This is a genomic window from Streptomyces sp. NPDC002309 (assembly GCF_053593375.1).
Genome location: NZ_JBSFCI010000024.1, coordinates 1 through 55,427, shown reverse-complemented (window position 1 = coordinate 55,427; position 55,427 = coordinate 1). Strand labels below are relative to the sequence as shown.

The 55,427-nt window shown below is 72.5% G+C and carries 51 protein-coding genes, 1 other RNA gene and 2 pseudogenes (1 of these 54 running past the window's edge); 27 read left to right on the top strand and 27 right to left on the bottom strand.

From position 1 onward, the window contains the following. A protein-coding gene (locus ACWCPM_RS20980; protein ID WP_450977726.1) for a bifunctional DNA primase/polymerase crosses the window boundary here: on the bottom strand, positions 1 to 205 show its 5' portion. It extends 533 nt beyond the left edge of the window; the window shows 205 of its 738 coding nt (coding positions 1–205); its start codon is at positions 203 to 205; its stop codon lies off the left edge, out of view. Between the two features lie 149 nt (positions 206 to 354). Next, a complete protein-coding gene (locus tag ACWCPM_RS20975) occupies positions 355 to 987 on the bottom strand; it encodes a TetR/AcrR family transcriptional regulator (protein WP_450977725.1) in 633 nt (210 codons plus the stop codon). Positions 988 to 1,138: 151 nt separating this feature from the next. Between ACWCPM_RS20975 and ACWCPM_RS20970 the strand changes: the two genes are divergently transcribed. Continuing rightward, a complete protein-coding gene (locus ACWCPM_RS20970; RefSeq protein WP_450977724.1) occupies positions 1,139 to 1,309 on the top strand; it encodes a DUF6243 family protein in 171 nt (56 codons plus the stop codon). Positions 1,310 to 1,325: 16 nt separating this feature from the next. On the opposite strand, the gene ACWCPM_RS20965 is transcribed toward ACWCPM_RS20970, so the two are convergent. The 3 genes from ACWCPM_RS20965 to ACWCPM_RS20955 are packed head-to-tail and all read right to left on the bottom strand — an operon-like array spanning position 1,326 to position 4,824. Continuing rightward, on the bottom strand, positions 1,326 to 2,333 hold the full coding sequence (locus ACWCPM_RS20965; protein ID WP_450977723.1) for a small ribosomal subunit Rsm22 family protein: 1,008 nt from the start codon (positions 2,331 to 2,333) through the stop codon (positions 1,326 to 1,328). Between the two features lie 29 nt (positions 2,334 to 2,362). After that, positions 2,363 to 3,580 carry a serine hydrolase domain-containing protein gene (locus ACWCPM_RS20960; protein ID WP_450977722.1) on the bottom strand — a complete coding sequence of 406 codons (1,218 nt, stop codon included), beginning with the start codon at positions 3,578 to 3,580 and terminating at the stop codon, positions 2,363 to 2,365. Then, positions 3,490 to 4,824, bottom strand: coding sequence for a multidrug effflux MFS transporter (locus tag ACWCPM_RS20955; RefSeq protein ID WP_450977721.1), 1,335 nt, complete (start codon positions 4,822 to 4,824; stop codon positions 3,490 to 3,492). The genes ACWCPM_RS20960 and ACWCPM_RS20955 overlap by 91 nt, the downstream gene beginning before the upstream one ends. Positions 4,825 to 4,936: 112 nt before the next feature. Between ACWCPM_RS20955 and ACWCPM_RS20950 the strand changes: the two genes are divergently transcribed. After that, a complete protein-coding gene (locus ACWCPM_RS20950) occupies positions 4,937 to 6,001 on the top strand; it encodes a Gfo/Idh/MocA family protein (RefSeq protein WP_450977720.1) in 1,065 nt (354 codons plus the stop codon). Between the two features lie 476 nt (positions 6,002 to 6,477). Here ACWCPM_RS20950 and ACWCPM_RS20945 read toward each other — a convergent pair. Continuing rightward, positions 6,478 to 7,463 (bottom strand): annotated as a pseudogene (locus tag ACWCPM_RS20945) (aldo/keto reductase). A gap of 66 nt (positions 7,464 to 7,529) precedes the next feature. Then, positions 7,530 to 7,856 carry a nuclear transport factor 2 family protein gene (locus ACWCPM_RS20940; protein WP_450977719.1) on the bottom strand — a complete coding sequence of 109 codons (327 nt, stop codon included), beginning with the start codon at positions 7,854 to 7,856 and terminating at the stop codon, positions 7,530 to 7,532. A 160-nt stretch (positions 7,857 to 8,016) separates the two neighbouring features. Between ACWCPM_RS20940 and ACWCPM_RS20935 the strand changes: the two genes are divergently transcribed. Together ACWCPM_RS20935 and ACWCPM_RS20930 are read left to right on the top strand one after the other, a co-directional pair. Then, positions 8,017 to 8,565, top strand: coding sequence for a DoxX family protein (locus ACWCPM_RS20935; protein WP_450977718.1), 549 nt, complete (start codon positions 8,017 to 8,019; stop codon positions 8,563 to 8,565). 164 nt (positions 8,566 to 8,729) lie between these two features. Beyond that, positions 8,730 to 9,197, top strand: coding sequence for an Asp23/Gls24 family envelope stress response protein (locus ACWCPM_RS20930; RefSeq protein WP_450977717.1), 468 nt, complete (start codon positions 8,730 to 8,732; stop codon positions 9,195 to 9,197). Positions 9,198 to 9,814: 617 nt separating this feature from the next. On the opposite strand, the gene ACWCPM_RS20925 is transcribed toward ACWCPM_RS20930, so the two are convergent. Then, positions 9,815 to 10,228: an SRPBCC family protein gene (locus ACWCPM_RS20925; RefSeq protein ID WP_450977716.1), complete on the bottom strand. Its 414-nt coding sequence runs from the start codon at positions 10,226 to 10,228 to the stop codon at positions 9,815 to 9,817. 199 nt (positions 10,229 to 10,427) lie between these two features. On the opposite strand from ACWCPM_RS20925, the gene ACWCPM_RS20920 reads away from it, so the two are divergent. The 3 genes from ACWCPM_RS20920 to ACWCPM_RS20910 all read left to right on the top strand — a co-directional run bounded on the left by ACWCPM_RS20920 (position 10,428) and on the right by ACWCPM_RS20910 (position 16,420). After that, positions 10,428 to 10,919: an NUDIX hydrolase gene (locus ACWCPM_RS20920; protein ID WP_450977715.1), complete on the top strand. Its 492-nt coding sequence runs from the start codon at positions 10,428 to 10,430 to the stop codon at positions 10,917 to 10,919. A gap of 177 nt (positions 10,920 to 11,096) precedes the next feature. Beyond that, complete coding sequence (locus tag ACWCPM_RS20915; protein WP_450977714.1) at positions 11,097 to 15,527, top strand: hypothetical protein; 4,431 nt, start codon at positions 11,097 to 11,099, stop codon at positions 15,525 to 15,527. After that, positions 15,524 to 16,420 (top strand): serine peptidase, encoded by an 897-nt coding sequence (locus tag ACWCPM_RS20910; protein WP_450977713.1) that lies wholly within the window; start codon positions 15,524 to 15,526, stop codon positions 16,418 to 16,420. Before ACWCPM_RS20915 ends, ACWCPM_RS20910 begins: the two co-directional genes overlap by 4 nt. A gap of 16 nt (positions 16,421 to 16,436) precedes the next feature. Here the strand turns inward: ACWCPM_RS20910 and ACWCPM_RS20905 are convergent, their stop codons facing one another. The 4 genes from ACWCPM_RS20905 to ACWCPM_RS20890 all read right to left on the bottom strand — a co-directional run bounded on the left by ACWCPM_RS20905 (position 16,437) and on the right by ACWCPM_RS20890 (position 19,632). Further along, a complete protein-coding gene (locus tag ACWCPM_RS20905) occupies positions 16,437 to 17,747 on the bottom strand; it encodes a hypothetical protein (RefSeq protein ID WP_450977712.1) in 1,311 nt (436 codons plus the stop codon). Next, complete coding sequence (locus tag ACWCPM_RS20900) at positions 17,744 to 18,412, bottom strand: hypothetical protein (RefSeq protein WP_450977711.1); 669 nt, start codon at positions 18,410 to 18,412, stop codon at positions 17,744 to 17,746. The genes ACWCPM_RS20905 and ACWCPM_RS20900 overlap by 4 nt, the downstream gene beginning before the upstream one ends. Positions 18,413 to 18,621: 209 nt before the next feature. Continuing rightward, positions 18,622 to 19,023: RNase P RNA component class A (gene rnpB, locus ACWCPM_RS20895), an RNA gene on the bottom strand. Positions 19,024 to 19,056: 33 nt separating this feature from the next. Further along, positions 19,057 to 19,632 carry a Uma2 family endonuclease gene (locus ACWCPM_RS20890; RefSeq protein WP_450977710.1) on the bottom strand — a complete coding sequence of 192 codons (576 nt, stop codon included), beginning with the start codon at positions 19,630 to 19,632 and terminating at the stop codon, positions 19,057 to 19,059. 159 nt (positions 19,633 to 19,791) lie between these two features. Here ACWCPM_RS20890 and ACWCPM_RS20885 point away from each other — a divergent pair, with 159 nt between their 5' ends. The 4 genes from ACWCPM_RS20885 (at position 19,792) to eda (ending at position 22,706) form a co-directional block, all read left to right on the top strand. Further along, positions 19,792 to 20,541 carry a MerR family transcriptional regulator gene (locus ACWCPM_RS20885; protein ID WP_450977709.1) on the top strand — a complete coding sequence of 250 codons (750 nt, stop codon included), beginning with the start codon at positions 19,792 to 19,794 and terminating at the stop codon, positions 20,539 to 20,541. Beyond that, entirely contained in the window at positions 20,538 to 21,158 is a 621-nt protein-coding gene (locus tag ACWCPM_RS20880) for a hypothetical protein (protein WP_450977708.1), read from the top strand. The genes ACWCPM_RS20885 and ACWCPM_RS20880 overlap by 4 nt, the downstream gene beginning before the upstream one ends. 13 nt (positions 21,159 to 21,171) lie before the next feature. Continuing rightward, a complete protein-coding gene (yaaA, locus tag ACWCPM_RS20875; RefSeq protein ID WP_450977707.1) occupies positions 21,172 to 21,954 on the top strand; it encodes a peroxide stress protein YaaA in 783 nt (260 codons plus the stop codon). 104 nt (positions 21,955 to 22,058) lie between these two features. Next, entirely contained in the window at positions 22,059 to 22,706 is a 648-nt protein-coding gene (gene eda, locus ACWCPM_RS20870) for a bifunctional 4-hydroxy-2-oxoglutarate aldolase/2-dehydro-3-deoxy-phosphogluconate aldolase (protein WP_450977800.1), read from the top strand. Here eda and ACWCPM_RS20865 read toward each other — a convergent pair. The 3 genes from ACWCPM_RS20865 to ACWCPM_RS20855 are packed head-to-tail and all read right to left on the bottom strand — an operon-like array spanning position 22,681 to position 25,475. Beyond that, positions 22,681 to 23,862 carry a bifunctional RNase H/acid phosphatase gene (locus ACWCPM_RS20865; RefSeq protein WP_450977706.1) on the bottom strand — a complete coding sequence of 394 codons (1,182 nt, stop codon included), beginning with the start codon at positions 23,860 to 23,862 and terminating at the stop codon, positions 22,681 to 22,683. The two genes, eda and ACWCPM_RS20865, sit on opposite strands and share 26 nt — an antisense overlap. A 12-nt stretch (positions 23,863 to 23,874) precedes the next feature. Next, a complete protein-coding gene (locus ACWCPM_RS20860; protein ID WP_450977799.1) occupies positions 23,875 to 24,618 on the bottom strand; it encodes a zinc ribbon domain-containing protein in 744 nt (247 codons plus the stop codon). Next, entirely contained in the window at positions 24,615 to 25,475 is an 861-nt protein-coding gene (locus ACWCPM_RS20855) for a Nif3-like dinuclear metal center hexameric protein (RefSeq protein WP_450977705.1), read from the bottom strand. The genes ACWCPM_RS20860 and ACWCPM_RS20855 overlap by 4 nt, the downstream gene beginning before the upstream one ends. 187 nt (positions 25,476 to 25,662) lie before the next feature. Here ACWCPM_RS20855 and ACWCPM_RS20850 point away from each other — a divergent pair, with 187 nt between their 5' ends. Both ACWCPM_RS20850 and ACWCPM_RS20845 read left to right on the top strand, forming a co-directional pair. Beyond that, positions 25,663 to 26,928, top strand: a complete 1,266-nt coding sequence (locus ACWCPM_RS20850; RefSeq protein ID WP_450977704.1) for a hypothetical protein — start codon at positions 25,663 to 25,665, stop codon at positions 26,926 to 26,928. Positions 26,929 to 27,035: 107 nt separating this feature from the next. Next, positions 27,036 to 27,194 carry a hypothetical protein gene (locus tag ACWCPM_RS20845; RefSeq protein ID WP_450977703.1) on the top strand — a complete coding sequence of 53 codons (159 nt, stop codon included), beginning with the start codon at positions 27,036 to 27,038 and terminating at the stop codon, positions 27,192 to 27,194. An 86-nt stretch (positions 27,195 to 27,280) separates the two neighbouring features. On the opposite strand, the gene ACWCPM_RS20840 is transcribed toward ACWCPM_RS20845, so the two are convergent. The 3 genes from ACWCPM_RS20840 to ACWCPM_RS20830 all read right to left on the bottom strand — a co-directional run bounded on the left by ACWCPM_RS20840 (position 27,281) and on the right by ACWCPM_RS20830 (position 30,290). Next, the gene (locus ACWCPM_RS20840) at positions 27,281 to 28,213 is read right to left on the bottom strand and encodes a 3-oxoacyl-ACP reductase (protein WP_450977702.1); all 933 of its coding nucleotides are present in this window, start codon (positions 28,211 to 28,213) and stop codon (positions 27,281 to 27,283) included. Positions 28,214 to 28,331: 118 nt separating this feature from the next. Next, entirely contained in the window at positions 28,332 to 29,408 is a 1,077-nt protein-coding gene (locus ACWCPM_RS20835; RefSeq protein ID WP_450977701.1) for a Zn-dependent alcohol dehydrogenase, read from the bottom strand. A gap of 24 nt (positions 29,409 to 29,432) precedes the next feature. Continuing rightward, the gene (locus ACWCPM_RS20830; protein WP_450977700.1) at positions 29,433 to 30,290 is read right to left on the bottom strand and encodes a MaoC/PaaZ C-terminal domain-containing protein; all 858 of its coding nucleotides are present in this window, start codon (positions 30,288 to 30,290) and stop codon (positions 29,433 to 29,435) included. Positions 30,291 to 30,535: 245 nt separating this feature from the next. On the opposite strand from ACWCPM_RS20830, the pseudogene ACWCPM_RS20825 reads away from it, so the two are divergent. After that, positions 30,536 to 30,991: pseudogene (locus ACWCPM_RS20825) on the top strand (response regulator); the annotation flags it as partial. 367 nt (positions 30,992 to 31,358) lie between these two features. Here the strand turns inward: ACWCPM_RS20825 and ACWCPM_RS20820 are convergent. Beyond that, the gene (locus ACWCPM_RS20820) at positions 31,359 to 32,810 is read right to left on the bottom strand and encodes an MFS transporter (protein ID WP_450977699.1); all 1,452 of its coding nucleotides are present in this window, start codon (positions 32,808 to 32,810) and stop codon (positions 31,359 to 31,361) included. A gap of 179 nt (positions 32,811 to 32,989) precedes the next feature. Between ACWCPM_RS20820 and ACWCPM_RS20815 the strand changes: the two genes are divergently transcribed. The 7 genes from ACWCPM_RS20815 to ACWCPM_RS20785 all read left to right on the top strand — a co-directional run bounded on the left by ACWCPM_RS20815 (position 32,990) and on the right by ACWCPM_RS20785 (position 40,819). Next, positions 32,990 to 33,559 carry a TetR/AcrR family transcriptional regulator gene (locus ACWCPM_RS20815; RefSeq protein ID WP_450977698.1) on the top strand — a complete coding sequence of 190 codons (570 nt, stop codon included), beginning with the start codon at positions 32,990 to 32,992 and terminating at the stop codon, positions 33,557 to 33,559. Between the two features lie 74 nt (positions 33,560 to 33,633). After that, positions 33,634 to 34,827: a GDSL-type esterase/lipase family protein gene (locus tag ACWCPM_RS20810; protein WP_450977697.1), complete on the top strand. Its 1,194-nt coding sequence runs from the start codon at positions 33,634 to 33,636 to the stop codon at positions 34,825 to 34,827. A 244-nt stretch (positions 34,828 to 35,071) separates the two neighbouring features. Then, positions 35,072 to 36,811, top strand: coding sequence for an MFS transporter (locus tag ACWCPM_RS20805; RefSeq protein ID WP_450977696.1), 1,740 nt, complete (start codon positions 35,072 to 35,074; stop codon positions 36,809 to 36,811). A 112-nt stretch (positions 36,812 to 36,923) separates the two neighbouring features. Further along, positions 36,924 to 37,574, top strand: a complete 651-nt coding sequence (locus ACWCPM_RS20800) for a class I SAM-dependent methyltransferase (protein WP_450977695.1) — start codon at positions 36,924 to 36,926, stop codon at positions 37,572 to 37,574. Positions 37,575 to 37,642: 68 nt separating this feature from the next. Then, entirely contained in the window at positions 37,643 to 38,599 is a 957-nt protein-coding gene (locus tag ACWCPM_RS20795; protein ID WP_450977694.1) for an N-acetylmuramoyl-L-alanine amidase, read from the top strand. A gap of 300 nt (positions 38,600 to 38,899) precedes the next feature. After that, entirely contained in the window at positions 38,900 to 39,712 is an 813-nt protein-coding gene (locus ACWCPM_RS20790) for a DUF5336 domain-containing protein (RefSeq protein WP_450977693.1), read from the top strand. Positions 39,713 to 39,808: 96 nt separating this feature from the next. Beyond that, positions 39,809 to 40,819 (top strand): LLM class F420-dependent oxidoreductase, encoded by a 1,011-nt coding sequence (locus tag ACWCPM_RS20785; RefSeq protein ID WP_450977692.1) that lies wholly within the window; start codon positions 39,809 to 39,811, stop codon positions 40,817 to 40,819. 4 nt (positions 40,820 to 40,823) lie between these two features. Here the strand turns inward: ACWCPM_RS20785 and ACWCPM_RS20780 are convergent, their stop codons facing one another. The 3 genes from ACWCPM_RS20780 to ACWCPM_RS20770 are packed head-to-tail and all read right to left on the bottom strand — an operon-like array spanning position 40,824 to position 44,420. After that, positions 40,824 to 41,576, bottom strand: a complete 753-nt coding sequence (locus tag ACWCPM_RS20780) for a hypothetical protein (protein ID WP_450977691.1) — start codon at positions 41,574 to 41,576, stop codon at positions 40,824 to 40,826. Beyond that, positions 41,563 to 43,137 carry a substrate-binding domain-containing protein gene (locus tag ACWCPM_RS20775; protein ID WP_450977690.1) on the bottom strand — a complete coding sequence of 525 codons (1,575 nt, stop codon included), beginning with the start codon at positions 43,135 to 43,137 and terminating at the stop codon, positions 41,563 to 41,565. Before ACWCPM_RS20775 ends, ACWCPM_RS20780 begins: the two co-directional genes overlap by 14 nt. Then, positions 43,134 to 44,420 carry a hypothetical protein gene (locus ACWCPM_RS20770; RefSeq protein ID WP_450977689.1) on the bottom strand — a complete coding sequence of 429 codons (1,287 nt, stop codon included), beginning with the start codon at positions 44,418 to 44,420 and terminating at the stop codon, positions 43,134 to 43,136. Before ACWCPM_RS20770 ends, ACWCPM_RS20775 begins: the two co-directional genes overlap by 4 nt. A 158-nt stretch (positions 44,421 to 44,578) precedes the next feature. Between ACWCPM_RS20770 and ACWCPM_RS20765 the strand changes: the two genes are divergently transcribed. After that, positions 44,579 to 44,869 (top strand): hypothetical protein, encoded by a 291-nt coding sequence (locus tag ACWCPM_RS20765; protein ID WP_450977688.1) that lies wholly within the window; start codon positions 44,579 to 44,581, stop codon positions 44,867 to 44,869. A 77-nt stretch (positions 44,870 to 44,946) separates the two neighbouring features. Here the strand turns inward: ACWCPM_RS20765 and ACWCPM_RS20760 are convergent, their stop codons facing one another. From ACWCPM_RS20760 to ACWCPM_RS20750, 3 genes are read right to left on the bottom strand one after another with little or no spacing between them, the layout of a single operon-like run. Next, complete coding sequence (locus ACWCPM_RS20760; protein ID WP_450977687.1) at positions 44,947 to 46,020, bottom strand: prenyltransferase/squalene oxidase repeat-containing protein; 1,074 nt, start codon at positions 46,018 to 46,020, stop codon at positions 44,947 to 44,949. Continuing rightward, entirely contained in the window at positions 46,017 to 46,751 is a 735-nt protein-coding gene (locus ACWCPM_RS20755) for a class I SAM-dependent methyltransferase (protein WP_450977686.1), read from the bottom strand. Before ACWCPM_RS20755 ends, ACWCPM_RS20760 begins: the two co-directional genes overlap by 4 nt. Further along, entirely contained in the window at positions 46,745 to 48,313 is a 1,569-nt protein-coding gene (locus tag ACWCPM_RS20750) for a glycosyltransferase family 4 protein (RefSeq protein WP_450977685.1), read from the bottom strand. Before ACWCPM_RS20750 ends, ACWCPM_RS20755 begins: the two co-directional genes overlap by 7 nt. A gap of 231 nt (positions 48,314 to 48,544) precedes the next feature. Between ACWCPM_RS20750 and ACWCPM_RS20745 the strand changes: the two genes are divergently transcribed. Then, positions 48,545 to 49,183, top strand: a complete 639-nt coding sequence (locus ACWCPM_RS20745) for a TetR family transcriptional regulator (RefSeq protein ID WP_450977684.1) — start codon at positions 48,545 to 48,547, stop codon at positions 49,181 to 49,183. A 318-nt stretch (positions 49,184 to 49,501) separates the two neighbouring features. Here the strand turns inward: ACWCPM_RS20745 and ACWCPM_RS20740 are convergent, their stop codons facing one another. Beyond that, positions 49,502 to 49,735, bottom strand: a complete 234-nt coding sequence (locus ACWCPM_RS20740) for a ferredoxin (protein WP_450977683.1) — start codon at positions 49,733 to 49,735, stop codon at positions 49,502 to 49,504. A 6-nt stretch (positions 49,736 to 49,741) separates the two neighbouring features. Continuing rightward, entirely contained in the window at positions 49,742 to 51,199 is a 1,458-nt protein-coding gene (locus tag ACWCPM_RS20735) for an aldehyde dehydrogenase (protein WP_450977682.1), read from the bottom strand. Positions 51,200 to 51,373: 174 nt separating this feature from the next. Here ACWCPM_RS20735 and ACWCPM_RS20730 point away from each other — a divergent pair, with 174 nt between their 5' ends. The 4 genes from ACWCPM_RS20730 (at position 51,374) to ACWCPM_RS20715 (ending at position 55,341) form a co-directional block, all read left to right on the top strand. Beyond that, a complete protein-coding gene (locus ACWCPM_RS20730) occupies positions 51,374 to 52,396 on the top strand; it encodes an MBL fold metallo-hydrolase (protein ID WP_450977681.1) in 1,023 nt (340 codons plus the stop codon). Positions 52,397 to 52,474: 78 nt separating this feature from the next. Then, positions 52,475 to 53,206: a GNAT family N-acetyltransferase gene (locus ACWCPM_RS20725; RefSeq protein WP_450977680.1), complete on the top strand. Its 732-nt coding sequence runs from the start codon at positions 52,475 to 52,477 to the stop codon at positions 53,204 to 53,206. A 234-nt stretch (positions 53,207 to 53,440) separates the two neighbouring features. Then, the gene (locus tag ACWCPM_RS20720) at positions 53,441 to 54,673 is read left to right on the top strand and encodes a prenyltransferase/squalene oxidase repeat-containing protein (RefSeq protein ID WP_450977679.1); all 1,233 of its coding nucleotides are present in this window, start codon (positions 53,441 to 53,443) and stop codon (positions 54,671 to 54,673) included. Then, positions 54,670 to 55,341 (top strand): SCO2322 family protein, encoded by a 672-nt coding sequence (locus tag ACWCPM_RS20715; RefSeq protein ID WP_450977678.1) that lies wholly within the window; start codon positions 54,670 to 54,672, stop codon positions 55,339 to 55,341. Before ACWCPM_RS20720 ends, ACWCPM_RS20715 begins: the two co-directional genes overlap by 4 nt. Positions 55,342 to 55,427 lie beyond the last annotated feature (86 nt).

Sequence of the window (55,427 nt, the reverse complement as noted above, 5' to 3'; positions counted from 1 at the left end):
GGGTGGGACAGCCGACGCGGTCGCAGGAACAGCGGTAGCCGGGTGCCGGGTACGCGGCGGGCGCCAGGGGCATTCCGGCGGCGGCCGCGGCGAGCAGCTGGGCCTCCCGGCCGCCGTCGTCCGCGGTGTCCTTGGGGCGGCGCCCGCGCAGCCACTGGGAGAGTTTGCCCTGCCGGCCGGAGCGGCCGCCGAACTCCGCGCTCATCTATCCCCTCGCCTCGTCTCTGGAACGGTCACCGTGCCTCATGGTCCCACCATCCTGCGCCCTGAGCGCCGTGGTCCCCAACCGGGGCCGGGCACAGGAGACATACTCCACACCGGTGATCACGCAAAGCCACGGTGGATCACCTGCCGTCACCGCGGCGCGAGGCCGTTCACCGCGTAGTCGACGAGGGTGTCGGTGTACTCGTGGGAGATGGGTCCCGTGCGCTGCAACCAGCGCTGGGCCAGCGGGGAGACGAAGAGTTCCAGCGCGATGCGCGGGTCGACGCCGGCGCGGACCTGGCCGGCGTCCTGTGCCGCGCGCAGCCGCCGCACGTACAACTGGAGCTGCGGTTCGAGGAGCTTGGCGACGAACTGCCGCCCGAGCTCCTCGTTGACGACGCCCTCGGCGGCCAGGGCCCTGGACGGGGCCTCGAACTTGGGGTCGAGGAGTTCGTCGACGGTGGCGCGCAGGACGAACCTGAGGTCGGCGGCGAGGTCTCCGGTGTCCGGGATGGCGTATTCGGCGGGGTTTTGGGCTCCTTGCTCGACGGCCTGCTCCGCCGCCTGCTCGCCGAGGTCGAGGAACGCCTCCAGGAGCACGTCGGCCTTGGAGGGCCACCATCGGTAGATCGTCTGCTTGCCCACGCCGGCGCGGGCGGCGATGCCCTCGATGGTGGTCCTCGCGTAACCGGCCTCCGCGACCAGGGCGAGGGCGGCGCCGTAGATCGCGCGGCGCGACCTCTCGCTGCGGCGGGTGGAGTCGGGAGCGGGCTTCTTGACCATGTGCCGAATCTAGCAGGTTGACAAGACGGTGCGTCTCGCCACACTCTGGTGTCAGCCGAAGGCGAGACGAAACGTCTCGTCTCTAGCGACTCATTTCTGTCGGTGAAGGACAGCGACGTCGGCGACGTCAGCGACGAACAGGGAGACGGACATGACCCGAGGTGGAGCCGGAAACATGCTGGGCGTCGGCGGCACGCGCCGGAAGCTCGGCCGCGAGGCCCTGCGCGGCGGTGACCGGGGCGGCCGTGTCGGCGGCCCCGGCGCGGCGGCACGGAAACAGGAACTGCTGCGCAGGTTCCAGGAGAAGAACGCGGGACGGTGACACCGCCAGGTACGCGTCACAGGGGCCAGGGGTCGCCCCAGCCGGCGTCACGCGCGGCCTTGTAGAGGTCGCCGTGGCGCTTGGTGACCGTCGTGCGGCGCAGGGCCGGCCCCGTCGCGTCCGGCCCCGTCGCGTCCGGGCCCTCGCACAGGTCCAGCAGCACCTGGCCCTTGCGGATCTGCGGCTTCCGTACGACGCGGGAGGGGGCCGGGGCGGGGCGGAAGCGTGTCGCGGCGACGTAGCTGAACTTCTCGTCCTCGTAGGCGAGGGAGCCGCCCTTGACCTGGCGGTGCAGGGAGGAGCGGCTGACCCGGGCCGAGAAGTGGCACCAGTCCGTGCCGGGGACGATGGGGCAGGCGGCGCTGTGCGGGCAGGGGGCGGCGATATGGAAGCCGGCGCCGATCAGGCGGTCGCGGGCCTCGATGACGCGGGCGTAGCCGTCGGGGGTGCCGGGTTCGACGATCACGACGGCCTGGGCGGCGGAGGCGGCGGCGTCGACGAGGGCGGCGCGGTCGGCGGTGGTGAGCTCGTTGAGGACGTAGGAGACGGTGACGAGATCGGTGCTCTCCATGGTGAGCGCCGCTCCGATCCGGGCGCGCTGCCAGCGCGTGTCCCGCAGCGCCGGGTTGGCCGCCGCGATCTCGCGGCCCAGCGCCAGCGCGGGTTCGGCCCAGTCCAGCACGGTGACCGGCCGCGTGCCGTCCCAGGTGGCGGTGACCGCCCAGGTCGCGGCGCCCGTGCCGCCCCCGACGTCCAGGTGCCCGCCCGGCACCCAGTCCGGCGCGGCCTCCGCGAGCGCGTCCAGCGCCGCCGAGACGGCCTCGAACGTGGCCGGCATCCGGTAGGCGGCGTACGCGACCACGTCCGCGCGGTCCCGCAGGATCGGCGCGTCGGTCGGGGTGGCCCCGCGGTAGCTCGCGATGAGCCGCTCCACGGCCTGCGCGGCCTGCCTGGGCGGCAGCCCGTCGAGGAGCCCGGCGAGGGCGGCGCGGAGGGTGTCGGAGGCGGGCAGGGGGGCGTTCACCGTGCGATTCTCTCAGGTCGCCGAGGCCCTCATACCCCCCGGACCGCCCAGGCCATCCGCGAACCGGCCCGGGCCCGCGGCCGACTGTCGGGGGCCCGGCGCCGCGGATGGACCGTGTTGGCCAGCAGCACCAAAAACGTGTCCGTCGCCCGGTCCAGCACCAGGGACGTCCCCGTGAAGCCGGTGTGCCCCGCCGCGCCCCGGCCCGCCAGCTCCCCCATGAACCACGACTGGTCCAGCGCGAAGCCCAGCCCGGGCGGCGTCAGCATCAGGTCCACGAAGTCCGGGCCCAGGATGCGCGCCGGCCCGTACGAGCCGCCCGACAGCAGCGCCCGGCAGAACACCGCCAGGTCGCGGGCCGTCGAGAACAGGCCGGCGTGGCCGGCGACCCCGCCCAGCGCCCAGGCGTTCTCGTCGTGGACCTCGCCCCGCAGCATCCCGCGGTCCGCCTTCGCCCACGGGCGGCGCTGGTCCTCCGTCGCCGCCGCGCCCGGGCACGGACCGAAACGCGTCGACGTCATGCCGAGGGGCCGGGTGATGCCGTCGCGGATCAGGACGTCCAGGGGGCGGCCCGTGACACGTTCGAGGACGTGCTGGAGCAGGAGCAGGTTGAGGTCGGAGTAGCGGTACTCGCCCGGCGGGCCGTCCGGGGCCTGCGCACGGAGCAGGTCCAGGCGGTCCGCGGCCGTCGCGCGGTCGTACAGCGGCAGTTCGGGGCGCAGCCCCGACGTGTGGGTGAGCAGCGCGCGGACCGTGATGCCGTGCCGCGCGGCGGCCCGGAACTCGGGGAGGTACGCGCCGACCTGCCCGTCGATGCCCAGGGTGCGGCGCTCGATCTGCTGCACCGCGGCGACGGCCGTGAACAGCTTGGTGAGCGAGGCCAGGTCGAAGACGGTGTCGACGGTCATCGGCACGCGTGCGGAGCGCGGCAGTTCCACGCCCGCGTCCGCCTCCGGGTCGTACGCCGCGTACCGCACCGCGTGGCCCGCCGCCTCCTGCACCGCGAGCACCGGCCCCCGCCCGGCGGCCACGACGACTCCCGGCGCCCACGGGCGTTCCCCCACGGTCAGCTGCCGGACCTCGCGGACCAGGGCGCGGAGTTCACCGGCGTCGAGTCCGGCCCGTTCCGGGGCTCCGGTACGCAGTCTGGGTGCGCTCAGCTCTCTTCCCCCAAGCTCTCGGATGCGCCGGCCGAACGGGGAGTACCCCCGTCTTCCGCGCCCGCACGGGTGTTCCAGGGACGGCACATTCCCACGAAGCAGCCCACCGCCACCAGCGCGGCCGCCAGTTGGACGACGGCCATCGGGACGGCGGTGTGCTCACCGGCGACCCCGACCAGCGGGGAGGCGATCGCCCCGATGAGGAAGGACGACGTGCCGAGCAGCGCGGACGCGGACCCGGCCGCGTGCCTCACCCGCATCAGGGCCAGCGCCTGGGTGTTCGGCAGGGTGACGCCCATCGCGCTCATCAGCACGAACAGCGCGGCGGCCACCGGCGCGAGCCCCACCTCGCCGAAGACGCCCAGCGACATCAGCAGCAGCGCGGTCGCGGCCAGCACGACGACGCCGAGGCCGACGGCCAGCACCTTGTCCAGGCGGACCCGGCCGACCAGCACCTTGCCGTTGACCTGCCCCGCGACGACCAGCCCGATCGAGTTCAGGCCGAACAGCAGGCCGAACGTCTGCGGGGAGGCGCCGTGGATCTCCTGGACGACGAACGGCGAGGCCGCGATGTACGCGAACAGCGCGGCGAAGGCGAATCCGCCGGTGAGCACATACCCGGTGAAGGGCGGGTCGGCGAGGAGGCGGCGCATGGCGTGCAGGGCCTCCCCGACGCCGCCGCTGTGCCGCTCCCGGGCGGGCAGGGTCTCCGGGAGCCGGAACCACACGACCGCCGCGAGCACCGCCCCGACCACGGCGAGCAGCACGAACACCCCCCGCCAGTCCGTCACCCGCAGCAGCTGCCCGCCGATCAGCGGCGCCACGACCGGTGCGACGCCGGAGATCAGCATCAGGGTGGAGAAGAAGCGGGCCATCGCCACGCCGTCGTACAGGTCGCGCACGACCGCACGGGCGATCACGATCCCGGCCGCGCCCGCGAGTCCCTGCGCCAGCCGGAGGGCGACCAGTGTCCCGACGGTGGGCGCGAGGGCGCACAGCACGGTGGCGACGACGTACACGGCGAGTCCGGCGAGGAGCGGACGGCGGCGGCCCCAGCGGTCGCTCATGGGACCGACGACCAGCTGCCCGAGGGCCATGCCGGCCAGGCAGGCGGTGAGGGTGAGCTGCACGGTCGCGGCTGGCGCGTGCAGCGAGCGGGTGACCTCCGGCAGCGCGGGGAGGTACATGTCCATCGACAGCGGCGGGATGGCCGTGAGTCCGCCGAGGACGAGCGTGACGAGCAGACCGGTGCGGCGCGCGGCACGGACGGGAGACCGCGTCCCGGTCGCGGCCGCCCGTGACAGGTCCGGTATCGGTGCCCCCTCGGACATGTGCCCCTCCCTCTCCGCGCAGTCCGGTCCCTATGCTCTCAGTTCGAACACGGTGCCTGCTGACATCGAACGAGAACGAACGAGATCGAACGGGAACGAGGGCGGGACGGACATGGCCACGGACAGCGTGCGGTGGGGAATCCTGGCGACGGGCGGGATCGCCTCGGCGTTCACGGCGGATCTGGTGGATCTGCCGGACGCCGAGGTGGTGGCGGTGGCGTCACGGACCGCGGAGTCGGCGAAGGCGTTCGCGGAGCGCTTCGGTATTCCCCGGGCTTACGGGGACTGGGAGGCGCTGGCGCACGACGAGGACGTGGACGTGGTGTACGTCGCCACCCCGCACGCGGCGCACCGGACGGCCGCCGGTCTGGCCCTGTCGGCGGGGCGGAACGTGCTGCTGGAGAAGCCGTTCACGCTGAACGTGCGCCAGGCCGGGGAACTGGTCGCGCTGGCGCGCGAGCGGGACCGCTTCCTGATGGAGGCGATGTGGATGTACTGCAGTCCGCTGGTGCGGCGGCTGAAAGCGCTGGTGGACGACGGTGCGGTCGGGGAAGTGCGCAGTGTGCAGGCGGACTTCGGGCTTTCCGGGCACCTCTTGCCGGAGGCGAGGAATGGAACACTTCCGGCCTCGCACCGGCTGCGCGATCCGCGGCAGGGCGGCGGCGCGCTGCTGGACCTCGGGGTGTATCCGGTGTCGTTCGCGCATCTGCTGCTCGGGGAGCCGTCGGACATCGCGGCGAGAGCGATGCTCTCCGACGAGGGCGTCGATCTCCAGACGAGCGCGCTGCTCTCCTGGGAGAGCGGCGCACTGGCGTCGGTGCACTGCTCCATCGTCGGGGGTACGCCCGTGACGGCCTCCGTCACCGGCAGCCAGGGCCGGATCGACATCCCGCACGGCTTCTTCAACCCCGACCGTTTCGTCCTGCGTCGCGACGGCCGGGACCCCGAGGAGTTCGTCCACGACCCGGCCACCGGCGCGCCGCACAACAGCCTCAAGCACGAGGCCCGCGAGGTGATGCGCGCCCTGCGTGCCGGCGAGACCGAGTCCCCTCTCGTCCCGCTCGACGGCACCCTGGCCGTGATGCGGACGCTCGACGCGATCCGGGACCACGTCGGCGTCCGCTACCCGGGCGAGGCCCCCGAGACGGACCCCACGGCGGGACTCACACCTGCCTGAGCCCCTGGTCCCGCACTTCGGTGACGAAGGACGCGGCCGTCGTGACCGGCGCCCCGGCGTGGTCACGTACGGCACATGTGCGGGTCGGCGGTCGTGTTCGCTTCACCACCGGCCTGAACCCCGATGCACCGCACATGAAGGTTCGCGACGGTGCCGGCGACGACGATGCCGCTCGTCGTACGTGGCTGAACGGTCAACCTTTACAAGCGGAATTTGACCATCCCCACCATTGTGGCCGGTCGGGGCCGTATGCTCGAATCTCCTCCACAGGAACTTCACACAAGGACTTCACAGTTGGAGCGTCCGGCTCCCATAGGCCACTTCTGAGGGGGGTGCGGCAGCCGTTCCACGGCGACCGGAGGGGGGACCTCGCGCGGGACCGCGAGGTGCGAACCGGTCGACCGTGGGACGGCTGCCGCCTGAACGGCGTCATCGACTCGGCGCATGCCGGCCGAGGATGACGCCGGGCTCGGTGCTCACCGCCCCAGGAGCGCGTCGATCTCGGCCAGTTGCGCCGTGGGAGCGGCCCCTTGGCGAGCGCGCCCGCGTTCTCCTCGGCCTGGACGACCGTACGGAAGCCGGGAATCGGCACCGTGTGCCCGGCGCGCGCCCAGATCCAGGCGAGGGAGCCCTGCGCGAGCGTGCGGCCGTCGGACGTCAGGACCTGCCGCAGCGCGTCGACCTGCCGGGTCCACTCCGGGTCGGCGCCGCCGCCGGTCGCGAACCCCGGCAGCCAGGCGGGCGGTGCGCTGCGGATGTCCCCCGCTTCGAGAGGCTGCCCGGCGGCCCGCTTCCCGGTGAGCAGCCCCATCGCCAGCGGGCTGCGGTTGATGCCGGCGAGCCCCGACTCCGCGCACAGCGCGAGCATCTCGGGCGCGTCCTGGAGGACGTTGAGTCGGTGCTGCACGGCGGCGCAGTGCGCGCCCTCGGCGAAGACGGCGGCGCGGGCGGGGTCGTCGGTGCTCCAGCCGTAGGCCCGGATCAGCCCCTCCCGCACGAACTCCTCGCACGTCTCCCGGAGTTCGGCAGCCCGCTCCGGGTCCGCGTCGGAGAGGTGCAGCTGGTACAGGTCGACGTGATCGGTGCCCAGGCGGCGCAGGGAGGCGGTCAGCGCGCGGCGCGCGTACTCCGGGGAGTCGTCGGTGCCCGTGAGGGTGCGGGTGTCCTCGTCGAAGACGTTGCCCCACTTGGTGGCGACGACGACGTCGGCGCGGCGCTTGCCGAGCGCGCGGCCGAGGACGCGTTCGCTGTGACCGGCGCCGTAGGTGTCGGCGGTGTCGAAGAACGTGACACCGAGGTCGAGGGCGCGCCGGATCGCCCGTACGGACTCCTCGTCGTCGACCTTGCCCCAGCCCAGCGGCTGCCCGCCGGTGTCCTGCCACTCACCGCCGACAGCCCAGCAACCGAAGCCGAGGGCACTGATCTCGATGCCGCTGCGTCCGAGTTCTCTGGTGATCTCCATGCCCCGGAGGCTAGGAGTTGAAGTGCGCTTCAGCACAAGGAGCGCACGCGAGCCGGGGTGACTCGCTCAGGCCTGCCCGGTCTCGAAGCGGATGATCCTGCCGTCGTCGTCGACGTTGAAGGTCCACCGCGTGCGCATCTCGCCCCAGGTGTCGTTGCTGTACCGGGCGACGAGGGCGCGGCCCCCGTCGGACTCGTTGTCGACCTCCATATGACCGTGCGTGGAGAAGATCTCCTGGTCGATCCAGTCGTCGAGGTCACGGTCCGTACCGTCGTCGGCCATGGTGGCGCCGGGCGCGAGGAGGGTCATGAAGGCCTGGCGGTCATGGGCGTTGACAGCGGAGACGAAGGCACGCACCGCCGGGTCGCTCAGTCTGGCCGTCTGAATCGTCATGCCAGCCACCCTCACACCGCCCCCGGCACCCCGCCACCCGAACGGCCGCCCGGGAGGGCCGGGCGGGTGGCGGGCTGCGACGGTGGGGAGAGGTCCACCACCGCTCCACGGCTCCGCACTGCTTCGCACCGTTCTGCACCGTTCTGCACCGGGAGACAACGTGACGTGCTACGACCGACGTGATCTGGGTCTGCTCCTGCTCCGGCTGGGCACCGGCGGGGTACTGGCCGCCCACGGCGCGCAGAAGCTGTTCGGCTGGTTCGGCGGGGCCGGGCTCGACGGGACGGGACAGTTCATGGAGTCGGTCGGGTACCGCCCCGGCAAGCTGAGCGCCACGGCGTCGGGGCTCGCGGAGTGGGGCGGTGGGACCCTGCTGGCGCTGGGACTGGCCACCCCGGCGGCGGGCGCGGCTGCGGCCGGCGGGATGTCGGGCGCCGGCGCGGTGCACATGCCCAACGGCTTCTTCAACGCGGAGGGCGGCTTCGAGTACCCCGCCACCCTCGGCATGGCCGCGGCCGGCCTCGCCGTCGCCGGCCCCGGCCGCCTCTCCCTCGACCACCTCCTCGGCGACCGGCTGAACCGCGGCTGGATGGTCCCGGTGGCCCTCGGCGCGGTGGCGGCCGGTGCGGCGTTCGTCGTGGGGACACGGAACAAGCGGGTGCGGCAGGACGCCGAAATGGACGGCCAGGAAGTGCTGTTCGAGGAGTAGTGGCGCCGGACGGCGCCCGGGGCCGCCTCCCGGCGAATGTGAAGGGGGCGCGGGCCTGCGGTGGCGGGCCCGGTGGGCCCGGGGCAGGCTTGGGGGGAGGTATGAGCGTCGCGACGGGCCTCCTGTGCGGTGGCCCTGCGCGCCCCCGAGGAGGCGGGTCGGACATGACGGAGACGACCGGTACGGCCGTACGCACCAGCGAGACCGACGCGAACGCGCGCGGCGGCGCGTCCGTGGCGCCGGGAAGCCGGGGCAGGACCACCATCGCGGACGACGTCGTCGCGAAGATCGCGGGGATGGCGGCACGTGAGGTGCCCGGAATCCACGCCCTCGGCGGCGGCCTCGCCCGCACGATGGGCGCCGTGCGCGAGCGGGTCCCGGGTCGGCGGGCCGGCGTCACCAGCGGCGTCAAGGTCGAGGTCGGGGAACGGCAGAGCGCCGTCGATCTCGACGTCGTCGTGGAGTACGGGCTGTCCATCACCGAGATCGCGGCCGACGTGCGCGAGAACGTCATCGCGTCGATCGAGCGGATGACCGGCCTGGAGGTCGTCGAGGTCAACATCGCGGTCGACGACGTCCATCTCCCGGACGAGGAGGACGAGACGGAGGAGCCCACGGGGCGGGTGCGGTAGCGCGCCCGCGGTCCGGGAGGAACCGCTGTCCGAGAAGTCCCCGTCGGCCTCGCGAGGCCCGTCTGACGAGCACGAGGCCCGTCAGACGAGCCGGGCCCCCAGACCGCAGATCCAGGCCAGGGCGCCGTGGACCCCGCGGACAGGGCGCCGTGGACCCCGCGGAAGTAGTCGCGGTTGCCCGCCGGGGCGGTGGGGTCCTCCAGGCGTACGACGGTGGCGTCGACCTCGGCCGTCAGCAGTTGCAGATCCGGGACGTCGCGGGCACCGACCCCGGTGATCGGCGAGCGGGCCGTCCTCCCCAGCGCCCACTCCAGGGCCACCGCCTCCCCGGCGGAGAACTGCGCGCTGCCCGCCCGACCGCCCCGCCGGGCCACCAGCCCCCTGAGGGCCGAGTCGACCTCACCGTACGTACGGATGCCGATCCGCTGCTCCGACCGCGCCCTTCCGGCCACCCGCTCCATGGCATCCTCCTCGCCCGTAACCGCACGGGCCACGTCACCTTGCGGTACGTCACCCTGCGTGCATCACCCGTGTCTCCCTTCGTCTTCCCGAAGTCCGGCCGGTCGAACGCGGGGTTCCGGACAGGCGTCACGGCGAGGACAGTTGTCACGGCGAGGTCAGCCCGAGGCGGGCCCGCCCCGCAGCCGCACCTGCTCCTCCAGCCGCCGCAGGCTGGCGTCCAGGGCGTCCGCGACGGCCGCCTCGCCGGGGTCGTGACTGGCGTCGAAGAACGACAGGTGCACCGTCACCTCGCTGGCCCCGGCCCCGATCCCCGCGACCTGGAGCCAGCCGGCGTAGCTTCCCTGCTCGCGGGTGCCCCACTCGAGCCGCATCTGCTCGCGCCGGGCCTGCAGCAGGGCGGCGGTGTCCTCGTCGGTGCGGTCCTCGTGCACGGTGACGGCGGGCAGGTCCACGGCCGCCACGTGCAGTTCCTGAGGCATCCAACTGTCCAGCCGCCCGACGTCGGCGGCTTCGTCGAAGACCTGCTCGGGCTGAGCGGCCATCGTGCGGGAACGTTCGTACTCGGTCATGGCGGTACCGTCCTCGTCGGCGCGGTGTCGTTCGTACGAGGGAAGGACACCGGGTACCCGCCGCCCCCGCCACCGAATCGGGTCACCGGTCACCGGGTCACCGAAGGCGCGCTCACCCGTTAGTCCTGTCAGGACCACCGGGAGGGACGACCAGCATGATCAGCACGACCGGCACCACCGGCACGACCAGGGGGCGCGAGTGACCGACGTACTCCCCCGCGAGGAATGGATCAGGACCCAGCCGCAGGCACTCGTCGCCGCCTGCGTCCTGCTCTTCGACCACACCGGCCGCATCCTCCTCCTGCGCTACGCCCCCACCCAGCCGGCGGCCGGCGTCTGGTGGCTCCCCGGAGGCATGCTCGACCACGGGGAGGACCCCCTGACCGCCGCGCACCGGGAGACCCACGAGGAGACCGGCATCACCCTCGCCGCCCCGCCCACCCTGATCGGCATCGACCACCGGGCGAACGTGGGCGGCACGGGCCCGGTCCTGGACTGCTACTTCCACGGCGGCGCCGTAGCACCGGACACACGGATCACCCTGAGCCCCGAACACGACGCCCACACCTTCACGGCCCCCGAGGACCTGCCCCGGACCCTTCCGCCCGCCCCCGTACGCACCTTGACGGCACTACGGGAAGCCGCCAGGACCGGGACGGTCGTCTGCCTGAGAGAGGGAGCCCCGGCATGACGGTGCCGTCGCCACCGCTCCCGCTGATCCGCCACCCGTGATCGCCCGCGATATCTAGAATCACTCCCGACTCCACTGGGGCGCTGCGCTTGGCGGGGAGGGTGGATGCGGAATCCGGCGGAGGCCGGGCGACCGACAACCGGCACGAGCGCGACCGCACGGCATGCGGTGGTGTCGTTGGGCATCGCGTTGACGCGCGGGGAGGACGGGGATTCACCGCGGCCCGGGCTCGATGTGCTGGAGCAGGCACCCGCGCATGCCGAACGGCTCGCACATGCCCTGGCGGAGTTCACATACCGTCCCTATCAACGGGATGCGGCCGAACCGCCGGAGAGGGAGAGGCTGGTCGAGTCGGCGCTGGTCTCCGGCGACATCGATGTACTGATCGTGCACGTCGTGGGCCACGGCGAGTTGGCCGAGGGCAGCAGCGAGAAGCTGTACGTCCTCGACGCCGACGGGCAACGGATGAGCCGACCCGTCGGTGCCTGGATCGACCTGATCGAGGACCAGCCGCAGCACCACCGGCCCATGACACTGTTCGTCCTGGACGTCTGCTACGCCGGGTCGGCGGCAGTCACCGACTGGCACGCGCGGATGAAGGTGACGCGACGTCGCGCGTGGGTGCTGGCGGCGACCGGCCCCGGGCAGCGGGCCTTCGGGTATCGACTGAGTCGAGCCCTCGTACAGGTGCTTGAGACATATCGCAGCATGAAGGTCCGCTTCGATCCGACCGTGCCCTACATCCCGGTGCAGACGGTCTGGAGAGACACCGAGCGTGTCGTCGACGAACTGACCGCCCGCACCGGAGGTCTGCCGCAGGAGATCCTCACCAGCCTGATCCCTGGTCATGCCGACCTGTCCCACCTGCCGTTCTTCCCCAATCCCTCCTTCGAGCCCGACCGCGGGACCTCCGCCCTCACTTCGAGCCTCCCCCCGGAGATCGCCCGGCTGATCGACTGGGCCGCGGACCCACTGCACTTCATCCAGCGCGCGGGCGGTGCCGAACCGGTGCGGCGTGACTGGAGAGAGGGCTACTTCACAGGGCGCACGGAGCAACTGCGGACCCTCTCCTCCTGGCTGGACGACACGGAGGCGGGCCCGGGTCTGCGTGTGGTCGTCGGGAAGCCCGGAGCCGGCAAGTCGGCCCTGCTCGGCGTACTGGTCTGCGCCGCTCACCCCTTCCTGCGCCTGCACACCCGACATCTGTGGGCAGGTCTGGGTGACTGTGCTCCGGGAACGAACGACCGCCTCGCCGTGATCCACGCGCGGCGCCTCGGTCTGGATGACGTCGTCGACTCCCTCGCACGTCAACTGCGAGGCATCAGCGACCTGGACGGCACTCCGGCGGACCACGAGAGCGGCGTCCAAGCAGGGAGCACTCCGGCGGACCACGAGAGCGGCGTCCGGGCACGGAGCAATCCGGCGGGCCACCTGCTGCGGCTCCTGCCGCCCGGCAGCCGTCCGGTCACCGTGATCGTCGACGCCCTGGACGAGGCCCTACGGCCCCAGGACATCACCACCGCCCTGCTCCTGCCGCTGGCCCGGCAGGCACTCGACCCGGACGGACGGCCACGGCTGCGGCTGCTCATCGGTACAAGGGACGACGGACGGGCTCAGGGCCTGCTGGACCTGGCAGCGGAGGCTGACGCGTGCATGGACCTCGGCGCCGTCGCGCCGGCGACCGTTCGTCAGGACCTGGATGCCTACGTCAAGCGACTGCTCGCCGCCGACGGTCCCTACGCGGCGGGTTCGCAGCGCCCGGTCCGCGACGCTCTCGCCCGCGCGATGGCCGACGCCCTCACCGGACACGACCTCGGCGGCCGAACGGTCCCCGCAGAGGGCCTGCGATGGGGAGAGTTCCTGAACGCCGGTCTGTACACGCACTTCCTTCTCGCCGGCCCGCTCCCCGGAAGTCCCCGTGAAGCCGCGGCGCTGGGCGGTGCCATACCTCTCAGTCTTCCGTCGCTGCTGGAACTCGACCTGCGACGCCATTCCGGCCGGCCGCTCCTGCGGCCCGTCCTGACCGCCCTCGCCCACGCCCAGGGACGGGGTATGCCCGAGGGCGTCCTGGCGCACGTCGCCGCGGCCTTCCTCGGACCTGCCGACCGGACCGCGGCCCTTCCCCTGCCGTACCTGTACGCGCTCCTGGACGAGGAGGCCCGCTTCTACCTTCGCCGCGAAGTCGACGAGGACGGCACCACCCTTTACCGGCTCTTCCACGAAGGACTCGCCGAAAGGCTGCGCGCCCTCGACGGGCTCCCCCTCGAGCCGCCTTCCGCGAACGCGGCAGCCGACGACGGTGCGAGGCGCGTGTACGAGCGGCTCTTGAACTGTGTGCCCCGCGACGCGGCAGGCCGAAGGCAGTGGCAGCACTCCGCGCCGTACCTGCTGCGCCACACCGCGCAGCACGCCGTCGACGCCGGGCGACTGGACGAGCTCCTCGAGGACGTCGGATTCCTTCAGCATGCCGACCCCGTCTCCCTCGCGGATGCCCTGCGGCACGCCGCCTCCGTTCAGGCGAGGACGACCGCCGCCGTCTATCGGGCCTCCTGGGGAATTCACCATGAACTCCCGCCTCCCGAGCGCCGCAAGCTCCTGGCCCTCGACGCGGCACGTTTCCGTGATGCGTCCTTGCGGCGGGCGCTGCCCGGAGACGAGGAGTGGCGAGTGCTCTGGGCGACGGGTGACCAGGTCTCCCCGGCTCTGGTGCGCACCCTCACCGGCCACAGGTCCTCCGTACTGGCGGTGGCGACGGTGGAACTGGACGGACGCCCTCATGCCGTCACCGTCGACAGCAGTGGTGACGAGGACTACCGCGGCTCACTGAGGATCTGGGACCTGACGACGGGCAGCCAGACACGGGAACTCACGGGCCCTCACGGCGCGGTGGGCCTGGTGGAGGTGGCACAGCTGGACGGTCGACCGCACGCCGTCATCAGCGACTCGGTGGCACTGCAGATCCGGGACCTGAAGAGCGGTGGCGAGACACACCGGATACCGCTCAGCCACCGGCACCGGGTGCAGGCCGTGGCGGTGGTCGAGCAGGAAGGCCGCCCGCACCTCGTCACGGGCGGGGCCGACGGAGCGGTGAAGGTGTGGGATCTGGCGACCGGGACTCCCACGCGGAGTCTCAGAGGCCACGGCCGCGATGTGCGCGCCCTGGCGGTGGTGGACGTGCACGGCGAACCGCAGGTCGTCACCGGAGACGCGGACGGACACGTTCGGTTGGCGAGCCTGGCTGCCGGCTCCGACAGGCCCTGGCAGCTCGCCGAGTTGATCGCCTCGGTGTCGAGTGTGGTGGCGGTGCACCTGGACGGGGTCCCTCATGCGATCACCGTCGCGGCGGGTGACGGCATGGGCCCGGTACGGCTGTGGAACCTGGTCACCCGCACCGAGGTCCGCGTCGCCCACTGGCACACCCGGAGACTGGCGTTGACGGAAGTCGACGGGCGCCCTCTCGCCGTCACCGGCAGTTGGAACGGAGCGGTGCGTGTCTGGGACGTGACCACCGGAGCGCTGACCCGTGTGCTGACCGGTCACACGAGCGACGTGTCGGCGATGGCGGTGACTGACGTCGACGGCCGCCCTCATGCCGTCACCGGCGCCCGGGACGGCGAGGTGAGGGTCTGGGACCTGACATCCAGCCCCCGACCGGACGAGTTGACGGTGGAGACGTCGGTCGCGGCGGTCGTCGCCGTCGGACTGCTGGACGGCCGCCGCCACGCTCTCGCGGCCGGCGGTCATGGATCGATCCGGCTGTGGGACTTGACCGCCGGCACCCTGACACGCGCCCTGGACACCGACGGCACACCCCTGACTGTCGCAGCGGTGGACGGCCGACTCCACGCGGTCGTCTCCGGCAGGTACCACGACATAGGGATATGGGACGTGACCACGGGCACCCGGGTCTACGCCTTCACCGGACCCACGGAGGTCCCGGATGCCGTGGGCGCGCCACACATGGACACCGCCGCGTTGACGACCCTGAACGATCGTCCCCATCTCGTCATGGGCGGCCGATGGGGACCGGTGCAGGTCTGGGATTGCGGCGAGGGAACCCGGATACACGAGCTGACCCGCTGGGGAGGCGCACAGGCCATCGCGATCGCGGAGGTGCACGGGCAGCCCCACGCGATCGTCGCGGCCGCCGAGAGCGACGCACGATGGGTCCGTGTGTGGAACGTGGCCACGGGCAGGCAGACTCACGAGCTGATCAACGACACCACCTACGTGCGCGCGGTCGCGGCCGTGGAGCTGAACGGTCGCCCTCACGCCATCACCGCCAACTCGCTCTCAGGTCTGGTCCAGATCTGGGATCTGACGACCGGCACTCCTTCCGGCGTCCTGACCGAGGCCGGTTACGCGGCGGAGGACGCGGTGTCGGCGATGGCCGTCGTGCTGCTCGACTCTCGTCCGCACTGCGTCACAGGCGGTCCTGACGGATCGGTGCGGGTGTGGGACCTCACCACCCTCACCCGCATCAGCACGTTTCGCTTTCCCACTGCTATTTCGGCCATCACCATGACGTCGGACGCAACCGTGGTCGTCGGTTTCGGACCGGAGGTGGCCGTCCTCAGGCTCACCCTTCAGAAGGCGGTGCACCCATGACCTCAGCGCACAGCGCTCCGCTACGTGTCACGGCCGTGCACGGGGTCGGCAACAGCTTCGGTGCCGACCTCGGGCGCGCACGCCAGGAGGAGCTCCGCGCGCTCAAAGCGACGCTGTGGGCACAGCACTTGAGCGAGGGTCTCGGTGTGCCTCCCGACCGGCTCCACGTCGACTTCGCGTACTACGCGGACAAGCTCCTGGCCCCCACGGCGGCGCAAGGCGAACCTGACGAGGACCACTTCTCCGACCCGCTCGCGCAGGTGATGCTCGACGCATGGGCTCAGGAACTGGGCGTGCCGGACGAGGTGACGCAAGGCCACGCGACGGTGCCTCTCCGAGCGCTGTCGACCTGGGTCGCCCGCAGGTTCGACCTCGCCGAGGGCCCTCTCCGGGTCTTCCTGCGGATGTTCTTTCCCGAGGTCGCCACGTATCTTCGCGCGGCGGACGCTCCTGAACGCCTCAGCGCCCGTGCCGAAGTCGCCGCCCGGATCGCGGCTCATCGACCGCAGGTCGTCATCGCGCACTCGCTCGGCTCGATCGTCGCCTATGAGGCTCTGCACGCGCGCCCGGATCTTCAGCCGGCGCTCCTGCTGACCCTCGGCTCTCCGCTCGCGCTTCCCCGTGCGGTGTTCGAACGCCTCATACCTGAACCCGACTCGACCCGTCGCCCCGTACGCGGGGCACGTCCGCCCGGCCCGACCCGTTGGGTCAATATCGCCGACCCAGGGGACCCCGTGGCCGTTCCACCCCGCCTCGGCCGGCATTTCGACGGAGTCGCGGTGGATCACACCACGGTGGTCAGCCCCCTCTTCCGCTTCCACCACGCCACGAACTACCTGCGATCCGCGGCCACCGCCGCGACCCTCTCCCCTTTCCTGGGCATGCGGACCTGAAGAGAGGCCCCGGAACTCAGAACTCGACCTTGAGTGAGAGCGACACCATCCTGGTTCTTTCGAACTGCACCTTGAAGGTGTTGCTCATGCTCGTCTCGGCCTTGGCCTGCTGGCGCCCGAGCGAGGCCTCGAGACCGGCGGCGGTCTTGCAGAACAGATCGAAGTCGCGGTTCAGCTCGCTGAGGAGATTGACCACGAGCGAAAGGCTCGTGCTCACGTTGTGCGCCCCGTCCCGCTGCTCGATGAAGATCCGCAGATCCTCGACGTCGCTCGGATCGTAGTCTTCGAGGACGCCGAGGGCTCCCGCGATCGAAGGCGTGTGGCCGGGCCAGTTCCCCTCCGCCTCGATGGTCAGCTTCAGATCGTGCCGCAACTGCGCGGCGAGGTTCAGCGAGCTCTGCTCCTCGACCGACAGGCCCGCCTTGGGCAGCTTCTTGTGTGCCTCCGCCGCCCGTCCGGCCCGCGCCTGAGCGGTGTACTCATTGCTGACGCTGAAGCTTCCGGAATCCGCTCGGGACTCCATGACGTGCAGCGACTTGGCCCCGAGTTCCTTGCAGACCTTGAGCGCGAGCCGGCATTTCCGCAGCGCCGTCCCCTGAATCGCGGTGTCCGCCGCCACGTACCGATGGACGGAATCACGATCGCGCACATACGCCTGATCCGAATACAGGACGGTCTCATGGAGTTCAGGGAACTGCTTCCACCGACCGAACAGCGGAACCGGGACGATCGTGATGCGATGGTCACGGAGCCTCTCCGGATCGTCGTCAGAGATACGGACGAAATCCTCACGGGAGACGGTCATCAGCCGATCGGCCAGTTTCTCCGGAATGTGCATTGTCGCCAAGGCCACCTTGTCTTCTTTTCGTAACCTTCTTGTCCTGGCGGCAGCGAAAAGGTTGCCCCCCTTTTCCCTGATGGCCTGCGTGGTCTCCTTGGCCCACGATCTGGCGCCCCATTCCAGAACCGAACGGAACTTCTCGCGGTCCACGGCGATCCGGCCGTCACGCAGCACTTCGGCGATCAGCACGGTGACGGCGGCCTCCCAGTCCACGCCGGACTCGACGCCCTGCACGACCACGACGACACCCTGCGACCCGCCATTGTCGTGACCGAGCGCGACCGTCGTCTGGATCAGCAGCAACTCACCACGACGGATCGCCAGCCCGAGCTCGCCGCGACGGTGCCTCCCCTCCCTGCTGAACCAGCTGATCCGATGAATCGCCTGTCGCTTCTCCTCGGCTCCCCGGCGTTTCCCGTCGAGCCAGACGAAGGGCGGCTCGCCGCTCTCGTATTCGGCGTAGACCAGCCGCAGACGGACGCTCACAGCATCGCCTGAACGACTTCGCCCGCGAGGAGCTGCGCGGGTTCCAGAGCGGCGAGGCTCCCGGCCACCACCTTGGTCTCCGGACGCATGTTGAGCATGCTGATCAGGTCGCTCAGCTGGCCGCGCACATGGGTCAGGTAAGCGGCCGGACCCAGCAGTTCGTACCGGGAGTCCTTGTCGGTGAACGTGACGACGAAGATGACCCGGTCGACCTTGTCGCTGTATCTCTTGATGCGCGCGATGTCAGCGATCATCCGCTCGTACGCCTCGGACTCCCCTGGAGTTTCCTCGTCCGCTTCGAGGTGGGGCGCCTTGATGAGATAGAGAATGTAATGGGCCGCCTTCACGCTGTCCTGGGAGGCGTCGAGGATCTCGTCCATACCGCTGAAGTCCTTGACGTTCCTGAATTTGAGCGGCTTGTCGATCCAGAGAATCTTCTTCCCCGTGTCCAACCGGATCTTTCCGATGAATTCCCCCGCCGGGTGGGTCCGATGCACCGGCTCGTCCCACTTGCCTTGCCAGGTGTTCAACAGGGTGGTCTTGCCGCTCATCCCTTCACCGAGCAGGATGATCTTCGCCGGACGCTTGAGCCGGTGGACGGTGATGGCCGTCCCGATCGCTCCACCCGCCAGCACGGCACCGACAACGATCAGGGGAAATGGCAAAGCGCGCTCCTTGCACGACCGAGGAAGCCCGGAGCATCTCCGTGCGCTGACCGACCGAATGCCAATGGAAGCAGAAGCAAAAAGATCACCACAAGGCGATCCCGGAAAATACCGAAACTTCCGACGAAAACGGAAGGCTACTGACCAGTTTTCCGGCAAGGCGAACCGCGGGTCGGATGCTTTTCCCAGGACAAAACCGCGGACAGCGGCAGACGAGTCGGGCTGTACGCCGGGTTCTGTTCCCCGGTTCCCTCGCGGGGGCCGGGGCGACGGCCATCCATCTAGGACCGGCGTTGCCGCCGGTCTCGTGCGGTCTACCCGCGGACTCGGGCGGGCAGCCCTCGAACGTCCGCGCAGGGACACCGAGGTGTCCCCTCTTGACCTTGCTCCGGGTGGGGTTTACCTAGCTGCCCAGGTCACCCTGGGCACTGGTGGTCTCTTACACCACCGTTTCACCCTTACCCAGCGCCGAAGCGCCGGGCGGTCTGCTTTCTGTGGCACTGTCCCGCGGGTCACCCCGGGTGGCCGTTAGCCACCACCCTGCCCTGTGGAGCCCGGACGTTCCTCGGGGAGATCCACAAGGACCTCCACGCGGCCGCCCGCCCGGCTCGTCTGCCGTGTCGACCATGGTACCGGGCGAGAGGTCAGAGGAAGTCCACGGTCTCCAGCTCGAAGGCGAAGGGGGCGGGGAGGGGCAGCGGCTTGCCCAGGGGGCGGGTGAGGTGCTCCCGGTAGTCCCCCCTCTCCGGCGTGCTGAACAGGGTGATCGCGGAGCCGTCTCGGTCGACCAGGAGGTAGAGGGGGATCCCGCCGCGCGCGTAGCAACGGCGCTTGGTCTCGCGGTCCGCCTTGGGCTTGGTGGACGTCACCTCCAGGACCATGGCGACGCCCTCACAGGGCATCCAGGAATCGGCGCCGCGGAAGAGGCGAAGTTCTCTGGGTGCGAAGGTGGCATCAGGGATCACGCGATCCGTCAGGGACCCGTCTCCGCTCAGGACCAGCCCTTTCGTCCCGGCGAACTGCATCCGAATCCGGGCGTGCAGGAGCACTTGCTCCACGATCAGCCCGATGTAGTCCTCATGATCCCCGTCCGGCGGCGGCGTCACGACGATCTCCCCCTCGATCAGCTCGGCCCGGAAGCCCTCCGGGGTGTCCAGGGCGAGGAAGCCTTCGAGCAGGACCTCTTCCTGCGTCATCGGCTCGTGGGCCATGGCAGTCATGTCACGCCCCTCCTTCGGTCGCTCGCCAGCGTGGGACATCGGCTGATCACCTGTCCGAGAGATCGGAAACCGCTCCCTCGATCGTGGCACACGATCACGTGCCCGGTCAGGGCACGGCCCGCTTGACCTTGCCGCGACGTCAACGTCTCTACTGGACCCATGCGGATCGGAGAACTCGCCGCCGCGGTCGGCGTCACGACGCGGACCGTGCGGCACTACCACCATCTCGGGCTGTTGCCCGAGCCCGAGCGGCTCGCCAACGGGTACCGGGACTACACCCTGCGCCACGCCGTCGTCCTCGCGCGGATCCGGCGGCTGACCGAGTTGGGGCTGGGGCTGCCCGAGGTGCGGGACGTGCTCGCGGAGGACGCGGGACGGGACCTGAGCGAGGTGCTGGAGGAGCTGGACGCGGATCTGGCGCGGCAGGAGGCTGCCGTCCGGGAGAGCCGGGCCAGGTTGCGGGTCCTGCTGGACGCGGCGGAGCTGCCCGCCGAGGGGCCCGTCTCGCCGGAGCTGGCGGAGCTGTTCGCCGGGCTGGCGCCCGCCTCCGACTCCCCCATGGCCGCCAAGGACCGCGAGATCTTCGCGCTCCTGGAGACCGCGGCCGGCCCGGAGGAGCGGGAGCGGCTGCTGGCCGCCGTCGGTGGCGCGCTGACCGGCCCCGACGCCGTCGCGCGGGCGCACGAGGCATACGCCCTGCTCGACGCGCTCGTCGAAGCCGCGACGGACGACCCGCGGGTGGAGGAGGCGGCCCGCGCGCTCGCGGGGCTGATGCCGCCCGAGCTGGTCGCCGCGAAACCCGTCGAGCACGAGCACGGCTTCCTGCGCGCCCTGTATGCCGACCTGGCCCCCGCCCAGGCCGAGGCCATCCGCCGGGCGCTGCGGCTCGCCTCCGGGGGGACGCGATGAGGAGCGCGGCGAGCACGGCGTACCGGCTGGTGTGGCATGAGGTGCAGCTCTACGTGTGCCTCGGATTGTGGGTGGCCCGGCGGCGGCAGGGCGTCGGCGGCGGGCGGGCCTTCGGCTACGCGAGCGGGCAGAGCGCGCTGCTGATGGGGTTCACGTTCGTGTGCGTGGTCGAGACCGTCGTGATGTCCGTGCTGCTGGCGCGGTGGCCGGCCGTGCATCACGTGGTGCTGGTCCTGGACGTGTACACCGTTCTCTTCGTGATCGGTCTGCACGCCGCGTCCGTCGTGCGGCCGCACGTGCTGGAGCCGGGCGCCCTGCGGGTCCGCAAGGCCGCCCACCTCGACCTGCGGATACCGCTGGAGCGGATCGCGGCCGTCCGGCGTGAGCTGCGCCTGACGCACGAGAAGGCCGACGGCGTGCTCGACGTCGAGATCGGCGGGCAGACGACGGTCACGCTGGAGCTGGCCGAGCCCGTCACGTACACGACCTTCCTCGGCCGGCGGCGGGAGGTGCGCCTGGTGCGCCTGTACACGGACGAGGCCGACGCCCTCGTCAGGGCGGTCACCCAGGGGCTCAAGAGTGCGGGCACGAGCCCGTACCCTGGCGCGGAGGTCTAGGGAAGGAGAATCCGTGCTGGTCCTGCTGCCGCCCTCGGAGGGGAAGGCGTCCTCCGGCCGGGGCGCACCGCTCAAGCTGGAGTCGCTCGCGCTGCCCGAGCTGAACGCCGCCCGGGAGGCCGTCCTCGACGAACTGGTCGAGCTGTGCGCCGGTGACGAGGTCAAGGCGCGCGAGGTGCTGGGGCTGAGCGAGGGACTGCGCGGCGAGGTCGCCAAGAACACCGGGCTGCGCACCGACGGGGCGCGGCCGGCCTCGGAGATCTACACGGGTGTGCTGTACGACGCCCTGGACCTGGCCTCGCTGGACGCGGCCGCCAAGCGGCGTGCCGCGCGCTCGCTGCTGGTGTTCTCGGGGCTGTGGGGCGCGGTCCGGGTGACGGACCGGATTCCCTCGTACCGCTGCTCGATGGGGGTGCGGCTGCCCGGCCTGGGCGCGCTGGGCACGCACTGGCGTACGGCGATGGCCTCCGCGTTGCCCGAGGCGGCGGGCAGCGGGCTGGTGCTGGACCTGCGGTCGTCGGCCTACACGGCGGCGTGGAAGCCGAAGGGCGAGGTGGCGGGGCGGACGGCGACGGTACGGGTGCTGCACGCGCCGACGCGCAAGGTGGTCAGCCACTTCAACAAAGCGACCAAGGGGCGGATCGTGCGCGACCTGCTCCTGGCGGGGACGGCGCCGAAGGGCCCGGCGGAGTTGGTGGAGGCGTTGCGGGACCTGGGCTATGTGGTGGAGGCCGAGGCGCCGGCGGGGGCGGGGCGGCCCTGGTCCCTGGACGTGCTGGTGGACGAGATCCACTGAATGGACGAGATCCACTGAGCCGCACCGGCATGCCATTGCAGCATGTGCAACGAGCTTTGCGCATGCTGCACGACCCGGGCACGATATGGCCCATGACCGACTCCATGGCCGACGCCGTGCCCGACTCCGTGCTCGATCTCGCTCCCGTCGTCCCCGTGGTCGTCCTCCCCGACGCCGCCGACGCCGTACCGCTCGCACGGGCGCTGGTCGCCGGGGGGCTGCCGGCGATCGAGGTGACGCTGCGGACGCCGGACGCGCTCGACGCGATCCGGGCGATCAGCGCGGCGGTGCCGGACGCGGTGGTCGGGGCCGGGACGGTGATCACCCCGGGGCAGGTCGAGGACGCCGTGGCCGCCGGCGCGCGCTTTCTGGTGAGCCCGGGATGGACGGACGCACTGCTGGAGGCGATGCGGCGGTCCGGGGTGCCGTATCTGCCGGGGGTGTCGACGACGTCCGAGGTGGTGGCGTTGCTGGAGCGCGGGGTGCGGGAGATGAAGTTCTTCCCGGCGGCCGCCGCGGGGGGCACGGCGTATCTGAAGTCGCTCGCCGGGCCGTTGCCGCAGGCGCGGTTCTGCCCGACGGGCGGGATCGGGCTCGCGTCGGCGCCGGAGTATCTGGCGCTGCCCAACGTCGGCTGCGTGGGCGGGAGCTGGATGGTCCCGGCGGACGCGGTGGCGGCGCGGGACTGGGCGCGGATCGAGGAGCTGGCCCGGGAGGCCGCCGCGCTCAGCGCAGGTGCGACGTGTCGTTGAGCAGGCGCACGCTGGCGTTGCCGTCGGCGTAGTACGCCACGACCGACAGGGACGCCGCCGAGAGCTCCATGCGGAACAGGGACTCGGGCGGGGCGCCCAGCGCGAGGCGCACCAGGGTCTTGACCGGGGTGACGTGCGTGACCAGCAGGACCGTGCGGCCGGTGTGGGCGGAGATCAGCTTGTCGCGGGTCGCGGCGATCCGGGTGGCCGTCGCCGCGAAGCTCTCGCCGCCGCCGGTGGGTTCGGCGTCCGGCGAGGCCAGCCAGGCGCTCAGGTCGTCGGGGTGGCGTTGGTGCACCTCGGCGAAGGTGAGGCCCTCCCAGGCGCCGAAGTCGGTCTCGCGCAGCCCGTCGTCGATGCCGACCTCCAGGCCGAGGCGGGCGGCGACGATGCCGGCGGTCTCACGGGTCCGCGCGAGCGGGGAGGAGACGACCGCCTGGATCGTCCCGCGCCGCGCCAGGGCGAGGGCCACCCGCTCGGCCTGCTCCCGGCCGACGGCGGAGAGCGAGGGGTCGCTGCCGCCGCTGCCCGAGAAGCGCTTCTCCGGCGTGAGGGGCGTCTCGCCGTGCCGCAGCAGCACGAACGTCGCGGGCGCGCCCATGTCGGGGGCACCCCAGCCGACCTGGGGTGTGGCGACGTTGCGCGCGGCGTTCACGTCATCCTCGTTCGCGGAAGGGGGACTTGAGGCCGTGGGGCTTGAGGCCGTGGGGCTTGAGGCCGGGGAGGACGAGGGCGTCCATTCCTCTCCCCGCACACCCGCGTCCATCGCCTCGTTGGCCAGCCGGTCCGCGTGCTTGTTGCGCTCGCGCGGGATCCACTCGTACGTCACCTGCCCCGCGGGGAAGATCCGTCCCGCCTCCATGGCCGGCGGCTTCATGTCGGGGTGCTTGATCTTCCAGCGGCCGGACATCTGCTCCACGACCAGCTTGGAGTCCATCCGGACGCGCACCGTCGCGGTCGGGTCGAGGGCGTGGGCCGCGCGCAGCCCGGCCAGGAGTCCCCGGTACTCGGCGACGTTGTTGGTGACGACGCCCAGGTACTCCGCGCTCTCCGCGAGCGTCCCGCCCGTCGCCGCGTCGAGCACCACGGCACCGTAGCCCGCGGGCCCCGGGTTGCCCCGGGAACCGCCGTCCGCCTCGACGATGAACTCCCGCACCGCGACGGCCCCTTACAGCCCCGACTCGGAGGTGCGCACCAGGATGCGGCGGCAGTTCTCGCACCGCACCACCGTGTCCGGCGCGGCCTTGCGGATCTCGCTCATCTCGGTGATGGCCAGCTCCTGGCGGCAGCCCTGGCAGGTCCGCTGGTAGAGCTTGGCCGCGCCGATGCCGCCCTGCTGGGCGCGCAGCTTGTCGTAGAGGGCGAGCAGGTCCGCCGGGACCGAGCCGGAGACGACCTCGCGCTCCTTGGTCGCCGACGCCGTCTCGCCGTCGATCTCCTGGAACGCGGCGTCCCGGCGCGCGGTCGCGTCGTCGCTCTTCGCCTGGACGGCGCCGACGCGCTCGGTCAGTTCGGTGACCCGCTCCTGCGCGGACTCCCGGCGCTCCATCACCTCCAGGACGACGTCCTCCAGGTCGCCCTGCCGCTTGGCGAGGGAGACGATCTCGCGCTGGAGGTTCTCCAGGTCCTTCGGGGAGGTGACCGCGCCGGAGTCGAGGCGCTGCTGGTCGCGGACGGCGCGCTGGCGCACCTGGTCGACGTCCTGCTCGGCCTTGGTCTGCTCGCGGGCGCAGTCGCTCTCCTCGGTCTGCGCGGCCACGTGCAGGTCGCGCAGCTGGACGAGGTCCTTGGACAGCGACTCGATCTCGGCGTGCTCGGGCAGCGACTTCCGGCGGTGCGCGAGCTGCTGGAGGCGGACGTCGAGGGCCTGGACGTCGAGGAGTCGGATCTGGTCGGCGGGCGCGGCGTTCAGTTGGGGGCTCCTGCTGTCGAGTGGGGTGAGGCCGCGTGGGCGGTCCAGGGGTCGGTGACCGTCTTGGAGACGTGGACCCGCAGGTCCCAGCCGTGGCGGTCGGAGATCTCGTCGAGCTGGGCGGCGGCCAGCTCGCACCAGGGCCACTCGGTGGCCCAGTGCGCCGCGTCGAGCAGCGCGAGGGGACTGTGGGCGCGGTCCGCGACGAACTCGGAGACCGGGTGGTGGCGCAGGTCCGCGGTGAGGAAGGCGTCGACACCGGCCGCCCGTACGGCGTCGAAGAGGCTGTCGCCGGAGCCGCCGCTGACGGCGACGGTGCGGATCAGGGCCTCGGGGTCGCCGGCCACGCGGATGCCCTGCGCGGTGGCGGGGAGCCGTTCGGCGGCGCGGGCGGCGAACGCGCGCACGGTCATCGGGTGGTCCAGTTCGCAGACCCGGCCGAGACCGCGGCGTCCGTCGGGGTCGCTCGCGTCCGGCACCAGGGGCCGCAGGACCCGCAGGTCCAGCGCCCCGGCCAGCGCGTCGCTGACGCCGGGGTCGGCGCTGTCGGCGTTGGTGTGGGCGACGTGCAGCGCGATGTCGTTCTTGATGAGGGTGTGTACGACGCGGCCCTTGAAGTGGCTCGCCGCGACCGTCGTCGTCCCGCGCAGATAGAGCGGGTGGTGGGTGACCAGCAGGTCGGCGTCCAGCATCACCGCCTCGTCGACCGTCTCCCGGACGGGGTCGACGGCGAACAGCACCCGGGTGACGTCCTGCTCGGGATCGCCCACGACCGTGCCGACCGCGTCCCAGGACTCGGCCCGCTCGGCGGGCCACAGGTTCTCCAGCGCGGCGATGACTTCAGACAGACGGGGCACGTGACAAAGGCTACCTGGCCCCTCTGCGCCGTTGAACCTGTGGCGCCGCCCCCGCCACGTTCAGCACACCCGTCGCCGTTTCCTCAGTCGAACCGCCGGACGGCCACCCTTATGTGTGAAGGGGCCGTCGGCCGGTTCCCCGCCCGTGCGTACGAAAACTAGTTTCGTCGCTGGAGGTGACCCAACGATGACTGCATGTGTTGTCGAGGCCATGGCCGGGAGCGAGGACACACCCTCCCCGCAGCCGGACTGTGTGATCACGGTGGACGGCACGTACGCCGCGCGCCTCGCCCCCAGCGGCGACTCCTGGTTCCCGGAGCGCTGGACGCTGGACGGGCCCGAGCCCTACGCCGTGCCGCTGCCCGGGGACCAGCCCGAGGAGCCGGGCACCGAGGTGCAGCCGATGAGTGACGGCCGGGTGCTCATCAGCCGCCTCGCCGCCGGCCGGCACGCCTTCTCGCTGCTGTACCCGACCGGCCCCGGCACCGGCGAACTCCCCCTCGGCGCCGTCGAGTGCCCCGACCCGGGCACCCGGCTGCGGCTGCTGCCGCCGGCGCCGGGCGGCGAGCTGGCGTACGCCCTCGCCGTCGGCCCCGAGTCCAGCACCGTGTGGCTGGTCGCGGGCGGCGCGTTCGGACCGGAGCACGTCGCCCGGGTCCCCGGGCGCTGCTCGGGCGGGGTGTGGCTGGACGGGACGGGACGGCTGCTGGCCCTGGACCGGGAGTCCGGCGGCCGGACGAAGACGGTGGTGGTGGATCTCGGGCGCGGCGGCGAGGTGTCGCCGCTGCTCCAGATCGCCGCCGACAGCGACGACCGGCTGCTGCTCGCCGACGCCGACAGCGGACTGCTCCTCATCCGTTCCGACGCGCCCTGCCCCGGCGAGGGCGGCCGGCTGGGCTGGGGAGTGCTGGGCAGCACGCTGCCGGTGCGGTTCCCGGACTGCCTGCGCTCGGCCCCGGAGTGCGCGGTGACACCGTTCGCGATCCAGCCGGGGCAGGTGCTGACGCCGGAGAGCTGCGGGGTGGCGCTGCGCATCGACGGCCCGGACGGCGGCTGGGTGGGCGTGTGGCGGCCGGCCGAGCGTCAGGTGCGGCATCTTCCGGCACCGCAGGGATGGCTGGCCGGGGCCGGCCTGTGGACCAGGGACGGTGTGCTGCGGCTGCCGTACGCCACCGAGGGGGCGGCGTGCGGGGTGGCCGAGTGGGCGGTGCCACGGCAGGCGGCGTACGGGGGCGACGGGGGCGCCCGGACGGGGGACGGGGGCGACGGGAGGTACGGGGGGTACGGGGGGTACGGGGGGTACACAAGCCCGGAGGATTCGGTTCCGGACGGCGCGGCTCCATCGGCTGGGACCGCCGTGGAGTCGTCGGAACCGGATCCTCCGGAGCCTGGGGCGCCGCGTCCGGTGCCGTTGCAACAGGCACCGTTGGGCGGTCGTATGGCAAGTAGGTAACGAAGTAGTGCCGGATGGCGTGTGCGCCTGGATCGGTCCCGAGGTGTCCTGGTTACACTCGCCCGGCTGTGAGCAAAAGATCATGTTGACGGGGTGAATTTCTTCCGATGAGCGACACCATCACGTCCCAGCCGCTGCCCGAGGTCCAGGACTCCACCGGCCAGGGCCGGCACCGGGGTCCGGTCTCGACGCACGACTCCGAGTCGGCCCCTCACGGCCGGCACCGCAAGCCGCTGGAACAGCGGAACGAGTCGGCGAGCTTCTGACAGTCAGTCAATAGGTCGTGACCGAGGCCCCGTTCACCTCTCGGTGGACGGGGCCTCGCCCTCGGTGGACGGATCCGCCGCCGGCTCTACTCGCGCCGCAGCCCGAGCACCTCCACCGCCGCGAACGTCTCGCCCCGTTCCCGCTCGGCGAAGTGCGGCGTCAGCAGCGTGTCCAGTTCGTCGTGGGTGAACCTGTCCTGCTTGCTGTCGAACTTCGCGCGCACCCGGGGCCGTTCGACGACCGCCACCATGCCGCCGTGCACGACGAGCAGCTGTCCGTTGATCCGCCCGGCCGCCGGTGCCGCCAGATAGCCGACCAGCGGGGCCACGTGCTCGGGGGCGAGCGGATCGAGTCCGTCAGCCGGTACGTCGGTGAACACGTCCTCGGTCATCCGGGTCCGGGCTCGCGGGCAGATGGCGTTGGCCGTGACCCCGTACTTCGCCAGGGCGTGCGCGGTGGACGTGGTGAGCCCCACGATGCCGCCCTTGGCCGCCGCGTAGTTGGGCTGTCCGGCCGAACCCGCGAGGAACGCCTCCGAGGAGGTGTTCACGATCCGCCCGTACACGGTCCCGCCCGTCGCCTTGGCCCGTTCCCGCCAGTGCGCGGCGGCGAAGCGGGTGGTGTTGAAGTGGCCCTTGAGGTGGACCCGTATCACCGCGTCCCACTCGTCCTCCGTCATGGAGAAGACCATGCGGTCGCGCAGGATGCCCGCGTTGTTGACCAGGATGTCGAGCCTGCCGAACTCCTCGACGGCCAGCGCGACCAGCGCCTCGGCCTGCTGGTGGTCGGCGACGTCCCCGGTGTGCGCGACGGCCGTGCCGCCCGCCGCGCGGATCTCGGCGACCGTGTCCTCGGCGGGACCGGCCGAGGCCCCTCCGGTGCCGTCCCGGCCGGGCTGCCCGTGGTCGTTGACGACGACGGCCGCGCCGAGCCGGGCCAGCTCCAGCGCCTCGGCCCGGCCGAGTCCGCGTCCGGCGCCGGTGACGATCGCGGACAACCCTTCGAGTGGCAGTGGCATTCCCGGCCCCTTCGGCTCGACTGCTCGGATCCCGATCGGCTCGGCTGCTCGGATCCCGATCGGCTTCTGCTCGGATCCCGATCGGCTCGGTCGCTCGGATCTCGATCGGCTCGGCTGCTCAGATCTCGATGCAGGTGCGCAGGGAGGTTCCCGTGCGCATCTGGTCGAGGGCCTCGTTGATCCCGGCGAGTTGCACCCGGTGGGTGATCAGACCCGCGAGGTCGATCCGGCCCGCGCGCCACAGCGCGATCGTCCGCTCGTAGGAGCGCAGCACGTCACCACCGCCGTACATCGACGGCAGGATCCGCTTCTCGTCGAAGAACAGCTCGAACATGTTGAGCTGGAGGAAGTCGTCCATGGCGCCCGCTCCGACGACGACCAGGGTGCCGCCGCGCCGGGTGGTCTCGTAGGCGGTACGGGCGGTGGCCGACTTGCCGACGACCTCGAAGACGTAGTCGAAGCCCTCGCCGGCCGTCACCTGCTGCTTGGCGTCGGCCAGTTCGTCCGGCGCCACGGCCCGGGTGGCCCCGAACCGCAGCGCGGCCTCCCGGCGTCCGGCGACCGGGTCGACGGCGACGATCTCGGCGGCGCCCTTCAGCCGCGCGCCCTGGATCGCGGAGATGCCCACGCCGCCGCAACCGATGACGGCGACGGACGCGCCCGCCTCCACGTCGGCGGTGTTGAGGGCGGCGCCGAGTCCGGTGGTGACCCCGCAGCCGATGAGGGCGGCGATGTCGTAGGGAACGTCGTCCGGGATCGGCACCGCGCAGCTGGCGTCGACGACGACCTCCTCGGCGAAGGTGCCGGTCCCGGCGAAGCCGAAGAGGTCTCCGCCGGGACGCCGGTAGTTGGGGGTGCCCGCGTTCATGAAGCCGGCCAGGCACAGATGGGGCTGGCCGCGTCCGCAGGAGGGGCAGGCACCGCAGGCGGGCAGCCAGCAGACGACGACCCGGTCGCCGGGCTTCAGGCCGGTGACCCCCTCACCGACCTCGGTGATCTCACCGGCGCCCTCGTGTCCCGGCACGAACGGCGCCGGCTGCGGCAGCACCCCGTTCATCGCGGACAGGTCGGAGTGGCACAGCCCCGCGGCGCGCACCCGGATCCTGACCTTGCCGGGGCCGAAGCCCACCGTCTCGACGTCGTCGAGTATCTCCAGCTTCTCCTGGCCGATCTCGTGCAGTACGGCTGCGCGCATGGTGCGGCTCCCCTCAAGAGGCTTTCACGTGTGCTGGACGACGGTGTCGGCCAGGACCGGCGCGTCGTCCCGTTCGACCGAGCTCACGGCGACGCGGACGTCCGACTCCCCCGGCCACATGCGGACGCGCAGCGTCTCGCCCGGATGGACCACGCCCGCGAACCGTGTGACGTACGAGCGCACCCGGGTCACGTCGCCGCCGAGCAGCGTGTCCACGACGGCCTTGAGCGTCATGCCGTAGGTGCACAGCCCGTGCAGGATGGGCCGTTCGAACCCGGCGACCTTGGCGAACTCGGGGTCGGCGTGCAGCGGGTTCCAGTCCCCGGAGAGACGGTAGAGCAGCGCCTGGTCCTCGCGGACGGTCCGCTCCACGGTCCGCTCGGGCGGTCCGGCGGGCGGTTCGAGGCGGGCGGACGGCCCGCGGTCGCCGCCGAATCCGCCTTCTCCGCGCAGGAAGATCTGCGCGTCGTTGGTCCACAGCGGGCCCTCGGTGTCGGCGGCCTCGGTGCGCAGGACGAGGACGGCGGCCTTGCCCTTGTCGTACACGCCGGCGATGCGGGAGGTCACGGTCGCGCTGCCGGTCGCCGGGATCGGCCGGTGCGCCTGGAGCGTCTGGCCGCCGTGCAGGACGCGGGCCAGGTCGACCTCCACGCCCGGCAGGGACAGCCCGCTGATCGCGCCGGGCGCGCCCGAGCCGGCGACGGTGGCGAAGCTCGGCAGGACGTGCAGTCGGGACTCCAGGGTGTAGCGCAGTTCGTCGGGGTCGGTGGCCGGGAGGCCGGCGCCGATGCCGAGGTGGTAGAGCAGGACGTCCTTGGCGGTCCAGGCGATCTCGCCGGTCCGGGGCGGGGTGGCGAGCGCCTTGGCTGCGTCGATGGGCATGGGGCTCCTGAATGCTCGCGGGGCTGGGAACCTCGGTGCGACCGTCCGCACCGTCGGCCGCACCGAGGTCGTCACGAGGCCGTGAAACCCGCCCGTTCTAGAACGCGTTCCAGTACGGCGAACCTCTGTATAGCCGAGCCCGTCGGAGTTGGGAAGGCTCCTGACGGCATGTCAGGTGAGCTTTGTTCACGTTCTCGCACGGGCGGCGACCACGTCCTTGTGCCTACGCTGACCCCGTGAACGAGATGCCCCGTGACCACCGGCCCGCCAGGTCCGTCAGGGTGCTGCTCGCCGGGGACGGGGCGATGAGCGGCGGAGGGCTCGCCGCACTCCTCGGCCTGGTGGGGGACATGCGGGTGGTCGCCCAGGTGCCGAGCGGGGAGACCCTGGTGGACGCGGCCCTCGCACACCGCCCCGACGTGGCCCTGCTCGACGTGGAACTCCCCGGCATCGACGGCCCGGACGCCGCCGGCGCCCTGCGCCGGCAGGTACCCGACTGCCGCGTCCTCCTCCTCACCACCCACGCCCGCCCCGGTCTGCTGGAGCGCACCCTGGCCTCGGGAGCCGCCGGCCTCCTGGTCAAGGACGGCCCCCTGGAGGACCTGACCACGGCGATCCGTCGCGCCCTCACCGGCGAGACGGTGATCGATCCGGCCCTGGCCGACGCGAACACCGCGCACCGGCCGAGCCCGCCGGCAGCCTGAGGCCCCGCCACCGCAGAGGCTGCGTCGCCCCGGCCCCACCCCGGCACCCGAAGCCCCGACGGCCCAGACCCCCACGCACCCCGGCACCTGAACCCACGGCCGCCCAGCCCCTCACACGCCCAGGTACCCGAACCCCCGACGGCCCAGGTACCCGAGCCCCCGGCCGCCCAGACTCCCAACCGCCCAGGCACCCGAACCCCGACCGCCCAGCCCCTCACCCACCCCGGCACCCGAACCCCGACCGCCCAGCCCCTCACCCACCCCGGCACCCGAACCCCGACCGCCCAAACCCCCAACCGCCCAGGCACCCGAACCCCGACCGCCCACGCCCCACCCGCCCCGACTCCCAGCCCCGCCCCAGCGCCTACACCCCCGCCCGCCCCAGCCTCACCCTCCGCGGCAGCCACACCACCATCAGCGCCGCCCCCACCACCAGCACCCCCGCGCTCGCCCGGAACGCCAGGGCGTAGCCCTCCACCAGTGCCGCGGGTCCCGCCGCGTCCGGCGTCAGGGGCGAGCTGCTCGCGGTGCGGGCCGCCGCCAGCGTCGACATCACCGCGAGTCCCAGCGAACCGCCCATCGTGCGGGAGGTGTTGATCAGACCGGAGACCACTCCCGCCTCCCCCGGCTCCGCCCCCGACATGGCCAGCGCGGCCAGCGGTGTCGCCACCAGCCCGGCGCCCAGCATCATCAGGACGCCAGGGAACATGATCGCCGTCAGATACCCGCCGTCGACGGTGATCGTCGACTGCCAGCCGAAGCCCACCGCGGCCACCGCGGACCCGAGCACGGCCACGTTCCGCGCCCCCGCGCCCCGCATCAGCCGGGGCGCGAGTTTGGAGCCGACCACCACGGCCAGCGAACTGGGCACCAGGGCGAGTCCGGCCTCCAGCGGCGTGTAGCCGAGCACGTTCTGGGCGTACAGCGTCATGAAGAACCACATGCAGAACATCGCCGAGCCGCACAGCACCATCGCCGCGTTCGCCGACGCCACGGCCCGCAGCCGGAACAGCCGCAGCGGCATCAGCGGGGCGGCCGTACGCGCCTCGACCAGCACGAACAGTCCGAGCAGGACGAGCCCGGCGATCAGCGGCACCACCGTCGCCGCGGCCGTCCACCCCTCGGCCTCGGTCTGCGAGATCCCGAACGCCAGCGTCCCCAGTCCCGCCGTCACCAGCACCGCGCCCGGCAGATCGAGCCGCCGCCGCTCCCCGGCCCGGCTCTCCGGCAGCCCCCACAGCGCGCCGAGCAGGACGACCGCCCCGATCGGCACGTTGATCAACAGCACCCACCGCCACGACAGCGCGTCGACCAGCAGGCCCCCGACCAGCCCGCCCGCGGCGCCGCCTCCCGCGCCGACCGCCGTCCAGGTCGCTATCGCCCGCGCCCGGGCCGCGCCCTCCGGCACCGCGGAGGTGAGGATCGTCAGCGTCGCGGGCGCCAGCACGGCCGCCCCCAGGCCCTGCACCGCCCGCGCGACCAGCAGTTCCCAGCCCTCCCGGGCCACCCCGCCGCCCAGCGAGGCCAGGGTGAACAGCGCGAGCCCGACCAGGAACATCCGCTTGCGCCCGTACAGGTCCCCGGCCCGCCCGCCGAGCAGCAGGAACCCGGCGAAGGCGATCGCGTAGGCGTTCACCACCCACTGGAGCCCCGGCCCGCTCAGCCCCAGATCGGCGCGCATCGAGGGCAGCGCCACGTTCACGACGGACACGTCGAGGACGACGAGGAACTGTCCGGAACAGGCGAGCGCGACCACCAGCCAGGCGGGGACGTCGGTACGACGGGACGTGCGGGGGTCCGCTGCGGCTCTGAGCATGGGGGCCATGCTCTCAACCGTCGCACTCGCGGCGCATCGGAGATTGGCCCCAAGGCTTCTCCGCCCTCGGGCGTAGGGCCCATGACCCTCAGCTCCCCCCATCTCCCTCTTGCCATTTGCCTAAAAGCTTTAGGCAAATGCAGACTGGGAATCGGAAAAGGGGAAGGGAGTCATAGCCGATGGCACGCGCAGGGCTGACCACCGCACGCCTCACGCGGGCGGGCGCCGAGCTGGCCGACGAGGTCGGCTTCGACCAGGTGACCGTCTCCGCGCTCGCCCGCCGCTTCGACGTCAAGGTCGCCAGCCTCTACTCGCACCTGCGCAACTCGGACGACCTGAGGACCCGGATCGCCCTGCTCGCGCTGGAGGAGATGGCCGACCGCGCCGCCGACGCCCTGGCCGGACGGGCCGGCAAGGACGCCCTCACCGCCTTCGCCCACGTCTACCGCGACTACGCCCGCGAGCACCCCGGCCGCTACGCCGCCGCCCAGCTCCGGCTCGCCCCCGAGACGGCCGCCGCGAGCGCGGGCGTCCGGCACGCGGCGATGACGCGCGCCATCCTGCGCGGCTACGACCTCACGGAACCCGAGCAGACCCACGCGGTCCGCATGCTGGGCAGCGTCTTCCACGGTTACGTCTCCCTGGAGCTGGCGGGCGGCTTCAGCCACAGCGCCCCCGACTCCGAGGAGTCCTGGAACCGCGTCCTCGACGCCCTCGACGCCCTCCTGCGCAACTGGCCCGCGGCCTGACCGCACCACGGCGTCAGCGCGTCAGCACACCACCGCGTCCCCGTAAGCCCCGAGAAACGACAGAGGCAGAGGCCATGGACTCCTGGACCACCACCCCCTCCGCACCTTCCCCCCTGACACCCGTCCCCCTCACCCCGGCCCACCTCCGCGGCGCCCTCGACGTCGAGCGCACCCCGCACGGCCTGCTCCCGCACCGGCTGCCCGCCGCCGCCCGCGCCCAGAACACGGACGCGCAGCTGGAGATGGCCGAGTCCCAGCCCTCCGGCGTCCGCCTGGCCCTGCGCACCCGGGCCACCGCGATCGAGCTGGACACACTCCCCACCAAGCGGGCCTACACCGGAGCCCCGCCTCGCCCGGACGGCGTCTACGACCTGGTGATCAACGGCCGGCTGACCGGCCGGGCCACCGCGCCCGGCGGCGACGTCGTCACGACGGACATGACGACCGGCGCCACCGAACTGCGCCCCGGGAAGCCCGGCACCGTCCGCTTCGGCGGCCTGCCGGACCACGACAAGACCGTCGAGATCTGGCTTCCGCACAACGAGATCACCGCACTCGTCGCCCTGCGCGCCGACGCCCCCGTCGAGCCGGCCCCCGACTCCGGCCGCCCGGTCTGGCTGCACCACGGCAGCTCCATCAGCCACGGCTCCGACGCCGCGAGCCCCAGCACCACCTGGCCGGCGCTCGCCGCATCCCTGGGCGGCGCAGAGTTGATCAACCTGGGCCTGAGCGGCAACGCCGTACTGGACCCGTTCACCGCGCGCGCCCTGCGGGACACCCCCGCCGACCTGATCAGCGTCAAGATCGGAATCAATCTGGTCAACCTCGACGTGATGCGGCTGCGCGCCTTCACCCCCGCCGTCCACGGCTTCCTCGACACGATCCGCGAGGGTCACCCCACCACGCCCCTCCTGGTGGTCTCGCCGATCCTGTGCCCGATGCACGAGGACACCCCCGGCCCCTGCCTCTTCGACCTCGGCGAGCTCAGCGCGGGCCGGCTCCGGTTCCGGGCGGCGGGCGACCCCGCGGAGACGGCTTCCGGAAAGCTCACCCTGAACGTCATTCGCACCGAACTGTCACGGATCGTCGAGCAGCGTGCGGCCGACGACCCCCACCTCCACCACCTGGACGGCCGCGAGCTCTACGGCGAGGCCGACCACGCCGAGCTCCCCCTCCCCGACGACCTGCACCCCGACGCCGCCACCCACCGCCGTATTGGGGAGCGCTTCGCCGCGTTCGCCTTCGGCGCGGACGGGCCCTTCGCCTGACACGACGGGCCTGGCACGACGGTCCTGACACGACGGGCCTGGCACGACGGTCCTGACACGGCGGTCCTGGCACGGCGGCCTCCGGCTCCACCGAGAAAGGATCAGGGCGACTGACGAAAGATCAGATGCCCATGAGTGGGTCAAGGATTCACCGGCGCCCCGCGGCACCGGAATAGTTGCCCGAGCGCACGGGGTTCATGATGAACGCAGACACGATCATCTTTTGGCCCGGAGGCCCCACCCCATGACGCTCACGACGACCGGCCGGCGCACCGCCGGAGCGGGCGGCGCCGTCGTTCCCGTGCTCGCCTTCGCGGGCATCGTGGTCGCGGTGATGCAGACCCTGCTCATACCGGTCATCAAGGACCTGCCCCAGCTGCTGGACACCTCGTCCAGCAACGCCACCTGGGTCCTGACGTCCACTCTTCTCTCGGGTGCCGTGGCCACCCCGGTCATGGGGCGTCTCGGCGACCTCTACGGCAAGCGGCGCCTGCTGGTGCTGAGCCTCTCGGTGATGGTGGTCGGCGCGCTGGTGAGCGCGCTGAGCAGCACCGTGCTCCCGATGATCGTCGGCCGTACGCTCCAGGGCTTCGCGATGGGCGCCATCCCGCTCGGCATCGGGCTGATGCGCGACCTGCTGCCGCGTGAGCGGCTCGGCTCGGCCATGGGTCTGATGAGTTCCTCGATCGGTGTCGGCGGCGGTCTGGCCCTGCCCGCCGCCGCCCTGGTCGCGCAGAACACCGACTGGCACACCCTCTTCTACGGCGCCGCGGGCCTCGGCGCCGTCGCCATCGTCCTCACCTTCGTCGCCGTACCGGAGTCCCCGGTGCGCGCGGGGGGCGGCTTCGACGTGCCGGGCGCGCTCGGGCTGTCCCTGGGGCTGGTGCTGTTCCTGCTCCCGATCACCAAGGGCAGCGACTGGGGCTGGTCCTCACCGACCACGCTCGGCCTGTTCGGGGCCGCCGCCGTCGTGCTGCTCCTGTGGGGCGTGCTGGAGCTGCGCGTGCCCTCGCCGCTGGTGGACCTGCGCACCACGGCCCGCCGCGAGGTCCTTCTCACCAACCTCGCGTCGATCATGATGGGTATCGCCTTCTTCGTCGTCTCCCTCGTCCTGCCCCAGCTCCTCCAGCTCCCCGCCGCCACCGGCCACGGCCTCGGCCAGTCGATGGTCGTGGCGGGTCTGTGCGCGGCCCCGCTGGGCCTGACGATGATGTTCACCGCGCCGGTCTACGCCCGGCTGTCCGCCCGCTACGGCCCGCGCACCACGCTGATCATCGGCCTCCTGATCATCGGCCTCGGCTACGCCGGCGGCCTCGGCCTGATGAACGCCGCCTGGCAGACGGTCGTCATCTCGGTGGTCCTCGGCGCGGGCATCGGCCTCGCCTACTCCTCGCTGCCCGCGCTGATCATCGGCGCCGTGCCCGCGTCCGAGACGAGCGCGGCGAACGGCCTCAACGCCCTGATGCGGTCCATCGGCACGTCCACCGCCAGCGCCGTCATCGGCACGGTGCTGGCCGGCACCGCGCACACCGTCGGGGGCGTGGAGATCCCCTCCATGCAGGGCTTCCGGATCTCCTTCCTGATCGCGATCGGCGCCGTCGGCGTCGGTCTGGTCCTGGCCCTCTGCCTGCCGCGCCACCGGCCCTCGGAGCAGCCGCAGCCGCAGGCGAGCCGTGCGCAGGACGACGGCCTGGAGCGCGCCGCCGTGACGCTCGGGGGCTTCCGCGGCCGGGTCGTGGCCGCCGACGGCACACCGGTGGCCCGTGCCAAGGTCACGCTGATCGACCGGCGGGGACAGCACGCGGGCGCGACCCTGTCCGGCGAGGACGGGAGCTACGCGCTGGCGGTCCCGGCCGGGGGCTCGTACGTCCTGGCCGCGCGGGCGGCCGGACACGGCCCCCTCGCCGCCGCCGCCACCCACTCCGGCGAGGCCCCTCCGATCGACCTGGACCTCGCCCTCCCCGGCGGGACGGTCACCGCCTGAGCCGTTCCCGGCACCCCCGGCCGCACCCCCGCCCGCACCCCCGGTCACCCCGCCGGCCGGAGGTGCGGCAGCATGGGCGCCCCGACACCTGTACGACCGGAAGGCTCCTGCGATGACCGCGGCTCCCCCGCCCGAGATCCTGGCCGCGTTCGAGGCGGCGAAGGGGTTCATGCCCGCGGGCGAGGGCCTGGCCCTGTACGCGGCGGCCGTCGAGGCCGGCCGGCTCGGACTGCCGCTGCTGGAGGTCGGCACGTACTGCGGCCGCTCCACGATCCTGCTCGCCGACGCCGCCCGCGCGGCCGGCATCACCGCGCTCACCGTCGACCACCACCGGGGCAGCGAGGAGCAGCAGCCGGGCTGGGACTACCACGACCCGGAGACGGTCGACCCCGAACTCGGCCTGATGGACACCCTGCCCGCCTTCCGCCGGACGCTGCACCGGGCCGGCCTGGAGGAGCACGTGGTGGCGCTGGTGGGCCGCTCCCCGCAGGTGGCGGGGATCTGGCGGGCGCCCCTCGGTCTGGTCTTCGTGGACGGCGGCCACACCGACGAGCACGCCACCGCCGACTACGAGGGCTGGGCGCCCCATGTCGCGGACGGCGGACTGCTCGTCATCCACGACGTCTTCCCCGACCCCGCCGACGAGTTCACCGGCCAGGCCCCGTACCGGGTCTACCTCCGCGCCCTCGCCTCGGGCGCCTTCACGGAGGTCTCGGCGACGGACTCGCTGCGGGTGCTGCGGCGCACCGCCGCCGGGATCTGACCGGGCCGCCACCCGGAGGGACGCACACAATCCGGGGTGGCGGCGCCCAGGCGGCTAGGGTGGCGAGCGTGCCGTACACAGGTCCGGAGTTCGATTCGTCCATGCCCCGCCGCTCCCGCCGCCGGGCGATGACCGTCGCCGTCGCGGCCCTGGTGCCGGGCGCCCTGCTCGGGTGGGCGGTCTACGAGGCGGTGGGTGACAGCGGCGGTCCAGGAGGCGGTCGCACGGAGGCCAAGGCGCCGTCCACGGCCCCGTCGTTCCCCTCGCCCGCGTTCCCCTCGCCCGCCGGTTCGCCCGGCGAGGACCCCTCGTCCTCCGACGGGAAACCGGCCCCCGCGCCCGCGCGCACGGGCTCGCTCCAGGGCAAGGTCGTCGTCGTCGACCCCGGCCACAACCCGCACAACTTCGCGCACACGGCCGAGATCAACCGCAAGGTCGACATCGGGACGACGCGCAAGGAATGCGACACGACCGGCACGGCGACCAACGCGGGTTACACGGAGGCCGAGTTCACGCTCGACCTCGCCCGCCGGCTGCGCACGCTCCTTCAGGAGCAGGGCGCCACGGTGCTGCTGACGCAGAACGGCGACCGCCCGTACGGGCCGTGCATCGACGAGCGGGCCCGGATCGGCAACGAGGAGAAGGCCGACGCGGTCGTCTCCCTCCACGCGGACGGCTCCGGGACCGGGAACCGCGGGTTCCACGTCATCCTCCCGGCGTCCGTGCACGCGGGCGCCGCCGACACCCGGCCGATCGTGGGTCCGTCACGTGAACTCGGCGCGAGCATCGCGGGAAACTTCGTCCGCGCCACCGGCAGCGCGCCCTCCAACTACGTGGGGAACGGCACCGGTCTCGTGACGCGTCAGGACCTGGGCGGGCTCAATCTGTCGACGGTTCCCAAGGTGTTCATCGAGTGCGGCAACATGCGCGACGGCAGGGACGCGGCACTGCTGATCAGCGGGGCCTGGCGGCAGAAGGCGGCGCAGGGCGTCGCGGACGGCATCACGGACTTCCTGCGGAAGTAGGGGGCAGCCGCGGGGAGATCCGTCCGGGCGGCACCCGCGCTCCGATGCCGCCGTCGCGCACCTTCCGGGCCGAGACGTCCCGGAGGCCGGCGGTCACCGAGACGCCTGGTAACGGAATCGTGTGTTTCCTGCACGCGGAGGTAATACGCGGGCTCTTCCGGGCGGACACGTGGTCGGGTGGACGATAGGGTCCGTTCGTACGATGAGAGGCTACTCCCGCGCTCGGCACCCTGGGCCCTGGGCCAACTCGGTGACAGCGACGCCTCTGCCGACGACGAGACGACCTGCGAAGGACCTGAAGTGAATATCCGCTCCCTCACTCGAGGCGACGGCGTGGTGATCGGAGCAGCGGTGTTGCTCTTCATCGCGTCGTTCCTCGACTTCTACTCCACCGACGGCGCTCCGGCCGGCCTGGACATGCCCACCCTGTGGGGCAGCGGCCCGGTGCTGATGGGTGTCGTGCTCGCGGGTCTCATCGGCGCCGCGCTCGTGGTCGTCGGCCACGCGCTGCCGCAGGCACCGAAGGTCGCGGGACTCGACCTCGGCCAGTTCGGCGTCGCCTTCACGGTGTTCGCCGCGTGGAGCGCGCTCGGCAACGTCTTCGACCCGGCGAGCGCCGCCAACAACTTCGGCGGGAACTCCTCCGACGGCCCCGACGCCGGCACGGGCCTGATCCTCGCCCTCGTCGCCACGCTGATCATGGCCGCCGCGGCCGTCGCCACCCCGCTGGTCCCCGCCCTCAAGGGCGCCCTCCTCCCGGCCCCCCGCCCGGCCGCCCCCCAGCCCTACGGCACTCCGCCGCAGGGTGGTTACGGCTACCCGGGCGCCCAGCAGCCCGCCGGGTTCGGTCAGTCGCAGCCGGGGCAGCCCGGCCAGCCCTACGGCCAGCCGCAGCAACCGCCCGCGGCCGGCGGGGACTTCTCCCCGTTCTGGTTCGCGGTGCCGGTGCCGCGTCCGCTGTTCGGAGAGGACGGCTCGCCGTCCCCGATCGCCGAACTCGCCCCGGGCACCTGGTACCTGGCCGTCGAGCAGCGCGGCCAGACGCTGGTCGCGCAGACGCAGGACGGCCGGCGCGGTGTCCTCCAGGACACCAGCGGGATCCAGCGCGGCTGATCCGCCCGCCGTACGTACGGCCCCTCGCCCTTCCGGGCGGGGGGCCGTTGTCGTACAGTCGCCCCTCGAACAGCTGACACAGCGTCAGGAGATGCCATGCGGCTCGGTCTCGCGCTCGGCTACTGGGGCCGCGGCCCCTCCCCCGACCACCTCGCGCTGGCCCGGGAGGCCGAGCGGCTCGGGTACGACTCCGTGTGGACGGCGGAGTCCTGGGGCTCGGACGCCTTCACCCCGCTGACCTGGCTGGCCGCCCACACCTCCACCATCAAGCTGGGTACGGCGGTCGCGCAGATGGCGGCCCGCCCGCCGACGACCACCGCCATGCACGCCCTCACCCTCGACCACCTCAGCGGCGGCCGGATGATGCTGGGGCTGGGGCTGTCGGGGCCGCAGGTGGTGGAGGGCTGGTACGGGCGGCCGTTCCCGTCCTCGCCGCTGACCGCGACCCGGGAGTACGTCGACGTCGTACGGCAGGTGCTCGCGCGCCGGGGGCCCGTGGAGCTGGACGGGCGGTTCCACGCCCATCCGTACACCGGCGCGGACGGCACCGGCCTCGGCAGGCCCCTGAAGCCCATCACGCACCCCCTCCGCCCCGATCTGCCGATCCTGCTGGGCGCGGAGGGACCCAAGAACATCGCGCAGACCGCCCGGATCGCCGACGGCTGGCTGCCCCTGTACTGGTCACCCCTGCGCCCCGAGGTGTACGAGCCGTCCCTGGCCGGCGCCCCCGAGGGGTTCCTCGTGGCGCCGCTGGCCCAGGCGCGGGTCTGCCGGGACGTCGCGGAGGGGCTGTTGCCGGTCAAGGCCATGCTCGGTTTCTACATCGGCGGGATGGGCCACGCCCGGCGCAACTTCCACGCCGAACTGATGGCGCGCATGGGGTACGAGGAGGAGGCGCGGCGGATCCAGGAGCTGTTCCTCGCCGGGCGGCGCGAGGAGGCGGTGCGGGCCGTGCCCGACGCGTTCGCCGACGAGATCTCCCTCGTCGGACCCCGCGAACGCGTCGCGGCGCGGCTGGAGTTGTGGCGCAAGGGCCCGGTGACCGACCTGCTGGTGCTGGCGCCGGACCCGCACACCCTGCGGGTGCTGGCCGAGCTGAACTCCTGACGGTTCAGCGGAAGATGGCGACCGGGTCGAGCGTCAGCCGGCGCCGCTCCTCGTCCCAGGCCAGCACCTTGCCGAGGCAACGGGCCGTGAACCTGCCCGTGTAGTAGTGCTCCTCGTGGAAGTCGCCCCGCCCCTGCGCCTCGAAGCACATGATCTCCACCTGCGCGCCGCTGCCGTAGGGGGCGCTCAGGCGGACGCCGTTCTCCTCCCGTTTCGCCGTGAAGCCGCCGGTGACCGAGACGTACTCCAGGCCGAGCGCGCTGAGGGGGATGTCGCCGTCGGGGTGGCGGCGGGCCAGCCGGTCGGCGCCGGCCCGGTTGAGGACGAGGTCGCCCTCGATGAGGTCGACGTCCACCACCCGGTCCTCCTTGCGCATGGCGTCCATGACCACGCCGATGACGTTCATGGGGTTGGCCTCGCGGAGGTAGGTGGTGACCTGCTCCCGGGTGACGCCGCGTTCGGCCTTGCCCAGCCAGAAGAAGAGCCTGCCCCACAGCCCGAAGTTGTTCTGGACCTGGAGCCGGTGGGCGACCTCCTGGCTCAGGGACTGCGCGAAACCACCGACCTCGTAGATGTCCATGACGCGCTGTTTGTGCAGGTAGAAGCACATGTCGAGATGGGTCCCGCCGGGCTTTCGGCGACCGCGCAGACGCTGCCCTCCATATCCGAGGACCAGGACGAGACAGGCCGCGGTGACGGCCCAGACGAACAGCCAGGGCCACCACAGGCCCCACCACTGAGCATCAATGACACCCACGGATCTCCTTGAAGGCTTCGGAGAGGGAGGAGAGACCCGCGTCGACCGTGCGGCCGCCGGTGGCCGTGGCGACCCGCCGCAGGGCGGCGGCGTCGGCCTCTCCGAAAGGGACGGCGAAGGTGGGCACCGCGCGCGCGTCGGCCCCGAGGGCCTCGTGGCGGCGCAGGAACTCCTCGTAGCCGATGCCCGCGTTGTTCTCGCCGTCGGTCATCAGCACGATGGCGACGGGACGCGCGCGTTCGTCGCGGACGGCGGCGGTGGCGATGCGGTAGCCCCGGTCGAGCGCGGTCCACACGGCGGTGGCGTCGTCGTAGCCGCCGTCGGCGACCGACTGGTTCAGGGTGCGCAGATCGGCGTCGCCGCGCACGGTCACCGTGGTCTCCTCCAGCACCCGGCCGCCGAACCGGACGACCGAGAGGCGCTCGCCCCGGTAGAAGCGGGCGAACTTGCCGGTGGAGGTGTCGTCGGCGCCGCTCAGCCCCGCGAAGGCGGCGCGCAGACCGGCCATCCGCTCGCCGCGCATCGAGGTGGAGAAGTCGAGGACGAAGACGACCTGGTCGGCGCTGCGACTCCGGGGATCGCCGTAGTCGCTCATCAGCCGCTGGACGATGGAGAGGCTGTCGGGGAAGGACAGCGCGTTGCCGATGTCGGCGCGCAGCGGCGCTGAGGGCTCCACGTCCGGGTCGACCGGGCGACGGAAGGTCCGCTCCATGAGTGCGCGCTGGGTGCCGGTGCTCAGCAGCCAGTCCACCACCCTTCCGTACGCCTCCCGCCGCTCCCGGTCGAGCAGCAGCAGCGGGAAGTCGGAGAGCATCATGCCGTCGTCGGGATGCACGATCCGCAGCGGCTCGGTGCGCCGGTCCGAGGCGTTCAGCGCGAGGAGTTCGGCCTCGTGCGCGACGAGCGCGTTGGTCTCGCCCGGCCTGCTCAGATAGGCGTCGATCAGGGCGCGGGAGCTGGGCGCGGTCAGGGTCTGGCCGGAGCGGAAGCCGCGCAGCCGGTCGCAGGAGACGTCCCGCGCGCGCAGCGCGCGTCCGGTGCCGGCGGCGGCGGTGGCGACCCCGACCAGGGCGGCACGGCCGGTGTCGCTGTGCCGCGGGTCGGCCATCCCGAACCGTACGGTGCCCTCGGCCGCCGCGTCGGCCACGTCCGCCCAGGAGATCCGGCCCCCGGGGGCGGCCCGGCGCAGCTTGTCGGCGACGTCGGGTTCGAGGCCCACGACGACGGGCGAGCGCATGATCGGGGTGGACTCGGGCCGGGCCAGACGCCCCTCGGAGTCCTGGACACGGAGCTGGAAGGAGCGGTCGGAGGCCAGCCAGGCCAGGTCGTACGCCCGGCCGCCGGGGTACTGCCCTTCGAGGTCGGCGCCCGCCTCGTAGTCCATCTCCAGCTCGACGCCGGTGTCCTGCTCCAGGTCGTCCAGGAGCGGGGCGAGGTCGGCGAGTTCGGGGCTGGCGAGGACGCGCAGGGTGACCGGTTCCTCGTCCTGTGTGCAGGAGGTGAGGCCGGTGAGCAGGGCCAGGGTGAGCGGGACGGTCAGGGCGCGTGCGAGGCGGGTCATGACACGGCGTCCAGGTCGGGCGGCGGGCAGTCGCCGACGTAGTCGATGATCTCGTCCAGTACCTCCAGGCCGGGTTCGAGCGCCTTCGTCCGGTCGGCGTTCGGGACCGGGACCTGGATGCCGTGCTCGCGCAGGTGGTCGTCGAGTTGGCGGCTGGCGCCGTCCTCGCCGGAGAAGCGGATGCGGAAGCCCAGTTCCAGGGCGCGCCGGCGCAGTTCCGCGTCCTTCTCGATCAGCTCCACGAGCCGGTCGCCCTGCGGGCTCAGGGAGATGAGCTGCGGCTCGGTGAGGGCGTAGGGCTTGGGGTAGAGCAGGACGCGGCTGGTGTCCTGTGTGTGCTCCTTGGCCACGTGGGCTGTCTGGTGGGCGAGGAACTGGTGCTCGTAGATGAGGGCGATGGGCGCCAAGGACTCGCCGAGGGCGGAGAAGTAGCTGTCGGCCTGCTCGTCGGCCCACATGCCCTGGAGGGTGACGAGCGGTTTGATCTCGGCGGAGATCCGGTCGACCTCCGCCCGGGCGCGCCGGGGGTCGTTGGGGTGGCTGGAGCCGGGCGTCCGCTCGCCGCCCGCGACGAAGGCGAGCAGGCTCAGATAGGTGCCGGCCGAGTTGGACTCGCAGACGTCGGACGTGCGCACCAGCACGCTGCCGCTGTTGCTGTCGCCGGCGGCCACGTCGTCGTAGCCGATGCCGTCCCAGGTGTCGGCCGTCCTGCCTTCACCGTCCCTGGGGCCGTCCTCGGGGTCGTCCGGGTCGTCGACGCCGTTGAGCAGGGTCATGAACTTCGCCATGTCCAGGTCGTAGTAGAGCGTCTCCGACCCGCTGGTGGGCCGCTGCGGGGTGGCCACGCCCGCCTTGACCAGGGCCTCGGCGTAGTCGCGGAAGCTGCCCAGGGCCAGCGGGGAGACGAAGGGGCGCACGGACCGGCCGGTGTCGTCCGGCCGGTCCAGGATCAGCTTCGCCGCGGGCTGACCGGACGGGAAGACGACGTCCAGGCCCTTCAGCGAGCGGGTGGCGATGCCGCGCGAGCCGAGGCGGCGGATGTCGACGCGGATGCCGTGCTTCAGCAGCAGCCGCTGCACCTCGGGGTCCTTGAAGTAGTCGGACTTGGAGGCCATCCGGGAGTCGATGACCGTGATGCGTTCGAACGGCCTCAGAGTGTTGCCGGAGATCAGCAGCGACAGCAGTCCGGCGAGGGCGAGGGGCAGCGCGGCGACCACGAGACGCGGGACGCGGCGGTGTGTGGTTCTGCGGATGGTGAGTCTGGGTTCCACGGTCGCGGACAACGGCCCTCCTGCCGCTCAAGGGGGCAGGATCATCAGTGACCCCGTGGAACATCATCCCCCGGAGTGGTCAACTCCACCCGAACGCAAGAGAAATGGGCTGCGGAGGCAGGCGCGGGCCTTTCTGGTTTCAGCCAGGCGCGAGCGGCAACCCGTAGGGCATGTCCCCCAGATATCGCACGAACCAGGCCGGCCGGATCATAGCGGTCGTCGCCGACATCATGGCCTTCATCCTGGGCCTGTGGATCCTCATGTACCTGCTGGACGCCAACCCCGGCAACGACTTCGTGCAGTTCGTGCACGACGCCGCGCGGTGGCTGGCCGGCTGGTCCTACGACCTCTTCACCTTCGACGCGGCATGGGCGCGCGTCGTCGCGGGCTACGGTCTGGCGGCGGTCGTGTACCTCTTCGTCGGCCACGCGATCGCGGGCCGTATGTCCCGTCAGCACTGACGGGACGCCGCTGGGCCGCAGCGCCCCTTCAGGGGCGCGGGGAACCGTGCGGCGCGCCCCCCGCGGCCCGCACCGGATCAGCCGTCGCAGCAGTCGGGATCCAGTCCCCCCGGCAACCGGTCCCCGCCGAACACCGCGCAGGTGGCCTCGTGCCCGCCCAGCGCCGCGACGGCGAGCAGCAGTGAGCCCGCCGTCCAGGCGGTGAGTTCACGTGGCCAGATCGCGTCGTCCTCGAACACGTAACCCGTCCAGTACAGCCCGGTCTCCGGGTCACGGAGATGCCGGATCGACTGCAGGATCTCCAGCGCGCGGTCGGACTCGCCCATCGCCCAGAGCGCGAGGGCGAGTTCGGCCGACTCGCCGCCGGTGACCCACGGGTTGGGCACCACGCACCGCACCCCGAGGCCGGGCACGACGAACCTCTCCCAGCCCTCCTCCACACGGGACTTGGCCTCCGCGCCGGTCAGGGCGCCGCCCAGCACCGGGTAGTACCAGTCCATCGAGTAGCGGTCCTTGTCGAGGAACCGCTCCGGGTGCCGGCGGATCGCGTGCCGCAGCATGCCGACCGCCAGTTCCCAGTCGGGCTGCGGCTCCTCACGCTGCTCGGCGATGGCGAGCGCGCAGCGCAGCGCCTGGTGGATGGACGAGCAGCCGGTGAGCAGGGCGTCCGTGACGGGCGTACCGTCGTCCTCCCGCTTCCAGCCGATCTCCCCGCCGGGCTGCTGGAGCGACAGCACGCACTCGACGGCCGCGTACACCACCGGCCACATGCGGTCGAGGAAGGTGTCGTCGCCGGTGGACAGGTAGTGGTGCCAGACGCCCACGGCTATGTAGGCGACGAAGTTGGTCTCGCGCGCCCGGTCGGTGACGTCGTCGTGTGCTCCGTCGGCGTACGCCGCGTACCAGGAGCCGTCCGGGTTCTGATGGGCCGCCAGCCACAGGTACGCCCGCTCGGCGGCCTCGTGCTCGCCGGCCGCGTCGAGCGCCATCGCGGCCTCGGTGTGGTCCCAGGGGTCGAGGTGGTGCCCGCGGAACCAGGGGATCGCGCCGTCCTCCCGCTGCACGGCGAGGATCGCGCCCGCGGTCGCGGCGGCCTGCTCGGCGGTGAGCACCCCGGGCAGGACGAGGTGCTCCGTACGGGGAGTGGTCACCGGGCGTCCACGGAGGGCAGGTGGGGCTTGGTCGCGTAGGCCACGAAGCTCTTGCCGATCAGCGGGTTCAGCGCCTGCTCGGCGACCCGCGTGGCCAGCGGCTTCTTCATGATGTCCCAGACCAGCAGCTGGTGGTACGCGCGCACCGGCAGCGCCTTGTCGTTGTCGACGCCGAACGCGCACTTCAGCCACCAGTACGGCGAGTGCAGGGCGTGGGCGTGGTGCGTGCCGTACGGCTTGAGGCCCGCCTCGCGTATCTTCGCGAGGAGTTCGTCCGCCTTGTAGATGCGGATGTGCCCGCCCTCGACCTCGTGGTAGGCGTCGGAGAGGGTCCAGCAGACCTTCTCGGGGCCGTAGCGCGGCACGGTGATCGCGATCCGGCCGCCGGGCCTGAGGACCCGGACCATCTCGGCGAGCACGCCCTTGTCGTCCGGGATGTGCTCCATCACCTCGGAGATGATGACCACGTCGAAGGACTCGTCGGGGAAGGGCAGGGCGAGGGCGTCGCCCTCCATGGCGGTCGCGGTGGCGCCCTCGGGCGCCTCACCCGCCTCCTTCATCGCCGCGAACCACTTGGCGACCTCGCGGATCTCCTCGCCGTTCTGGTCCAGCGCGACGACCTGCGCGCCGCGCCGGTAGCACTCGAACGCGTGCCGGCCGGCGCCGCATCCGAGGTCCAGGACGCGGTCGCCCGGGGCGAGCGGGAACCGGGAGAAGTCGACGGTCAGCACGTGGTCCTGCTTTCGCGGTAGGCGCCGGTGGTGGTGGGGGTCGCCTCGGGGGGCGCGGGGACGGGGCTCGTGGGGGCCGCGCCGGGGAACCGGCCCGGGGGGTCGCCGGGGCCGCCCGCGCCACCGGTGGCCGCGTCCGGTTCCCCGGCGGCCTCCTCGGCGACGGCGGCGCTGCTCGCCACCAGGGTGGCGCGTCGCGCCGGAGCGAGGGACGAGCCGGCCGGGCCGGTCGCCGCGGCGGTTCCCGGCCGGCGGCGGTCACCGGCGAGGGCGATCGCCTCCCGGTAACGGGCGACCGTGCCCTCCGCGGCACGTGCCCAGGTGAAGTGGCGCAGGACCCGTTCACGTCCGGCCGCGCCGAGCCGGGCGCGCAGATCCGCGTCACCCAGCAGCCGGCTCAGTCCGGCGGCGAGCGCGCCCGTGTCGCCCGGCGGCACCGCCAGGCACGTCTCCCCGTCCCGTCCGGCCACTTCGGGGATCGCCCCGCCGGTCGTGGCGACCAGCGGCGTGCCCGTGGCCATCGCCTCGGCCGCCGGCAGCGAGAAGCCCTCGTACAGCGACGGCACGCACGCGACCTGCGCCGAGCGCACCAGGTCGACGAGTGCGGCGTCGGAGATCCCCTTGACGAACTCGACGGCGTCCTCGAGCCCGTACCGTCCCAGGGCCTGCGCCACCGGGCCCTCGGTGGGCCGCTTCCCGACGACGACGAGATGGGCCTCGGGATGCTCGGTGCGCACCTTGGCCAGCGCCTCGACGAGGAAGACCAGCCCCTTCAGCGGCACGTCCGCGCTGGAGGTCGTGACGATGCGCCCCGGCACCTGCGCGACCGAGGGGTCGGGCGAGAACAGGTCGGTGTCGGCGCCGATGTGCACGACGTGGACGCGGTCGGCGCGAACGCCGAGGTGGTCGACGATCTCCCGGCGCGAGGTGCCGGAGACGGTGAGGACGGACGGCAGCCGGCGCGCCACGCGCTTCTGCATACGGGTGAAGCCGTACCACCGCTTCACGGAGAACCGCCGCTTCCAGCCCTCCGCCGCGTCCAGCTCCAACTGCCGGTCCACGGTGATGGGGTGATGGATCGTCGTCACCAGGGGCGCGCCGACGTCGCCCAGCAGCCCGTACCCGAGCGTCTGGTTGTCGTGCACGACGTCGAAGTCACCGCGGCGCGCCCGCAGATGACGGCGGGCCCGCAGCGAGAACGTGACCGGCTCGGGGAAGCCGCCGGTCCACATGGTCGCGACCTCCAGGGCGTCGATCCAGTCCCGGTACTCGTCACGCCCCGGCGTGCGGAAGGGGTCGGGCTGGCGGTAGAGGTCGAGGCTCGGCAACTCGGTGAGGCTCAGGCCGTCGTAGCCCTCGTCGAGGACGGGATAGGGCTGGGCGCCGATGACCTCGACATGGTGGCCCAGGCGGGCGAGTTCGCGGGAGAGGTGCCGGACGTAGACGCCCTGGCCGCCGCAGAACGGGTTTCCCTTGTACGTGAGGAGCGCGATGCGGAGCGGTCGCAAGCCGTCGGAGGCGAGGGCCTTCGAAGAGCCCGCCTGACTGGCCTCAGCGGTCACTCTGGGCCCCCTTCCCCCTGCGCTGTCCCGCGAGATTACGCGGGGACGCTAATCTAGAACAAGTTACAGACTTGATCGTTCAAGAGGCTCTGAATCTACCGGCAGGTAGCGCCGCTGTGAGCGGTGGACCGGGTGATTCACGCCACGGCCCGCCGGGGCGAGCGGCAGCGGTCGGCGCCTGCCATGCTGTCTGATCGCACGCCCTCACGCACTGTCACGAAACGGGACCTCATGCCAGCGGAAGCCAAGGCGGAAGCCAGTCGCGCGCGGCCCGCCGCACCCGCCGCGCCACCCCTCACCGAGCGGCAGGAGGCACGCCGGCGCCGCATCCTGCGGGCCTGTGCCCAACTGGCCAGCCGGGGCGGCTTCGACGCGGTGCAGATGCGTGAGGTCGCGGAGTCCTCGCAGGTCGCCCTCGGTACCCTCTACCGCTACTTCCCGTCCAAGATCCATCTCCTGGTCGCCACCATGCAGGACCAGTTGGAGCACATGCACGGGACACTGCGCAAGAAGCCCCCCACGGGCGAGAGCGCGGCGGAGCGGGTCGCGGAGACGCTGATGCGGGCCTTCCGCGCGCTCCAGCGCGAGCCGCACCTGGCCGACGCGATGGTCCGCGCCCTCACCTTCGCCGACCGCAGCGTCAGCCCCGAGGTGGACCAGGTCTCCCGGCAGACCACGGTGATCATCCTGGACGCCATGGGTCTGGACGACCCGACCCCCGCCCAACTGTCGGCCGTCCGCGTCATCGAGCACACCTGGCACTCGGCGCTGATCACCTGGCTCTCGGGCCGCGCCTCCATCGCCCAGGTGAAGATCGACATCGAGACGGTGTGCCGCTTGATCGACCTGACGAACGGCACGGACACGTAGACCGCGAAAAGGGACCTGCGAAAAGGGTCCACGAGAGGGACCCACGAAAAGGACCTACGAGACGGGTTCCCTTCGCCGGTATTGCCCGGATCAGGTGGCTGGGGGTCGCCTTCCGGCTTCGCGGCCGTCCTTCTGCCGCCCGCCTTCCAGCCTCTCAGCCCGACCGTCGACGTCGGCACCGGCGGAAGCTCTCGCCTCTCGCAGGAGTCGGCTACTCCGGTCGAACTCCCTCACTCGCCTCGTAGGCCTGTTATCAGAGTAAGACTCCCCCGGGGGAATAGAACCCCCCAGAAGGGATTTTTTACCTTCGGTCTCCCGCTACTCCTCCGGCGGGAACACCGCCTCCCCGGTTCCCAGCAGCGTCAGGGTGATCGCCTCCACGGGGCAGCCCTCGGCCGCCGCCAGGATGCCCTCGCCCGCGTCCGTCTCCGGGTCGGTGGGGTGGGACTGGCGGGCCGTGTCGAGGCGGAAGGCGTCCGGGGCGAGGTGGACGCACTGCGCGGAGCCGATGCACAGCGAGCGGTCGACCTCGACCTGCCAACGGTCTCCCATGGTTCCTCAGCCCTCCCAGCCGGCCGGCAGGTGGATCATCTTGTGTTCGAGGTACTCGCCGTAGCCCTCGGGGCCGAACTCCCGCCCCAGGCCCGAGTTCTTGTAACCGCCGAACGGGCCCAGCATGTCGAGGCTGAAGGTGTTGACCGAGTAGGTGCCCGTACGGACCTGGCGGGCGATGTCGACGCCGTGGCCGACGTCGGCGGTCCACACACTGCCGCTCAGCCCGTACTCGGAGTCGTTCGCGATCTTCACGGCCTCGGCCTCGTCGCCGTAGGGCAGCAGGCAGATCACCGGGCCGAAGATCTCCTCGCGGGCGATCCGCATGGAGTTGTCGACGTCGCCGAAGAGGGTCGGCTCGACGTACCAGCCGCGCTCCAGACCCGCGGGGCGGCCGCCGCCCGTGAGGATCTTGGCGCCCTCCTCCTGGCCGATGCGGATGTAGTCGAGGCTGCGCCGCTGCTGACGCTGCGCGACCAGCGGTCCCACCTGGGTGGCCGGGTCCAGCGGGTCCCCGACCACAAGGGCGCTCGCCGCCGCTGCGAAGGCCTCCGCGAACTCCGTGTAGCGCGAGCGCGGCAGCAGGATGCGGGTCTGCGCCACACATGCCTGCCCGTTGTTCATCCAGGCCGCCGGGACGATCCCCGCCACGGCGCTCTCCAGGTCAGCGTCCGGCAGCACGACCGCCGCCGACTTGCCGCCCAGCTCCAGGGTGACGCGCGTCAGGTTGCGCGCGGCGACCTCCATCACCCGCCGGCCCGCCGCGACCGAGCCGGTGAAGGACACCTTGTCGATCGCGGGGTGCCCCACGAGGTACTCGCTCACCTCGCGGTCGGCCGGCAGGATCGACAGCACGCCCTCCGGGAGCCCCGCCTCCCGCGCGATCTCGCCGAGCAGATACGCGTCCAGCGGCGACTCCGGGGACGGCTTGAGGACGACCGTGCAACCGGTCAGCAGCGCGGGCGCGAGCTTCGCGGCGGCCACGAACTGCGGGACGTTCCACGGCACCACCGCCGCGACGACCCCGACCGGCTCGCGCCGCACGAGGAGCCGCCCGAGCACGCCGTCGCGGCTCTCCTCGTAGGGGAAGTCGCGGGCGACCCGGATCGCCGCGTCCCAGACCATCATCGCGCCGAGCGCCTGCGCGAGGACGCTCCAGGAGTACGGCGACCCGTTCTCGGACGAGATCACGCGGGCGATCTCGTCGTGCCGGGCGGCGATGCCGTCCTTGATCCGCCCGACGACCTCGATCCGCTCGTCGAGGGACATCCGCGGCCAGGGCCCCTCGTCGAAGGCCCGGCGGGCGGCCGCGACCGCCCGGTCCACGTCCTGCGCGCACGCGTGCGGCACCCGCCCGACGACCTCCTCGGTGTGCGGGGAGACCACCTCGATGACGTCCTTGCCGAGGGGGTCGGTCAACTCCCCGCCGATGAAAAGCTGTCCGTGTTCCACGAGCTCGGTCATGGCGACTGCCTCCCTGATCCCCGACACCGCGCCCTGACACTCCATCAGAATGCGGACTACGAAGACTGATACCAGCTCATCGCGGAGGAGTCCACGGCCCGGAACCGGTGACTCGGGCTCCCATGGAAACGTGTTCTAGTTATAGTGACCGCACGGCGGCGATCGGGGGAGCCCATGACGCAGGTGCACGACCACGGCGGCGGCGTACGGTCGCTGCGGGTCCCCATCCCGGACAACCCCCTCGGACACACCCTCGTCCACGTCCTCGACACCGACGCCGGCCCGGTGCTGATCGACACCGGCTGGGACGACCCGGCGTCCTGGGACACCCTCGTCGCGGGGCTCGCGGCGTGCGGCACCTCCGCCGCCGAGGTGCACGGCGTGGTCGTCACCCACCACCACCCCGACCACCACGGCCTGTCGGGCCGGGTGCGCGACGCCTCGGGGGCGTGGATCGCGATGCACCCGGCGGACGCGGCGGTGGTGCGGCGCACCCATGAGGCCCGTCCCGAGCACTGGTTCTCGTACATGGCGGACAAGCTCGCCGCGGCCGGCGCACCCGAGGCCCACATCGCCCCGCTGCGCACCGCCCGCGGCCGGCTCCCCGGCCTCTCCCCGGCCCTCCCCGACCGCGAGATCGTCCCCGGCGAGCTGCTCGACCTGCCCGGACGCCGGCTGCGCGCGATCTGGACGCCGGGCCACACACCGGGCCATGTCTGCCTGCATCTGGAGGAGGAGCACCCCGCCCGGCTCCCGGGTCACGGCCGCCTCTTCTCCGGCGACCACGTACTGCCCGAGATCACCCCGCACATCGGCCTGTACGAGGACCCGGACGACATGACCGTCACCGACCCGCTCGGCGACTACCTGGCCTCCCTGGAGCGGGTCGCCCGCCTCGGGCCCGCCGAGGTCCTCCCGGCGCACCAGTACGCCTTCACCGACGCCCCCGCCCGGGTCGCGGAACTGCTCACCCATCACGAGGCGCGGCTCACCGGTCTGCTGGTGCTCCTGAGCGAGCCGCTGACCCCCTGGCAGCTCGCCGAGCGCATGGACTGGAACCGCCCCTGGGCCGACATCCCCTACGGCTCCCGCACCATCGCCGTCTCCGAGGCGGAGGCCCATCTGCGCCGCCTGGTGAAGCTGGGGCGGGCGGAAGCGGTGCCGGGGAGCGAGCCGGTGACGTACGTGGCGGTATGAGCCCCCTTCCGGGCGCCGCGGCGCCCCTCCGGTAGATTCGCCCCGCTCCTCGATCCCTCTCTCCTCACGGGAGTTCACATGGTGTGGGCGCGACTGCGACGCCGAGCCGCGCCACCGCTCACCGTGCCGGGTCCGTGCGCTCTCGGCAGGCACACGGTGCACACCGAACGCCTGGTGCTCTACACCCCCGAGACACAGCTGGACCTGCTGGCGGCGGTCGCCGCCGGGTCGGACGACGCGGCGCAGCGGTGGCTCGGGATGCGGGCCGAGGAGACCGTGGCCGACGTCCGGTTCCGCGAGACCCTGGTGCGGATGCGTCCCGGCGACAACCACCGCGCGATCCCGGGGGAGTTGCTCGCGGCGTTCGAGCTCGATCCCGAGGGCAGCGAGGTCCTGGTGGCCGTGCGCCGGGACGACGGCCGTTACGCCGGGGCGCTCCAACTGGACCACGCCACCGGCCAGACGGGCGGCTGGCTCGCGCCCCACGCCCGCGGCCGGGGGCTGGGAGCGGAGCTGTTCGGCGCGGGCGCGCTGCTCGGCCACGCCCACTTCGGCATGGACGCCGTCCACGCCGGGACCGAGGCGACCAACGAGGCCTGCCGGGGCGCGCTCCTGGGCGCGGGCTTCGTCCCGGCGGAGGGGCCGTCCCGGCACACCCTGCGCGACGGCCGCGAGATCGACTCGGTCTGGTTTTGCCACGAGTCCGGGCCGCTCGCCCGCTGCCGTGCGGCGAGGTCGGTCCGGACCCGCGCGCAGGACCGGCAGGGATGTGACCGGCACCCCACGAGGGGTCCCGCTACGGGCGGGTAGAGTGGCCCGGTCGTCATCACACCCGTACGGGGGAAAGCCGGTGCAAATCCGGCGCTGACCCGCAACCGTCAACAGCCTCCGCTGTGAGCCGGACCGCCCCGCACGGAATCGTGACCGGCTCAAGCGCACCGGCAACCGGCCGGTGTGCGGCACCGTCGAGGTACACGGAGCCGAGCCGCCCGGGGGTTGCCCCGTGCTGCGCGGCTCCCCCGCAGGGAGAGGCACCCGCCGATCATGAACGTCGTCCGCCGCAGCGCAGCGGCCCTGGCCGTCACCGCAGTGATCAGTGCCGCCGCGATCCCGGTCGCGCACGCCGCGAGCCCCTCACCGTCGCTGCCCTCGGGGCTGTACGGCACGGGCGACCCGGCCTACGACGGAGTGTGGCGCCAGTCCCTCGCCCTGCTCGCCCAGGACACCGTCGGCGTGAAGCCCGCCGCCACGGCCGTGGACTGGCTCACCGGACAGCAGTGCGCCGACGGGGCGTTCGCGCCGTACCGCGCCGACAGCGCCGCGCCCTGCGATCCCAAGACGCCGGTCGACACCAACATGACCGCCGCCGCCGTGCAGGCACTCGCCGCTCTCGGCGGGCACGACGCCGTCACCGGCAAGGCCGTCACCTGGCTGAAGTCCGCGCAGAACAAGGACGGTGGCTGGGGCTACACCACCGGCGGCCCCAGCGACGCCAACTCGACGTCCCTCGTGATCGGCGCCCTCGCCGCGGCCGGCGAGCGGCCGCAGGACGTCGTCAAGGACGGCAGGTCCGGCCAGGACGCCCTGCTCGCGCTCGCCGTTCCGTGCGACGACGGCGAGGGCGCCGGCGCCTTCGCCTACCAGCCCGACAAGAAGGGCGCCCTCGCCGCCAACGCGGACGCCACCGCGGCCGGTGTGCTGGGCTCGCTCGGCAAGGGCCTGACGGCCGAGGCCGCCGGCACCTCGGCCGCGCCCTCCTGCACCGACGGCGACGACCTCACCCCCGAGCAGGCCGCGGCCAACGGCGCCTCGTACCTCGCCGGCGCGCTCGCCGAGGACGGGCATCTCAAGTCCGCCCTCGCCGGTGCCGAGGACCAGCCCGACTACGGCAACACCGCCGACGCCGTGGTGGCGCTCGCCGCACAGGGCGGCGCCGGGCAGGCGGCCGCCCCCCTCAAGTGGCTGGAGGGCAACGCCACTCCGTGGGCCAGGCAGACCGGCCCCGCGGCCTACGCCCAGCTGATCCTCGCCGCGCACGCGGCCGGCGCCGACCCGCGCGACTTCGGCGGCACGGACCTCGTGCGGCTGCTGAACGCGTCGGGCCCCGCCCCGCAGGCCGCCGAGCGGACCGCCGCCGCGGACAGCGACGCCAAGTCCGAGTCCAAGTCCGAGTCGGACAGCGGCTTCGGCGTGTGGTGGTACGTCGGCGTCTTCCTCGTCGCCGGTGCCGGCATCGGCTTCCTGCTCAGCGGCCGGAACCGGAAGCAGCAGCCGTGATACGCCGCGCCGCGCTCCTGCTCACCGCGCTCGTGATCGCCCTGGCCGGCGGCGCGGGCGCGGCCCAGGCCACCGGCTACCGCTACTGGTCGTTCTGGGAGCGGGAAGGCACGGCGTGGACGTACGCCACCCAGGGTCCCTCCCTCGCCCGCCCCGCCGACGGCTCCGTCCAGGGCTTCCGCTTCGCGGTCAGCGAGGACTCCGAGGACGCGTCCCGGCCGCGCGGCGCGGCCGACTTCTCGACGATCTGCGCGAACACCCCGGCGAAGGACGGCGAGAAGCGGGTGGCCCTGGTCGTCGACTTCGGCACGGCGACGGACGCGCCCTCCGGTGAGACCCCGCCCGCCTCCCGCACGGCCTGCGCCCGGCTCGCCCCGGACGCGACGGCGGCGGACGCCCTGGCGGCCGTCGCGAAGCCCCTGCGTTACGACGCGAACGCCCTGCTGTGCGCGATCGCGGGGTATCCGCAAAAGGGGTGCGGGGAACAGGTGGCGGCGGGCGGCGACCCTGCCACGACGACCGGGGAAGAGTCCGGCGAAGCCCCGGCCACGACGACCGGGGAGGAGTCCGGCGGCGGCCCGTCGCTGGGCATCGTCGCCGGCGTGGCGGCGGTGGCGGTACTGGGCGCGGCGGCCGGCTGGCAGGCCCGCCGGCGCGGGCATGGCTGACACGGTCCCGGGCGCGCACCAGGGCACTTGAGTCCCAGCCGTCCCCAACCGTGCAGGAGCGGGCACGGCCTCTCGCCGACTTCTTC

What these genes read in the sequence shown, in the direction of transcription:
- ACWCPM_RS20835 (WP_450977701.1), bottom strand. Translation starts at nt 29,408, where the DNA reads ATGCGCGCAGCCGTACTGCACGAGATCGGCCAGGAGAAGCTGGAGATA.
- ACWCPM_RS20805 (WP_450977696.1), top strand. Translation starts at nt 35,072, where the DNA reads ATGACGCTCACGACGACCGGCCGGCGCACCGCCGGAGCGGGCGGCGCC.
- ACWCPM_RS20850 (WP_450977704.1), top strand. Translation starts at nt 25,663, where the DNA reads ATGACTGCATGTGTTGTCGAGGCCATGGCCGGGAGCGAGGACACACCC.
- ACWCPM_RS20840 (WP_450977702.1), bottom strand. Translation starts at nt 28,213, where the DNA reads ATGCCACTGCCACTCGAAGGGTTGTCCGCGATCGTCACCGGCGCCGGA.
- ACWCPM_RS20885 (WP_450977709.1), top strand. Translation starts at nt 19,792, where the DNA reads ATGCGGATCGGAGAACTCGCCGCCGCGGTCGGCGTCACGACGCGGACC.
- ACWCPM_RS20880 (WP_450977708.1), top strand. Translation starts at nt 20,538, where the DNA reads ATGAGGAGCGCGGCGAGCACGGCGTACCGGCTGGTGTGGCATGAGGTG.
- ACWCPM_RS20765 (WP_450977688.1), top strand. Translation starts at nt 44,579, where the DNA reads ATGTCCCCCAGATATCGCACGAACCAGGCCGGCCGGATCATAGCGGTC.
- ACWCPM_RS20890 (WP_450977710.1), bottom strand. Translation starts at nt 19,632, where the DNA reads ATGACTGCCATGGCCCACGAGCCGATGACGCAGGAAGAGGTCCTGCTC.
- ACWCPM_RS20950 (WP_450977720.1), top strand. Translation starts at nt 4,937, where the DNA reads ATGGCCACGGACAGCGTGCGGTGGGGAATCCTGGCGACGGGCGGGATC.
- ACWCPM_RS20820 (WP_450977699.1), bottom strand. Translation starts at nt 32,810, where the DNA reads ATGCTCAGAGCCGCAGCGGACCCCCGCACGTCCCGTCGTACCGACGTC.
- ACWCPM_RS20910 (WP_450977713.1), top strand. Translation starts at nt 15,524, where the DNA reads ATGACCTCAGCGCACAGCGCTCCGCTACGTGTCACGGCCGTGCACGGG.
- ACWCPM_RS20940 (WP_450977719.1), bottom strand. Translation starts at nt 7,856, where the DNA reads ATGACGATTCAGACGGCCAGACTGAGCGACCCGGCGGTGCGTGCCTTC.
- ACWCPM_RS20970 (WP_450977724.1), top strand. Translation starts at nt 1,139, where the DNA reads ATGACCCGAGGTGGAGCCGGAAACATGCTGGGCGTCGGCGGCACGCGC.
- ACWCPM_RS20810 (WP_450977697.1), top strand. Translation starts at nt 33,634, where the DNA reads ATGGACTCCTGGACCACCACCCCCTCCGCACCTTCCCCCCTGACACCC.
- ACWCPM_RS20745 (WP_450977684.1), top strand. Translation starts at nt 48,545, where the DNA reads ATGCCAGCGGAAGCCAAGGCGGAAGCCAGTCGCGCGCGGCCCGCCGCA.
- eda (WP_450977800.1), top strand. Translation starts at nt 22,059, where the DNA reads ATGGCCGACGCCGTGCCCGACTCCGTGCTCGATCTCGCTCCCGTCGTC.
- ACWCPM_RS20975 (WP_450977725.1), bottom strand. Translation starts at nt 987, where the DNA reads ATGGTCAAGAAGCCCGCTCCCGACTCCACCCGCCGCAGCGAGAGGTCG.
- ACWCPM_RS20800 (WP_450977695.1), top strand. Translation starts at nt 36,924, where the DNA reads ATGACCGCGGCTCCCCCGCCCGAGATCCTGGCCGCGTTCGAGGCGGCG.
- ACWCPM_RS20815 (WP_450977698.1), top strand. Translation starts at nt 32,990, where the DNA reads ATGGCACGCGCAGGGCTGACCACCGCACGCCTCACGCGGGCGGGCGCC.
- ACWCPM_RS20725 (WP_450977680.1), top strand. Translation starts at nt 52,475, where the DNA reads ATGGTGTGGGCGCGACTGCGACGCCGAGCCGCGCCACCGCTCACCGTG.
- ACWCPM_RS20830 (WP_450977700.1), bottom strand. Translation starts at nt 30,290, where the DNA reads ATGCCCATCGACGCAGCCAAGGCGCTCGCCACCCCGCCCCGGACCGGC.
- ACWCPM_RS20930 (WP_450977717.1), top strand. Translation starts at nt 8,730, where the DNA reads ATGACGGAGACGACCGGTACGGCCGTACGCACCAGCGAGACCGACGCG.
- ACWCPM_RS20845 (WP_450977703.1), top strand. Translation starts at nt 27,036, where the DNA reads ATGAGCGACACCATCACGTCCCAGCCGCTGCCCGAGGTCCAGGACTCC.
- ACWCPM_RS20720 (WP_450977679.1), top strand. Translation starts at nt 53,441, where the DNA reads ATGAACGTCGTCCGCCGCAGCGCAGCGGCCCTGGCCGTCACCGCAGTG.
- ACWCPM_RS20925 (WP_450977716.1), bottom strand. Translation starts at nt 10,228, where the DNA reads ATGACCGAGTACGAACGTTCCCGCACGATGGCCGCTCAGCCCGAGCAG.
- ACWCPM_RS20740 (WP_450977683.1), bottom strand. Translation starts at nt 49,735, where the DNA reads ATGGGAGACCGTTGGCAGGTCGAGGTCGACCGCTCGCTGTGCATCGGC.
- ACWCPM_RS20730 (WP_450977681.1), top strand. Translation starts at nt 51,374, where the DNA reads ATGACGCAGGTGCACGACCACGGCGGCGGCGTACGGTCGCTGCGGGTC.
- ACWCPM_RS20775 (WP_450977690.1), bottom strand. Translation starts at nt 43,137, where the DNA reads ATGACCCGCCTCGCACGCGCCCTGACCGTCCCGCTCACCCTGGCCCTG.
- ACWCPM_RS20955 (WP_450977721.1), bottom strand. Translation starts at nt 4,824, where the DNA reads ATGTCCGAGGGGGCACCGATACCGGACCTGTCACGGGCGGCCGCGACC.
- ACWCPM_RS20735 (WP_450977682.1), bottom strand. Translation starts at nt 51,199, where the DNA reads ATGACCGAGCTCGTGGAACACGGACAGCTTTTCATCGGCGGGGAGTTG.
- ACWCPM_RS20785 (WP_450977692.1), top strand. Translation starts at nt 39,809, where the DNA reads ATGCGGCTCGGTCTCGCGCTCGGCTACTGGGGCCGCGGCCCCTCCCCC.